Origin of the sequence: Pararhizobium arenae (genome assembly GCF_001931685.1) — a bacterium.
GTDB classification, from domain to species: domain Bacteria; phylum Pseudomonadota; class Alphaproteobacteria; order Rhizobiales; family Rhizobiaceae; genus Pararhizobium; species Pararhizobium arenae.
In genome coordinates this window covers 230,046-285,255 of the sequence record NZ_MOOY01000005.1, presented here as the reverse complement: position 1 = coordinate 285,255, position 55,210 = coordinate 230,046, and the positions used below count along the sequence as shown (strand labels likewise).

The 55,210-nt window shown below is 60.6% G+C and carries 57 protein-coding genes and 1 other RNA gene (2 of these 58 only partly in view); 16 read left to right on the top strand and 42 right to left on the bottom strand.

Annotated elements, in window-relative coordinates; translation table 11 throughout:
- Both BLX89_RS13095 and BLX89_RS13090 read right to left on the bottom strand, forming a co-directional pair.
- Positions 1-107: the 5' portion of a TrmH family RNA methyltransferase gene (locus BLX89_RS13095; RefSeq protein WP_075291345.1), read on the bottom strand. It extends 721 nt beyond the left edge of the window; only the first 107 of its 828 coding nucleotides appear in the window; it begins with the start codon at positions 105-107; its stop codon lies off the left edge, out of view.
- Positions 108-120: 13 nt separating this feature from the next.
- A complete protein-coding gene (locus BLX89_RS13090) occupies positions 121-504 on the bottom strand; it encodes a hypothetical protein (protein ID WP_075291344.1) in 384 nt (127 codons plus the stop codon).
- A 33-nt stretch (positions 505-537) separates the two neighbouring features.
- Here BLX89_RS13090 and BLX89_RS13085 point away from each other — a divergent pair, with 33 nt between their 5' ends.
- The 3 genes from BLX89_RS13085 to rpoH all read left to right on the top strand — a co-directional run bounded on the left by BLX89_RS13085 (position 538) and on the right by rpoH (position 3,084).
- The gene (locus BLX89_RS13085) at positions 538-1,569 is read left to right on the top strand and encodes an RluA family pseudouridine synthase (protein ID WP_075291343.1); all 1,032 of its coding nucleotides are present in this window, start codon (positions 538-540) and stop codon (positions 1,567-1,569) included.
- Positions 1,570-1,652: 83 nt separating this feature from the next.
- On the top strand, positions 1,653-1,910 hold the full coding sequence (locus BLX89_RS13080) for a DUF2171 domain-containing protein (protein ID WP_075291342.1): 258 nt from the start codon (positions 1,653-1,655) through the stop codon (positions 1,908-1,910).
- A gap of 271 nt (positions 1,911-2,181) precedes the next feature.
- Positions 2,182-3,084, top strand: coding sequence for an RNA polymerase sigma factor RpoH (gene rpoH, locus BLX89_RS13075; protein ID WP_075291544.1), 903 nt, complete (start codon positions 2,182-2,184; stop codon positions 3,082-3,084).
- Positions 3,085-3,161: 77 nt separating this feature from the next.
- On the opposite strand, the gene BLX89_RS13070 is transcribed toward rpoH, so the two are convergent.
- Positions 3,162-5,675 carry a hypothetical protein gene (locus BLX89_RS13070; protein WP_075291341.1) on the bottom strand — a complete coding sequence of 838 codons (2,514 nt, stop codon included), beginning with the start codon at positions 5,673-5,675 and terminating at the stop codon, positions 3,162-3,164.
- A 78-nt stretch (positions 5,676-5,753) separates the two neighbouring features.
- On the bottom strand, positions 5,754-7,052 hold the full coding sequence (locus tag BLX89_RS13065; protein WP_075291340.1) for an adenylosuccinate synthase: 1,299 nt from the start codon (positions 7,050-7,052) through the stop codon (positions 5,754-5,756).
- Between the two features lie 220 nt (positions 7,053-7,272).
- Here BLX89_RS13065 and BLX89_RS13060 point away from each other — a divergent pair, with 220 nt between their 5' ends.
- A complete protein-coding gene (locus BLX89_RS13060; protein WP_075291339.1) occupies positions 7,273-8,166 on the top strand; it encodes a DMT family transporter in 894 nt (297 codons plus the stop codon).
- Between the two features lie 10 nt (positions 8,167-8,176).
- On the opposite strand, the gene BLX89_RS13055 is transcribed toward BLX89_RS13060, so the two are convergent.
- From BLX89_RS13055 to tolQ, 14 genes are all read right to left on the bottom strand, one after another.
- On the bottom strand, positions 8,177-8,686 hold the full coding sequence (locus BLX89_RS13055; RefSeq protein WP_075291543.1) for a GNAT family N-acetyltransferase: 510 nt from the start codon (positions 8,684-8,686) through the stop codon (positions 8,177-8,179).
- Between the two features lie 109 nt (positions 8,687-8,795).
- Positions 8,796-10,391, bottom strand: a complete 1,596-nt coding sequence (gene serA, locus BLX89_RS13050) for a phosphoglycerate dehydrogenase (protein ID WP_075291338.1) — start codon at positions 10,389-10,391, stop codon at positions 8,796-8,798.
- An 85-nt stretch (positions 10,392-10,476) separates the two neighbouring features.
- On the bottom strand, positions 10,477-11,655 hold the full coding sequence (locus BLX89_RS13045) for a phosphoserine transaminase (RefSeq protein ID WP_075291337.1): 1,179 nt from the start codon (positions 11,653-11,655) through the stop codon (positions 10,477-10,479).
- Positions 11,656-11,799: 144 nt separating this feature from the next.
- Positions 11,800-12,609, bottom strand: a complete 810-nt coding sequence (locus BLX89_RS13040; RefSeq protein WP_075291336.1) for an outer membrane protein — start codon at positions 12,607-12,609, stop codon at positions 11,800-11,802.
- A 184-nt stretch (positions 12,610-12,793) separates the two neighbouring features.
- Positions 12,794-13,609, bottom strand: a complete 816-nt coding sequence (locus BLX89_RS13035) for an outer membrane protein (RefSeq protein WP_075291335.1) — start codon at positions 13,607-13,609, stop codon at positions 12,794-12,796.
- Between the two features lie 230 nt (positions 13,610-13,839).
- Positions 13,840-15,192, bottom strand: a complete 1,353-nt coding sequence (glmM, locus tag BLX89_RS13030; RefSeq protein ID WP_075291334.1) for a phosphoglucosamine mutase — start codon at positions 15,190-15,192, stop codon at positions 13,840-13,842.
- A 326-nt stretch (positions 15,193-15,518) separates the two neighbouring features.
- Positions 15,519-17,450, bottom strand: coding sequence for an ATP-dependent zinc metalloprotease FtsH (gene ftsH, locus BLX89_RS13025; RefSeq protein WP_075291333.1), 1,932 nt, complete (start codon positions 17,448-17,450; stop codon positions 15,519-15,521).
- Between the two features lie 98 nt (positions 17,451-17,548).
- Complete coding sequence (gene tilS / locus BLX89_RS13020) at positions 17,549-19,018, bottom strand: tRNA lysidine(34) synthetase TilS (RefSeq protein WP_075291332.1); 1,470 nt, start codon at positions 19,016-19,018, stop codon at positions 17,549-17,551.
- Positions 19,019-19,028: 10 nt separating this feature from the next.
- Positions 19,029-20,036, bottom strand: coding sequence for a tol-pal system protein YbgF (gene ybgF, locus BLX89_RS13015; protein WP_075291331.1), 1,008 nt, complete (start codon positions 20,034-20,036; stop codon positions 19,029-19,031).
- Between the two features lie 178 nt (positions 20,037-20,214).
- Entirely contained in the window at positions 20,215-20,739 is a 525-nt protein-coding gene (pal, locus tag BLX89_RS13010; RefSeq protein ID WP_075291330.1) for a peptidoglycan-associated lipoprotein Pal, read from the bottom strand.
- Between the two features lie 177 nt (positions 20,740-20,916).
- Complete coding sequence (tolB, locus tag BLX89_RS13005; protein WP_143523624.1) at positions 20,917-22,227, bottom strand: Tol-Pal system beta propeller repeat protein TolB; 1,311 nt, start codon at positions 22,225-22,227, stop codon at positions 20,917-20,919.
- Between the two features lie 42 nt (positions 22,228-22,269).
- Complete coding sequence (locus BLX89_RS13000; protein WP_075291329.1) at positions 22,270-23,340, bottom strand: dihydrolipoyllysine-residue succinyltransferase component of 2-oxoglutarate dehydrogenase complex; 1,071 nt, start codon at positions 23,338-23,340, stop codon at positions 22,270-22,272.
- Between the two features lie 9 nt (positions 23,341-23,349).
- Positions 23,350-23,808, bottom strand: coding sequence for a protein TolR (tolR, locus tag BLX89_RS12995; RefSeq protein WP_075291328.1), 459 nt, complete (start codon positions 23,806-23,808; stop codon positions 23,350-23,352).
- A 41-nt stretch (positions 23,809-23,849) separates the two neighbouring features.
- Entirely contained in the window at positions 23,850-24,569 is a 720-nt protein-coding gene (gene tolQ, locus BLX89_RS12990; protein ID WP_075291327.1) for a protein TolQ, read from the bottom strand.
- A 317-nt stretch (positions 24,570-24,886) separates the two neighbouring features.
- Between tolQ and BLX89_RS12985 the strand changes: the two genes are divergently transcribed.
- On the top strand, positions 24,887-25,159 hold the full coding sequence (locus BLX89_RS12985; RefSeq protein ID WP_075291541.1) for a hypothetical protein: 273 nt from the start codon (positions 24,887-24,889) through the stop codon (positions 25,157-25,159).
- A gap of 32 nt (positions 25,160-25,191) precedes the next feature.
- Here the strand turns inward: BLX89_RS12985 and ybgC are convergent, their stop codons facing one another.
- From ybgC to ruvC, 9 genes are all read right to left on the bottom strand, one after another.
- On the bottom strand, positions 25,192-25,635 hold the full coding sequence (gene ybgC, locus BLX89_RS12980) for a tol-pal system-associated acyl-CoA thioesterase (RefSeq protein ID WP_075291326.1): 444 nt from the start codon (positions 25,633-25,635) through the stop codon (positions 25,192-25,194).
- An 82-nt stretch (positions 25,636-25,717) separates the two neighbouring features.
- Positions 25,718-26,038, bottom strand: a complete 321-nt coding sequence (locus BLX89_RS12975; RefSeq protein WP_075291325.1) for a hypothetical protein — start codon at positions 26,036-26,038, stop codon at positions 25,718-25,720.
- Positions 26,035-26,253 (bottom strand): hypervirulence associated TUDOR domain-containing protein, encoded by a 219-nt coding sequence (locus BLX89_RS12970; protein ID WP_083637477.1) that lies wholly within the window; start codon positions 26,251-26,253, stop codon positions 26,035-26,037. Before BLX89_RS12970 ends, BLX89_RS12975 begins: the two co-directional genes overlap by 4 nt.
- A 91-nt stretch (positions 26,254-26,344) precedes the next feature.
- Positions 26,345-26,863, bottom strand: a complete 519-nt coding sequence (locus BLX89_RS12965) for an NUDIX hydrolase (RefSeq protein WP_075291323.1) — start codon at positions 26,861-26,863, stop codon at positions 26,345-26,347.
- The gene (gene ruvB, locus BLX89_RS12960) at positions 26,863-27,903 is read right to left on the bottom strand and encodes a Holliday junction branch migration DNA helicase RuvB (RefSeq protein ID WP_075291322.1); all 1,041 of its coding nucleotides are present in this window, start codon (positions 27,901-27,903) and stop codon (positions 26,863-26,865) included. The genes BLX89_RS12965 and ruvB overlap by 1 nt, the downstream gene beginning before the upstream one ends.
- The gene (locus tag BLX89_RS12955) at positions 27,900-28,304 is read right to left on the bottom strand and encodes a type II toxin-antitoxin system VapC family toxin (protein ID WP_075291321.1); all 405 of its coding nucleotides are present in this window, start codon (positions 28,302-28,304) and stop codon (positions 27,900-27,902) included. The genes ruvB and BLX89_RS12955 overlap by 4 nt, the downstream gene beginning before the upstream one ends.
- Positions 28,301-28,585 carry an AbrB/MazE/SpoVT family DNA-binding domain-containing protein gene (locus BLX89_RS12950; RefSeq protein WP_075291320.1) on the bottom strand — a complete coding sequence of 95 codons (285 nt, stop codon included), beginning with the start codon at positions 28,583-28,585 and terminating at the stop codon, positions 28,301-28,303. Before BLX89_RS12950 ends, BLX89_RS12955 begins: the two co-directional genes overlap by 4 nt.
- 65 nt (positions 28,586-28,650) lie before the next feature.
- Positions 28,651-29,268: a Holliday junction branch migration protein RuvA gene (ruvA, locus tag BLX89_RS12945; protein ID WP_075291319.1), complete on the bottom strand. Its 618-nt coding sequence runs from the start codon at positions 29,266-29,268 to the stop codon at positions 28,651-28,653.
- Between the two features lie 41 nt (positions 29,269-29,309).
- Positions 29,310-29,822, bottom strand: a complete 513-nt coding sequence (ruvC, locus tag BLX89_RS12940; protein ID WP_075291318.1) for a crossover junction endodeoxyribonuclease RuvC — start codon at positions 29,820-29,822, stop codon at positions 29,310-29,312.
- Between the two features lie 172 nt (positions 29,823-29,994).
- Here ruvC and BLX89_RS12935 point away from each other — a divergent pair, with 172 nt between their 5' ends.
- Positions 29,995-31,011: an LLM class flavin-dependent oxidoreductase gene (locus BLX89_RS12935; protein ID WP_075291540.1), complete on the top strand. Its 1,017-nt coding sequence runs from the start codon at positions 29,995-29,997 to the stop codon at positions 31,009-31,011.
- 309 nt (positions 31,012-31,320) lie between these two features.
- Here BLX89_RS12935 and BLX89_RS12930 read toward each other — a convergent pair whose 3' ends face one another.
- The 7 genes from BLX89_RS12930 to BLX89_RS12900 form a co-directional block, all read right to left on the bottom strand.
- Entirely contained in the window at positions 31,321-32,067 is a 747-nt protein-coding gene (locus BLX89_RS12930; RefSeq protein WP_075291317.1) for a YebC/PmpR family DNA-binding transcriptional regulator, read from the bottom strand.
- Positions 32,068-32,153: 86 nt separating this feature from the next.
- Complete coding sequence (locus tag BLX89_RS12925; protein WP_245292822.1) at positions 32,154-32,633, bottom strand: hypothetical protein; 480 nt, start codon at positions 32,631-32,633, stop codon at positions 32,154-32,156.
- Positions 32,634-32,649: 16 nt separating this feature from the next.
- The gene (locus BLX89_RS12920) at positions 32,650-33,483 is read right to left on the bottom strand and encodes an MBL fold metallo-hydrolase (protein ID WP_075291316.1); all 834 of its coding nucleotides are present in this window, start codon (positions 33,481-33,483) and stop codon (positions 32,650-32,652) included.
- Between the two features lie 96 nt (positions 33,484-33,579).
- Positions 33,580-33,900 carry a BrnA antitoxin family protein gene (locus tag BLX89_RS12915; RefSeq protein ID WP_075291315.1) on the bottom strand — a complete coding sequence of 107 codons (321 nt, stop codon included), beginning with the start codon at positions 33,898-33,900 and terminating at the stop codon, positions 33,580-33,582.
- Positions 33,887-34,141 (bottom strand): BrnT family toxin, encoded by a 255-nt coding sequence (locus BLX89_RS12910; protein WP_075291314.1) that lies wholly within the window; start codon positions 34,139-34,141, stop codon positions 33,887-33,889. Before BLX89_RS12910 ends, BLX89_RS12915 begins: the two co-directional genes overlap by 14 nt.
- A 41-nt stretch (positions 34,142-34,182) precedes the next feature.
- Positions 34,183-35,007: a TIGR00282 family metallophosphoesterase gene (locus BLX89_RS12905; RefSeq protein WP_075291313.1), complete on the bottom strand. Its 825-nt coding sequence runs from the start codon at positions 35,005-35,007 to the stop codon at positions 34,183-34,185.
- Complete coding sequence (locus tag BLX89_RS12900; RefSeq protein WP_075291538.1) at positions 35,004-35,594, bottom strand: 5-formyltetrahydrofolate cyclo-ligase; 591 nt, start codon at positions 35,592-35,594, stop codon at positions 35,004-35,006. The genes BLX89_RS12905 and BLX89_RS12900 overlap by 4 nt, the downstream gene beginning before the upstream one ends.
- A gap of 245 nt (positions 35,595-35,839) precedes the next feature.
- Here BLX89_RS12900 and BLX89_RS12895 point away from each other — a divergent pair, with 245 nt between their 5' ends.
- On the top strand, positions 35,840-36,052 hold the full coding sequence (locus BLX89_RS12895; RefSeq protein ID WP_075291312.1) for a LuxR C-terminal-related transcriptional regulator: 213 nt from the start codon (positions 35,840-35,842) through the stop codon (positions 36,050-36,052).
- A gap of 39 nt (positions 36,053-36,091) precedes the next feature.
- On the opposite strand, the gene ssrS is transcribed toward BLX89_RS12895, so the two are convergent.
- The 3 genes from ssrS to BLX89_RS12880 all read right to left on the bottom strand — a co-directional run bounded on the left by ssrS (position 36,092) and on the right by BLX89_RS12880 (position 37,008).
- A non-coding RNA gene (gene ssrS / locus BLX89_RS12890) (6S RNA) lies at positions 36,092-36,250 on the bottom strand.
- Between the two features lie 82 nt (positions 36,251-36,332).
- Positions 36,333-36,710, bottom strand: a complete 378-nt coding sequence (locus BLX89_RS12885; protein ID WP_075291311.1) for a cell division protein ZapA — start codon at positions 36,708-36,710, stop codon at positions 36,333-36,335.
- 25 nt (positions 36,711-36,735) lie between these two features.
- The gene (locus BLX89_RS12880) at positions 36,736-37,008 is read right to left on the bottom strand and encodes a DUF4164 domain-containing protein (RefSeq protein WP_075291310.1); all 273 of its coding nucleotides are present in this window, start codon (positions 37,006-37,008) and stop codon (positions 36,736-36,738) included.
- 331 nt (positions 37,009-37,339) lie between these two features.
- Here BLX89_RS12880 and tkt point away from each other — a divergent pair, with 331 nt between their 5' ends.
- The 5 genes from tkt (at position 37,340) to BLX89_RS12855 (ending at position 43,413) form a co-directional block, all read left to right on the top strand.
- Positions 37,340-39,322, top strand: coding sequence for a transketolase (gene tkt, locus BLX89_RS12875; RefSeq protein WP_075291309.1), 1,983 nt, complete (start codon positions 37,340-37,342; stop codon positions 39,320-39,322).
- A gap of 77 nt (positions 39,323-39,399) precedes the next feature.
- Entirely contained in the window at positions 39,400-40,410 is a 1,011-nt protein-coding gene (gene gap / locus BLX89_RS12870; protein ID WP_075291308.1) for a type I glyceraldehyde-3-phosphate dehydrogenase, read from the top strand.
- A 4-nt stretch (positions 40,411-40,414) separates the two neighbouring features.
- A complete protein-coding gene (locus BLX89_RS12865) occupies positions 40,415-40,978 on the top strand; it encodes a putative glycolipid-binding domain-containing protein (RefSeq protein ID WP_075291307.1) in 564 nt (187 codons plus the stop codon).
- A 10-nt stretch (positions 40,979-40,988) separates the two neighbouring features.
- Positions 40,989-42,191 carry a phosphoglycerate kinase gene (locus BLX89_RS12860; protein ID WP_198935150.1) on the top strand — a complete coding sequence of 401 codons (1,203 nt, stop codon included), beginning with the start codon at positions 40,989-40,991 and terminating at the stop codon, positions 42,189-42,191.
- Positions 42,192-42,387: 196 nt separating this feature from the next.
- The gene (locus BLX89_RS12855) at positions 42,388-43,413 is read left to right on the top strand and encodes a class I fructose-bisphosphate aldolase (RefSeq protein ID WP_075291305.1); all 1,026 of its coding nucleotides are present in this window, start codon (positions 42,388-42,390) and stop codon (positions 43,411-43,413) included.
- A gap of 122 nt (positions 43,414-43,535) precedes the next feature.
- Here the strand turns inward: BLX89_RS12855 and rcdA are convergent, their stop codons facing one another.
- From rcdA to BLX89_RS12840, 3 genes are all read right to left on the bottom strand, one after another.
- The gene (gene rcdA, locus BLX89_RS12850; protein ID WP_075291304.1) at positions 43,536-44,054 is read right to left on the bottom strand and encodes a protease adaptor protein RcdA; all 519 of its coding nucleotides are present in this window, start codon (positions 44,052-44,054) and stop codon (positions 43,536-43,538) included.
- A 433-nt stretch (positions 44,055-44,487) separates the two neighbouring features.
- Positions 44,488-44,679 (bottom strand): DUF1192 domain-containing protein, encoded by a 192-nt coding sequence (locus BLX89_RS12845; RefSeq protein WP_075291303.1) that lies wholly within the window; start codon positions 44,677-44,679, stop codon positions 44,488-44,490.
- Positions 44,676-45,962, bottom strand: coding sequence for an MFS transporter (locus tag BLX89_RS12840; protein ID WP_075291537.1), 1,287 nt, complete (start codon positions 45,960-45,962; stop codon positions 44,676-44,678). Before BLX89_RS12840 ends, BLX89_RS12845 begins: the two co-directional genes overlap by 4 nt.
- Positions 45,963-46,142: 180 nt before the next feature.
- Between BLX89_RS12840 and BLX89_RS24800 the strand changes: the two genes are divergently transcribed.
- Both BLX89_RS24800 and BLX89_RS12835 read left to right on the top strand, forming a co-directional pair.
- The gene (locus BLX89_RS24800; RefSeq protein WP_198935146.1) at positions 46,143-46,298 is read left to right on the top strand and encodes a hypothetical protein; all 156 of its coding nucleotides are present in this window, start codon (positions 46,143-46,145) and stop codon (positions 46,296-46,298) included.
- 372 nt (positions 46,299-46,670) lie between these two features.
- A complete protein-coding gene (locus BLX89_RS12835) occupies positions 46,671-47,147 on the top strand; it encodes an Hsp20 family protein (protein WP_075291536.1) in 477 nt (158 codons plus the stop codon).
- A gap of 58 nt (positions 47,148-47,205) precedes the next feature.
- Here BLX89_RS12835 and BLX89_RS12830 read toward each other — a convergent pair whose 3' ends face one another.
- Positions 47,206-48,207, bottom strand: coding sequence for a bile acid:sodium symporter family protein (locus tag BLX89_RS12830; RefSeq protein ID WP_075291302.1), 1,002 nt, complete (start codon positions 48,205-48,207; stop codon positions 47,206-47,208).
- A 217-nt stretch (positions 48,208-48,424) separates the two neighbouring features.
- Positions 48,425-49,471, bottom strand: a complete 1,047-nt coding sequence (locus tag BLX89_RS12825) for a threonine aldolase family protein (protein WP_075291535.1) — start codon at positions 49,469-49,471, stop codon at positions 48,425-48,427.
- A gap of 526 nt (positions 49,472-49,997) precedes the next feature.
- On the opposite strand from BLX89_RS12825, the gene gltB reads away from it, so the two are divergent.
- Positions 49,998-54,713 (top strand): glutamate synthase large subunit, encoded by a 4,716-nt coding sequence (gene gltB / locus BLX89_RS12820; protein WP_075291301.1) that lies wholly within the window; start codon positions 49,998-50,000, stop codon positions 54,711-54,713.
- A gap of 182 nt (positions 54,714-54,895) precedes the next feature.
- Positions 54,896-55,210 carry the beginning of a glutamate synthase subunit beta gene (locus BLX89_RS12815; RefSeq protein WP_075291300.1) on the top strand. Its footprint extends 1,143 nt past the window's final position, so the window shows 315 of its 1,458 coding nt (coding positions 1-315); its start codon is at positions 54,896-54,898; its stop codon lies off the right edge, out of view.

Here is a 55,210-nt window from a genome sequence, read left to right as displayed (position 1 = left end):
GCAACGAACTGTCCGTGACGCCCCGTCAGGTCGCGCTCGCGTATCGAAACGAACCCGGCGATGCGCGGGTCCTGAGGATCGTCGATGCGAAGGAGCGGAACATCCACGTACGGGAGAACCTCAGTTTGCCCTGACAGTGATGTCGGCAACGATACGTCCGGCGGCGATATCGAAGACGATCGCCTTCTGCACGCCATCGGTGCCCGTGCCATAAAACAGGATCTGCCCGCCCGACAACGCCACCTCGGAAACGACAAAGCCGGCCGGAAGCGCTGCTACCGCCGACACCGGCGCATCGCTCGGCACGGCAACCCCGGCGCTCTGCGCTGCCGGCTTGTCGTCCATGCTCGTCACCTTGTAGACAATCGCGCCCAGCACGGCCATAAGCATGACCAACATGACACCGGCCGAAACCAGTTGTAGGCGCACCATCTTGCGGCGCACGTTTTCCATCACCGGATCGAGCGGCTTTTCTTCCTGTTCGTCTGGTTCCTGAAGCGACATGACCGGCCTTTATATGCGGGATTGAAAGAAGCGATGAACGACCCCTTTAAACAAGCGGCAGGCAATAGGAAAGTCCTGACCGCAAATGAGGACGCCTCCGGCCGCATGGATGCCTTCCTGACGGAAGCGCTGGGCGGCGAGTTGTCCCGCAACCGGATCAAGGCGCTCATCGAGCAGGGTGAGGTCACGGTCAACGGCAAGACCATCACCGAACCCAAGAAGAAGGTGCAGCCGGGCGATGTCTTCGAGATAGGCCTGCCGGAACCGGAAGATCCCGAACCCAAGGGCGAGGATATCCCCCTCGACGTTCTCTACGAGGATGATGATCTGATCGTGCTCGTCAAGCCCGCCGGGCTCGTGGTGCATCCGGGGGCCGGCAACTGGACGGGAACGCTCGTCAATGCCCTGATCCACCATTGCGGCTCCAGCCTCTCCGGCATCGGCGGCGTCAAGCGACCGGGCATCGTCCACCGCCTCGACAAGGATACCAGCGGCGTTATGGTGGTCGCCAAGAACGATATCGCCCATCGCCATCTCTCCGACCAGTTTGCCGACCATGGCCGCACCGGGCCGCTGGAACGCGCCTACTACGCGATTGTCTGGGGGCGGCCGCGCACGCTGAAAGGCACAATCGATGCGCCGCTCGGCCGTGCGGGAGATCGCGTAAAACGCGCCGTCAAGCATGAGGATGCGGACGACGCGCGCGAAGCGATCACCCATTACGAGGTCGTGGAGCGCTATCTGGAGAAGCCGGATGCGACGTCGCTCGCCTCCATGGTCGAATGCCATCTGGAAACCGGACGGACCCATCAGATCCGTGTGCATATGGCCCATATCGGCCATCCTCTGATCGGCGATCCGGACTATGGCGCTGCGTTCAAAACCAAGGCCAATCTGCTGCCGGATGAGGCAAAGGCGGTGGTCAATCGTTTCCCGAGGCAGGCGCTGCATGCGTTCATGCTCGCCTTCGAACATCCCGCCAAGGGCGAGACGATGTATTTCGAATCCCCCTTGCCAAAGGACATGCAGGAGCTGGCGGACGCGCTCAAGAGCGGCCGCGCCTGAGGTAAAGACGGCAGGTTTTTTGCCGCGGCACGCATCTTTTCGTCCGGGTTATGCGTTGATCGCCATCAACAAGGAGAAAACCCATGGTCGATAGCAGCCAGATCAAAGAACATGCAGAGGTCATCAGCGCCGACGGCATCCACGTCGGCACGGTGGACCGCGTCGAAGGCGATCGCATCAAGCTGACCAAAAAGGACAGCGGTGCCGGCCACGAAGGCCACCATCACTTTATTCCGCTGGATCTCGTCTCCAGCGTCGATGACAACCGAGTGCGTCTGAGCTCCAACGGCAAGGATGTAATCGGCGAAGAGGAAGAGGAAGACCGCTCGTCCATTCATTGAGCGGAGCATGATTGCCGGCGGGCTCGATATACGTCCGGCCTGCCGGCTCTAAGTTAGAAAATTGCGGCCTCAACCTTGATATTTCCATTCAAGGCACGATCTACAGGCTGTAACCGACATTAGGAACACTATGCTCTGGTATCACGCCCTCGTGAAACCGGTGTTCTTGAATCATGCTTTCGCTGTACATATCTATGAGATCGTGGGGTCTGAAGGACCCACACTGCCGGCTTGCCACCAGGAGGCCGGAACGCGAAAGGGGGGTGCAATCATGGCCCGCAGCACAATGCCGACTTTGACCGCCGAAGGTGGTCTTAACAAATACCTCGACGAAATCCGCAAGTTTCCCATGCTCGAGCCGCAGGAAGAGTACATGCTCGCCAAGCGCTATCAGGAGCATGACGACCGCCAGGCGGCCCACAAACTCGTCACCAGCCATCTGCGTCTCGTGGCCAAGATCGCCATGGGCTACCGCGGCTATGGCCTGCCGATCGGCGAAGTCGTATCCGAAGGCAATGTCGGCCTGATGCAGGCCGTCAAGAAGTTCGACCCGGAACGCGGCTTCCGTCTGGCGACCTACGCAATGTGGTGGATCAAGGCCTCGATCCAGGAATATATCCTGCGCTCGTGGTCGCTGGTGAAGATGGGTACGACCGCCAATCAGAAGCGGCTGTTCTTCAACCTGCGCAGGCTGAAGGGCAAGATTCAGGCGCTCGATGAAGGCGATCTGAAGCCCGAACAGGTCAAGCAGATCGCGACGACGCTCAATGTCTCCGAGGCCGAGGTCATCTCGATGAACCAGCGCCTTTCTGGCGACGCCTCGCTGAACGCTCCCATCAAGGCGAGCGAGGGCGAAAGCGGCCAGTGGCAGGATTGGCTGGTGGATGACCACGATAGCCAGGAAGAGATGCTGATCGAGCAGGACGAACTGGAAAACCGCAGATCGCTGCTGGCGAAGGCCATGGGCGTTCTGAACGATCGCGAACGCCGCATCTTCGAAGCACGCCGGCTGTCGGAAGATCCGGTTACGCTCGAAGACCTGTCGACAGAGTTCGACATCAGCCGCGAGCGTGTCCGCCAGATCGAAGTCCGGGCTTTTGAAAAGGTGCAGGATGCCGTTCAGAAAGCGGCACTCGAACGCGCCCAGCAACTGCGTGTCATCGAAGACGCCTGATCGACCGTGACAAGACATTGAAAAACCGGCCGGGTCTCCCCGGCCGGTTTTTTTGTGTCCGCTTTTCAGGCGCCTTGTTACTGGCCGCTGACCGCCGGCGCGCGGCTCCAGGCCTGCAGCGCCTTGGTGAAGGCTTCGGTACCGGCGGGCCCTTTCTCCAGGGTCAGAAGGGCGCGACGACCGTTGCGATAGGTAAGCGGCACGTCGATCCAGCTGCGGTTGCGCAGAAGGTCGGTGTTGGTCGCCACCGCCTCGGGATAATCGTTCAGCGCGATCATGTGGAAATCGTCGGTGATCTTCGCCGGCACGGCAATCAGGGCGTCGCCCCTCGCCTGCTCGTTCTGCTTCATCGAGACACGCTGGACGCTTTCGATGGCGCCGCCTTCGAAATTCTCCGGCAGCGAGAAGACGAACTCGACGACATGGCTTGCGGGCAATGACGGATCGGTGTTGCGCTTGATCGTCATAAGCGCCGTCAGGCCGCGTTCCGGAACGCTGATCTGAGCCTGGACCGTCGGCTCGGGAGGCGCGTCATTGCCGGGCGATTCTTCCTTCGTCGACCATGCCACGGTGCCTTCGACAGCCGTCGGGGACGATTGGCCGAGACGCTCCTCATAAAGGAACATCTTCTGCGCGCCTTCAGGTATCTGAACCTCAGCCTGCGGCGTCGCGGGGGTGGTGGCCGTGGCCGGCGTCTGCGTGGCGGCAGGATCGGCGCCTGTCGCTCCGGCCTGTGCGATGGCTGTGCCCGCTTCCGTCTGCGCGGCGACGGACTTGCCTTCCGCCTCACTGGTCGCATCGCCGGTCGGCAGGGGTGCCGGGCCGACGTCGGTCTCGGTGCCATCGGCCTGCAGCCGCTGGGTGAACTTCGTCGTGGCACTGTCGGCCAAGGCAACATCCGTCTGCGGCTCGGCCGGCGTTTGCGAATTCGCTTCAGGAGCGTCCGTTGCCGGTTCCGTGGTCTGCGGCGTTTCGGTCGTCGTCTGCACCGGAGCCGATGCCGTCACCGATGTGATCGTCTCGGAAACCCAGGTGTTGACCGCGTCACGGTTCATCCAATAGGCATAACCGCCCCCGCCAAGCGCCAGCAGAACCACAGCAGCAACACCCGCCGTCTTGACGAGCGAAGAAGACTTCTTCGGCTCGACGCGGTAGGAAACCGGACGCGCCGGTGCCGCCAGGGCTTCCGGATCAGGCACGGCCGCAGGTGCAGCGGCAGCGGATTCCGCAGCGGGCTCGTTGGTGTCGAGCAGGCGATCGATATCGTCCCAATGGGCGGCCGGTAGGCTGGCGGCAGTCTCGGACACCGCCGGCTTTTCGACCGGCCACGACCAGTCGGAGATCGCCGGTTCGCTACCTTCGGGCTGTGCAGGTGCTGTTGTCTGCTGCTGGAACGGATCCCTGTCGTCCCAGTCCCATGAATGCGATGGCTCCGTCGCACCATCGGCCTTGTCGTCCGCGACCGGCTCCGGCGGCATGTATTCCGCGAGATCGATCACCGTGCCCTGATTGTCGCCTGTGACGGTCTCGTTCCAGACCGGCTCGACAGTCGCGCTTGCCGCGACGGGCGCTGCTTGCTGCTCCCATTCCGGAAGGTCCCACTCAGAACCGGCGGCCGGGATTTCCACGTCCGCACGAGCAGGCTCCTGCGCAACTGTCTCCACCTCGACGGGTTCGAAGGCAGCCGGGTCATGCCACGGCTCTGGCGCATCGAGCGTGGGGGCCTGCTCCACAGGCTCATGTTCTTCCAAAGGCGCAGATACGGGTGTTTCTGCCTCGACAGACGCTTCCGGCGAGGAGCCATCCTGAAGAAACGTCTCTTCTGCCGGCTGCGGATGCTCCTCCGCAGGCTGATGGTCATCGACATATGCCGGTTCAACCGCCTGAACGGGCTCTACCGGCTCCTGCCAGCCTGTGTCCGGCTCCTGCGAAACGGGCTCCACCGGGGCAGCCTCATCTTGCCAGGCGGGCGCTTCCTCGGAGGCCTGCTCGACGTCGTGAGCCGGTTCGTGCTGCACGTCGGCGGAAGCTTCATGCCCGTCAAAACGTTCGGCAGGCACATCCTCGATGGCTGCAACCGGCTCGGGCTGCTCGGCGGTTTCCGGTTCGTGATATATTTCCTGTTCCGGCAGAGGCTCCGGTTCCGGCAGAGGCTCCGGTTCCGGCAGAGGCTCCGGCTGCGGCTCGGCAACGGGCTCAGGCTGCGCTTCGTGAACGGGCTCCGGCTCGGATTCCGCGCTTTCAGGCTCCTGTGCAGCGGCCTCTTCCGCAATGGGCTCTCGGGCTACGGGCTCGTGGGCAACGGGCGCCTCATACTCGGCCGGTATCGGCTCCTGATAGGTCGCATCATCCGCCACCGCCTCGTCGATGGGCGGCAAAGCCTCGGCGTAATCGCTCTCGACCTCTGATATCGCGGCCTCGAGCTTCACCATCTGCCGCTCGATCATCTCGTCCGAGGGACGCGGCTTCATATTCTCCAGCTGACGGCGAACGGCGCCACGGGCCTTTTCATAGACCTTCGACCGCATTTCCGGAACATTGTCCGAGAGACCATCGACGGTCCTTCGAATAACAGCAACAAAATCCGCCATCAGAACTTTCTCATACCCTTCAGGGTGCCTGGCTCACATGGAGCCAAGCTATTCTTTTTCCAGATCAGACCGTGAAGATTAATCTTCAAACGGGTCTGTCACAAGTATGGTGTCGTCACGCTCGGGGCTGGTCGACAGAAGCGCCACCGGTGCGCCGATCAGCTCTTCCACCTGGCGGACATATTTGATCGCCTGTGCCGGAAGATCGGCCCAGCTGCGGGCGCCGACGGTCGACTCTTTCCAGCCTTCCAGCGTGATGTAGACAGGCTTGGCCTGCGCCTGCTGCGCCTGGCTTGCCGGCAGATGATCGATCTCGACGCCATCGAGCGTATAACCGATGCAGATCTTCAGTTCTTCGAGGCCATCGAGAACATCGAGCTTGGTGAGCGCGATGCCTGTGATGCCGTTGGTGGCGACCGACTGGCGCACCAGCGCCGCGTCGAACCAGCCGCAACGGCGCTTGCGGCCCGTGACGGTGCCGAATTCATGGCCCTTCTCGCCCAGGAACTGGCCGATCTCGTCATGCAGCTCGGTCGGGAACGGGCCTTCGCCGACGCGGGTCGTATAGGCCTTGGTGATGCCGAGAATATAACCGAGCGAACCCGGCCCCATGCCGGAACCGGCAGCAGCCTGGCCGGCCACGGTGTTCGACGAGGTGACGAACGGATAGGTGCCGTGGTCGATGTCGAGCAGCGTGCCCTGCGCACCTTCGAACAGGATGCGCGCGCCCTTGCGGCGATGGCGGTCGAGCAGCAGCCAGATCGTATCCATGAACGGCAGAACGCTGGCGGCAATCGATGACAGCTCCTGCATGATTGCCTCGTGGCTGACTTCCGCTTCGCCGAGACCACGGCGCAGCGCGTTGTGATGCGTCAGCAGGCGGTCGACCTTGGCCGGCAGCGTGTTGAGGTCGGCAAGGTCCATGACGCGGATGGCGCGACGGCCAACCTTGTCTTCGTAAGCCGGGCCGATGCCACGGCGCGTGGTGCCGATCTTGGTGCCGCTGTTGGAGGCGGCGTCCTCGCGGATGCCGTCAAGCTCGCGGTGCAGCGACAGAATGAGTGTTGCATTGTCGGCAATGCGCAGGTTTTCCGGGGTGATGGTCACGCCCTGCTTGTCGAGCTTTTCGATTTCGGCGATCAGCGCATGCGGGTCGATAACGACGCCGTTGCCGATGACGGCGAGCTTGCCGGGACGCACGACGCCCGAAGGCAGAAGCGACAGCTTGTAGCTGATACCGTCGATGACGAGCGTATGGCCGGCATTGTGGCCACCCTGGAAGCGGACGACGATATCCGCGCGTTCCGACAGCCAATCGACAATCTTGCCCTTGCCTTCATCGCCCCACTGCGAGCCGACCACGACTACATTCGTCATTTCTGTTTTCCTGTTGCTCGGCGTTTATTCCGCTAAGTCTCGCGGCACGCCACCTTCAAACCCGCGCATCTATACTGGTTTGTTTTTTGGAAAGCGACCCTGTTAGGCGTTTGAATCAGGGTTTTTGCATGACATTCACGACCTTTAGCCTATATCACGAGGTCCCGATTGCCCTGATTGTGTGCAAACCGCCCATCTGAAATGCAAGGAAATACCCTCCATGAACCTGCAGGCCTACATCATCCTGTGTATCACAACGGCCATATGGGGCGGCAATTCGGTGGCGGGAAAGCTGGCAGTCGGCCATGTCAGCCCGATGATGCTGACGACGATGCGCTGGGTCATTGCATGTCTTGTTCTGCTTGCATTTGCCGCGCCGCAAGTAAAACGGGATATGCCCGTTATTGCCAAGAACTGGCTGCTGCTGCTTGGTTACGGGACGATCGGTTTTACGGCGTTCAATGCGTTTCTTTACTCTGCACTGCAATATACCAGTGCGATCAACGCCGTGATCGAGCAGGCCGGCATTCCCATGGTCATCTTCCTGATGAACTTCGTGTTTTTCCGCACGGCCGTTTCGTGGGCGCAGATCGCAGGCTTTACGCTGACGCTTGTCGGCGTTGCCCTGACCGCGTCCCACGGCAATCCGGCAACGCTGCTTTCCCTGGAACTCAACCAGGGCGACGCGTTGATGATGGCGGCAGTGCTCGTCTATGCCGGCTATACGGTCGCGCTGCGGTGGAAGCCGGGAATTCATTGGAAGAGCCTGATCGCCGCTTCGGCCTTTGGCGCACTGCTCAGCAGCCTGCCGCTTCTTGTCTGGGAAATCGCTGAGGGCGGCTTCATTTTTCCGGACATGCGCGGATGGATCATCGTTGCCTATGCCGGCCTTCTGCCGTCGCTGGTCTCGCAAATTCTCTACGTTCGCGGCGTCGAACTGATCGGCCCCAACCGCGCCGGCCTGTTCATCAACACGATCCCGATCTTCGGCATGCTGCTGTCGATCCTGCTCATCGGTGAAAAGCTCGAAACCTTCCACATCATCGCCATGGTGCTTGTGCTGGGCGGTATCGCGGTGGCGGAAAAGGGTCGCCCCAGGACAGCTGCAAAATAAAATCGGGCGCTTACGTATCGATCAGCTTTCGCTCCATATAGGCAGCCCCCGCGCCATAACTTTCGAGCTTTTCTGCAAGCATGGGATCGGTGACGACAGTGAAATGCTGCTTGCGCCAGAACGGCCGTGAACCGCCAACCGAAACCAACCCGATTGCCGGGAAGCCCTCTTCCGTTGCCAATGCAGTCAGCTGCGAGACGATCGCCGTCCCTGCCCCCGATCCGCGTGTCTTAGGCAGAAGCGCAAGGTCGTGCAGGTACCAGCAATCAGCCTCTGGCGGCAGAGCCCCGAGCGGGCGATTGAGCGGCGGCGGACGAAGGCGTGTCCAGGGGTGGCTCAGGAGATAGCCGTCGATCTCATCGCCCTTGACGAGAACGAAGCAACCCTTCGGACACAGCCGCAGGCGTTCGGCAAGCACCGCTTCGTCTTCCGGAAAGTCGGCATGGGCAATGTTCTGGATCGCGAGGATGGCCCCGAGATCGTCCGGCGTCGCCTGCCGCCATTGAAATTTTGCCTGCATCGTCATGTCCACGCATATTCCGCCTGAAGGCGGTTATTCAACGACGATGGCGCGCCGATGAAATCGACGCGCCACGAATGTCAGTCTTGGGAGGATCTGACGGAAAGCGTCAATCGACGTTGAAGGTCAGGAGCTTCGCCTGACGGATCGCAGCGTTGGCGCGCAGCTGATCCAGGACCTCTTCCGTGACTGGACCATCGACATAAAGCAGCGCGATCGCGTCCGAGCCTGCGTCCTTGCGGCCCAGCTGGAAGTTCGCGATGTTGACGCCGGCATTGCCGAGCGTCATGCCGATGAAGCCGATCATGCCGGGAACGTCGGTATTGGTGATGTAGATCATGTGGTTGCCCACATCGGCATCCAGGTTGATGTCCTTGATCTGGATGAAGCGCGGCTTGCCGTCCGAGAACACCGTACCGGCAACCGAACGGGTCTGATTGGCAGTCGTCACCGTCAGCTTGATATAGCCGTCGAAGACGCCCGACTTGTCGCGCTTGACCTCGGACAGGATGATGCCTTTTTCCTTGATCATCACCGGCGCCGAAACCATGTTGACGTCGGCCACCTGACTGCGGATCAGGCCGGCGAGTGCAGCACTTGTCAGCGCCTTGGTATTCATGCCGGCGGTCGAGCCGTCGTAGAGGATCTCGATTTCCTTGATCGCGCTTTCCGTGACCTGCCCGACGAAGGCGCCGAGCACGTCTGCAAGCCGGATGAAGGGCTTCAGGATCGGCGCTTCCTCCGCCGTGATCGACGGCATGTTGATCGCATTGGAAACGGCACCTTTGACGAGGTAATCCGACATCTGCTCGGCGACCTGCAAAGCGACATTTTCCTGGGCTTCCGTGGTCGAGGCGCCAAGATGCGGCGTGCAGACGACGTTCGGCAGGCCGAAAAGCGGGCTTTCCTTCGCGGGCTCGACCTCGAACACGTCGAAACCGGCACCGGCGACATGGCCGGACTTGATCGCATCGGCCAGCGCCTGCTCGTCAACGAGACCACCACGGGCGCAGTTGATGATGCGCACGCCGGGCTTGGTCTTGGCAAGGTTCTCACGGCCAAGAATGCCACGGGTCTTGTCGGTCATCGGAACGTGCAGGGTGATGAAGTCGGCCTGGGCGAGCAGCTCGTCTAGCTCGACTTTAGTCACGCCCATTTCTTGGGCGCGCTCGGCCGAGAGGAAGGGATCGTAGGCCAGAACATGCATGCCGATGCCGATCGCCTTCTTGCAGACGATGCCGCCGATATTGCCGGCGCCGATGACGCCGAGCGTCTTGCCGGTGATTTCGACACCCATGAACTTCGACTTTTCCCACTTGCCGGCCTGGGTCGAAGCATCGGCCTGCGGCAGCTGACGGGCAACGGCGAACATCAGTGCGATGGCGTGTTCCGCGGTCGTGATCGAGTTGCCGAACGGGGTGTTCATGACGATGATACCGCGGCGCGAGGCGGCCGGGATATCGACGTTATCGACACCAATGCCGGCGCGGCCGATCACCTTGAGATTGGTTGCGGACGCAATCAGCTTCTCGGTCGCTTTGGTGGCCGAGCGGATGGCGAGGCCGTCGTAATTGCCGATGATTTCGGCAAGCTTGTCCTTGTCCTTGCCGAGCTGCGGCTGGAAATCGACGTCTACGCCGCGATCGCGAAAGATCTGGACGGCGGTTTCCGAGAGTTCGTCGGATACGAGAACGCGAGGTGCCATGATGGGGCTTCCTTCAAAAACGGTTCAGCGATGAATTTAGGGAATGGAAGGCTCCGCCTGCTGGCGAAGCCTTTGGCATGTCACGTCAGGCAGCAGCCTGCGAAAGCGTTGCCTTCTGGGTCTCGAACGCCCAGGAAAGCCACGGCATGAGCTTTTCCATGTCCGCGGTTTCGATGGTCGCACCGGCCCATATCCGCAGACCCGAAGGCGCATCGCGGTAGGCGCCGATGTCGTAAGCGACGCCTTCCTTTTCCAGAAGGGCGACAACGCCTTTGGCAAAAGCAGCCTGACCATCGGCATCCAGCGCCTCGACGTCCTTGTCGACGATCTTGAGGCAGACGGAGGTGTTGGAAGCGGTTTCCGGCTTCACGGCCAGATTGGCGATCCAATCGTTTGCGGCGATGAAATCGGTGATGACCTTGGTGTTGGCATCGGCACGCGCCATCAGCGCCTTGAGGCCGCCGATCTTCTGTGCCCAGAGCAGCGCATCGATATAGTCTTCGACGCAGAGCATGGACGGCGTATTGATGGTCTCGCCCTTGAAGATACCTTCGGAGAGTTTGCCGCCCGAGGTCATGCGGAAAATCTTCGGCAGTGGCCATGCCGGCGTATAGGTGAGCAGGCGCTCGACCGCACGGGGCGACAGGATAATGACGCCATGCGCGCCCTCGCCGCCGAGAACCTTCTGCCAGGAGAAGGTGACGACATCGAGCTTGGCAAAATCGAGATCTTGCGCGAACGCGGCCGAGGTGGCGTCGCAGATCGTCAGACCCTTGCGGTCAGCCGGAATGAAATCGGCGTTCGGAACGCGGACACCCGAGGTGGTGCCGTTCCAGGTGAAGACGACGTCGCGATCGAAATCGACAGTGGTGAGGTCCGGCAGTTCGCCGTAACCGGCTTCGATGCGGCGAACATCCTTAAGCTTCAGCTGCTTGACGACATCGGTGACCCAGCCGGCGCCAAAGCTTTCCCAGGCCAGCATGTCGACGCCACGCTCTCCGAGCAGCGACCAAAGCGCCATTTCGACAGCGCCGGTGTCGGACGCGGGCACGATGCCGATGCGGTAATCCGCCGGCACGTCCAGAATTTCGCGGGTCAGATCAATGGCCTGCTGCAGCTTCGTCTTTCCGACTTTCGCGCGGTGCGAACGGCCAAGCGGCGCGTCGGAAAGGGCTTCGAGCGTCCAACCGGGGCGCTTCGAGCAAGGGCCAGAAGAAAAATGGGTATTGTTCGGACGGACGTCCGGTTTTGCGGTCTTCGCCATCTGCTATCCTTCCAGATAGATAGCTCCTCGTTGGGGAGGAGTGTCCCGCCGCCGTGGATATTCTCAGGTGCGCTGGAAGTCAAGAAACTTGTGTCGCAGTAAAGAAGATTTTTGGCGCTGCGGTGACAGGCAAGCGGCCGCCGTTTACCAGATGGCCAGTCGCAAACCGGCGCGGAATTCATGCCGGCGCAGACCGTCATCCGTCAAACGCGCATCCGCGCCCTTGAAGACATCGCCACCGGCGACGTCGGAATACCGGTAGCCGATGTCGAGCTTGAGGCGTTCACTCACGTCATAGGATACGCCCGCCATGATCGCATAGGTGAAGCGCCAGCTGCTTTCACCCTGATAGTCGTAAGTCGTGGATGGGCCTCCGGAGCAAACGCCGCTAACGCAGGCGCCGGTTACGGAAACATCGTCGAAGCTCACGCGCGTCGAGCCCGCACCCGCCCCGATGTAAGGCGTAAAGCCTGCCAGTGTGCCAAGATCCACGTAGGCATTCGCCATCAGCCCGACAGCGCTGTAATCGGCTTTCGTGCTCAGTCCGCAGGTGCTTCCGGCAACCGCGCCACCACAGGCAAAAGTGCTTTCCCCGCTGCCGTCAAAATCGTTCTGGAAATAATCCGCGGTAAAATCGGCGCGCAGCATGTCGCTGAACTGGTAACCAACGCCGAGAGCGCCTGAAAGCGGCTTGCCGAACCGCGCATCGTCAAACCTTGTCGCGGCGAGGCCAGCGGGTGCCGGCGCGGAGATCGAGAGAGACGGATCGCCTTCGTGGCTCCACGGTGCTGAGCCGAGATCAGCACGCAGATAGAAACCCTCGACCGGGGTTTGCGCCGCCGAGATCGTGACCTCCGGCGCATCGAGCAGTTCATCGTCCGCCGCCATTGCAGGAAAACCGGCAAGCAGCAGGGCCAGCGCCGATGCGTTGAGGAGTGTGTGCCGCGTGTTCATCCTGCCATCCTTGGAACGTCGTCACGGCGAGGGAATCACCTGCATCGCCCGTCTTTACGAGCGTTAACTATCGCAGCGGGGAGTTAACCGGCGGTTAACCACGATCGTTAACCAAAGGGGGCCAAAACGCACAAAGGCCGCCCGGAGCCCGGACGGCCTTTGCAGATCGATAAGACCCTGGATCTTACTTGTAGACGGCAGGCTCTACCGGCGGAATATAGGCTTCCTGGCAGCCGCCGAAGGAATAGCGCAGACCGGCGCGGGCTTCGTGAATGTAGATGCCGTCGTCGTAACCCGGACCGCTGTTGGCGTTGTAGCCGAACATATCGCCGCCAAGCACGTTGCGGAAGCGGTAGCCGACGTCGGCCTTCAGGTTGCAGGTCAGGTCGATGGCGGTACCGGCCATCAGGGCGTAGGTGAAGCGCCACTTGTCACGGCCGCTATGATCGAACGAATCGTCGCAGTTGCTCGGATCGCCGGTTTCGCAGCTGGTGTTTCTCAGCTTGTCCCAGCTTACCCGCGTTCCACCGATACCGGCGCCGACATAAGGCGTGAAAGCGCCATAGGTGCCGATATCGACATAGGCGTTGGCCATCAGGCTCCAGCCGGAGATGGCAGCCGTGTCACGCGACGTACAATCGGCAGCAACGCCGCAAGCGCCGGTGGTAGAACCTTCGAAGTCGGCTTCGCCGAGATAATCGAGCGTCAAGTCGGTACGCAGATAGTTGTTGACCTGATAACCGACACCGACGCCGAGTGCATAGGTGTCGTCGAGGTCGGCTCTGTCGAAATCGCGCATGTAGCGGCCCGGGCCCTGGTAAAACCGGGCGCCGCGCAGGTCGGTTGCCGCATATCCGACATCGCCGCGCAGATACCAGCCGCTGGCCTCGACATACTCGACCGGCTGTTCGACCGGCGGTGGCGGCTCATAAAGATCCGCAGCGGAAATTGCGGTGCCGCCCAGCATAGCTGCAACAGCGCCAATCAATATAGTCTTCATGGCCCCACTCCAATACTTGTGTTGCTTGGTCAACCGCTAGGTCGGCCTTCAGATTTTGATGTCGAAGTGGATCATGAAGAGGAAAGGTTAAGGCCTGATTAACTACAAAAATTTACCGTAGTTCTTAACGGATTTCGCAAATCTCATAGTAACGAGCAACAACATCCGAGCAGCAACAAAAAAGGCCGGGCAAAAGCCCGGCCGTGGAAGTATTCGCGAGCGAAGCCCGATCAGGCGGCGTTGCGTGCGTTTCCGATGACGGAGATCAGTTCATCGACGATGCGCTCGACCTGGCTGCGGTCGTCACCCTCGGCCATCACGCGGATGAGCGGCTCGGTGCCGGAGGGGCGGATCAGCAGACGACCGGTTCTGGCGAGTTCGGCTTCCGCATCGGCGATCGCCTGTCGCACCGCCGGTTCCTCCAGCGGCTTGCCAGCGGAGATGCGCACGTTTTTCAGGATTTGCGGCACTGGCTCGAAACGGTTGCAGACCTCGCTCACCGGCTTGTTCTGACGCTTGACGCAGGCAAGAATCTGCAATGCCGCCACCAGACCGTCCCCGGTGGTGCCGAAATCGGACATCACGATATGGCCGGACTGTTCGCCGCCCAGGTTGAACCCGCATTCTCGCATGCGCTCGACGACGTAGCGGTCGCCGACTTTCGTGCGATAAAGCTCCATCCCCCTGGACTGCAGATGCCGCTCCAGTCCGAGGTTGGACATGACGGTCGCGACGAGGCCGTTGCCGGCCAGCAGGCCGTCTGCCGCCCAGCTGTCGGCAATCACGGCCATCAGCTGGTCGCCATCGATGATTTTTCCATGTTCATCAACAATCAGCACGCGGTCTGCATCGCCATCCAGCGCAATGCCGATATCGGCCCGAACCTCGTGAACCTTGCGTGAGAGCGCTTCCGGGTGTGTGGAGCCGCAATCGAGATTGATATTCATGCCGTTCGGATCGGTGCCCAAACTCACGACATCCGCACCGAGTTCCCACAAAGCCGCCGGAGCAACCTTGTAGGCGGCGCCGTTGGCGCAATCGATCGCGACGCGAAGACCCTTCAAGGTCACATCGCGGGGCAAGGTGCGCTTGGCATGCTCGATATAGCGGTCATGAACACCGTCGATACGCTTGGCCCGGCCTATCTCGGTCGACTTGGCAAGCTGTCCCGACAGGTCCTGATCGAGCAGTTCCTCGATCTGCGCCTCGATTTCGTCGGACAGCTTGTAGCCATCGGGACCGAAAAGCTTGATGCCATTGTCTTCGAAAGGATTGTGCGACGCCGAGATCATCACGCCGATATCGGCACGAAGCGAACGCGTGAGCATCGCGACGGCGGGTGTCGGGATCGGGCCGAGAACGAAGGCATCGACACCGGCTGCCGTGAAACCGGCGACCATCGCATTTTCGAGCATATAGCCGGAAAGACGGGTATCCTTGCCGATGACAACGCGGTGACGGTGCGCGCCTCGGCGGAAAATCGTGCCCACCGCGATACCGACCCGCATGGCGAGATCCGGCGTCATCGGAAACAGGTTCGATTGACCGCGGATACCATCCGTACCGAAATATTTGCGCTTCATAACAACTCCGTTCGAAGGCGGGTTACTGGTTTCGGAAGGCCTGCTGATGCCTGAAACCGCCCGCTTGGTTCGCTTCGAGGCTGCGCGTCGCTCGGGTTCAGAACGCATGCAGACACCTCATATCGTTGACGTTACGACCCGCGATCGCATGGCAATGAGCGATACAGCACAGTCGAGTTTCGCACTCTTGCCATAGATTGGCGGTCACGGCAGCCCGTTCTAACATCAGAAATCGTTACAGGACGTTACCGTTGGAAAGAGATCGCCATGAAAAAAGCCGCCTCCGACCGGAAGCGGCTTTGCTCATTTCAGCAATTGGCCAAGCGTTATTGCGGCTGCGGTTCGTAACCTTCGGCCTCGTCACCCTTGCTGCCGGTGTCCTTCTTGCCCGCGGAGGGAACGGCCGAGCCACGATGCGGCGTCGAATCGTCGCCGAGATCGCGCGCCGGCTTTTCGCCGCGGATCAGGGCCTTGATCTCCTCACCCGTCAGCGTTTCATATTCGAGCAGGCCTTCGGCGATGGCGACGAACTCGCTGTGCATCTCGGTGATGATGCGGGTCGCTTCCACATAGGCTTCGTCGATCAGGCGGCGCACTTCGCTGTCGATCTTCTGCGCCGTCGATTCAGACACGTTCTTCGACTGCGAGACCGAATGGCCGAGGAACACTTCCTGCTGGTTTTCACCATAGGCGACATGGCCGAGCACGTCCGAGAAGCCCCACTGCGTGACCATCGCACGCGCCAGCTTTGTCGCCTGCTCGATATCGGAGGACGCGCCGGAGGTGATGTTCTCCTTGCCGAACGTGATCTCTTCGGCGACACGGCCGCCCATCATGATCACAAGACGGGATACCATCCACTTGTAGCTCATGGAGTAACGGTCGCCTTCCGGCAGCTGCATGACCATGCCGAGCGCACGACCGCGCGGGATGATCGTCGCCTTGTGCAGCGGATCGGCAACCGGCACCTTGAGCGCCGTTATGGCATGGCCGGCCTCGTGATAGGCGGTCAGCTTCTTTTCGGCTTCAGTCATGGCGGAGGAGCGGCGTTCCGCACCCATCATGATCTTGTCCTTGGCGTCTTCGAATTCGAGCATGGTGACGACACGCTTGTTGCGGCGCGCAGCCATCAGGGCAGCTTCGTTGACGAGATTCATGAGGTCCGCACCGGAGAAACCGGGCGTACCGCGGGCCAGGACCTTCAGATCGACATTCGGCGCCAGCGGCACATTGCGAACGTGGACCTTGAGGATGCGCTCGCGGCCGTTGATATCCGGGTTCGGCACCACGACCTGACGGTCGAAACGGCCGGGACGCAGCAGCGCTGGGTCAAGAACGTCGGGACGGTTGGTGGCGGCGATCAGGATGATGCCTTCATTGGCTTCGAAACCGTCCATCTCGACCAGCAGTTGGTTGAGCGTCTGTTCGCGCTCGTCATTGCCGCCGCCGAGGCCGGCGCCGCGATGACGGCCGACAGCGTCGATTTCGTCGATGAAGATGATGCAGGGCGCATTCTTCTTGGCCTGCTCGAACATATCGCGGACGCGGCTTGCACCGACGCCGACGAACATTTCGACAAAGTCGGAACCCGAAATCGTGAAGAACGGCACATTGGCTTCGCCGGCAACCGAGCGGGCGAGCAGCGTCTTACCGGTACCGGGAGGGCCGACGAGCAGAACACCGCGCGGGATACGACCGCCAAGGCGCTGAAACTTCTGCGGATCGCGCAGGAACTCGACGATTTCTTCCAGATCTTGCTTGGCTTCATCCACACCGGCAACATCGTCAAAGGTTACGCGGCCATGCGCTTCGGTCAGAAGCTTTGCCTTGGATTTGCCAAAGCCCATCGCGCCCCGGGAGCCACCCTGCATCTGACGCATGAAGAACAGCCAGACACCCAGGATCAGGAGCATGGGCAGCAACGTGCCGATATAGCTCAGGAAGCCGGAAGAACCGTCGGACTCCGGGCGAACCGTAACGGTGACGTTCTTGCTTTCAAGACGATCGGTCAGCGTGGTGTCGATCGAAGGCGCATAGGTCTGGAAGGTCGCGCCGCTTTCGGCATAGGAGCCGATCACCTTGTTGCCGGTGATCACGACTTCCTTGACACGGCTGCCGTCAACTTCCTTCAGGAACTGCGAAAAGGGAATCTCACGCGATCCGGTCCGCTCGGCCGGTTGCTGAAACATGCTGAACAGCGCGATCAGCAACAAGGCAATGATTGCCCAGAGGGCAAAATTTCGAAAATTAGGGTTCATCGAACTCCCCGGAACCAGTCATCGCAACTGCAAATGATTTGAAGCTGCATTGTGCGCCTAACATAGGGTTGAGGGAACGCCTTGCCAAGGCAAACCGCTCAATCACCCGTTATTTCCGTCAATACATCGTGAACCGGGAGAGCCAAATACCGGCTACGGCCAAAAAGCGCGGCAAGACGATTGGCGAGTGTCAGGTCCAAACGCGGCAAAAAGGTGTCGTAGGGGGGAATATGGCGGGTGATAACGTGGTTTTGTTCGCTGTTTCCAGCGGATATCGCCACGGCTGCGAGCGCCGCTGGCGCGGCACGCCGGGCGATTTCCCGGCGCACCCCTGCGGCGATGAGTCTCGCCTCTGCTGACTCCAGCTCGACGCCTGCGGCCGGCCTTAGTGAAACCGCGCTTGCCGAACGATTGGCGACAACAAAACGCCCGTCCCAGACCGCCTGCTTTCCAGCGTCAAGAACGGTAACGGGAAGACTGCGCTTTTCCCGATAGAGATAAAGGGCGTCGCGCCTGCGATCGAAGACGGTGCGGGATGCCGTGATCCGGCCGGGTTCGCCTTGTGCCAGAAAATCGGCGACGCGTTTCGCAGCATCACGACCGGGCACATGCGCCGCGCCGCCGATGACCGTTGAGACCAGCAGAATAGCCGCGAGTACCTTTGGCTCATTGATGCGATCGACCAGTGCTGACGAAATTCGAGCGACAAGTCCTTCAACGACGGAGACGTCGCCCAGAAGTTCGGCAATGCGTTCCGCGCGCACCATTCGTTGATGGCCGGCCTCGGAAGTCGCAGCAAGCTCCCTCTTCTCCCCCTGTGGGAGAAGGTGGCGCAAAGCGCCGGATGAGGGGGCGGCTGGCTCCGAGTTTGCCGCAAAGGCCCCCTCATCTGCCCTGCGGGCATCTTCTCCCACAGGGGGAGAAGAGGGAGCTTGCCGCGCCTTCTGTGAAATAGCGTTTCGAACCCTCACCCGCTCGAAAGCCGGGTTGGTATTGCTTGGATCGTCAAGCCACCCCTCGCCGCGCTCCTGAAGAAACGTCCGGATGTCCTGTCGGGTCAATCCGAGGAATGGCCGCAAAATCCAGACGGATCGATCATAGAGCACAGCATCGGCCATGCCGGAAAGCCCCGGTGCATCGTCACCGGAACGGCGGCTTCGCATGGCGATGGTTTCAGCCTGATCGTCAGCCGTATGCCCCGTGACGACAGCGATTGCATCGATCTCGGCTGCCGCGTCCGCCAGCAGACGGTAACGCGCCGCCCGCGCGGCGGCCTGAATACCGGAGGACGGTTTCTCCCCCTCCCATCGACGAATACTGTGCGAAATACCCAAGCGTTCGCAGAGGATGCCGACTGACCGTGCCTCCTCTGCCGATGCAGCACGCAAGCCGTGATCGATCGTGCAGGCGGCAACGGCAAAACCGCGACCGACGTCATCGACGGCCGTCTTCAAGGCCAGTAACAGACCGGTGGAGTCGCTCCCGCCGGAGATCGCGACAAGAAGCATGCCCGGAGCGGAAAAACGCTGAAGGAAATCACGCGCTGCGGCGATGACAGGGTCCGTCACGCCTGCTGCCTCAGCAGGCGAGACGGCTCTGCTCACTCTTCACCTTGGCGCTCACGGCCGGCGAGGCATTCGGATAGCGTTTGCCGACTTCGCGCAGCGTCGCGCAGGCCGTATCCTTGTTGTCGAGCGCGGCGAGCGACATGCCGAGCTTCAAGAGCATCTCCGGCGCCTTCGGCGATTTGCCATAGGTCTGGTGTGCGTTGAGGAAGGTCTTCGCCGCATCGTTGTACTTGCCCTGCGAATACTGCGCCTCGCCCATCCAGAAGCTGGCGTCAGCCGCTTTCTCGCCGCTCGGGAAGGCATCGAGATAGTCGCGGAACTCGCCTTCCGCCACGCTGTAGTCACCCGACAGCACATGGCCGTATGCAGACTGGTAAAGGTCGCCCGGATTATCGAGGGCGGCCGTCTGCTGTTGGGTGTCCGGCGTCGTGTTCAGGCCCTGATCGACCCCCGGCGGGGTGATGTCGAGACTTGCCTGCCCGTTGTCCAGCGGCGGGGCATCCTGATTGGCGGCAACCGGATTGCCGTTTTCATCGAAAATGATCTGGCCGAGGGTCGCTGGCGGCGCACCCGCAGTCCCGGAGGCGGTACCCGATCCCAAACCTGCGTTGGGATCGGTTGCCTGACGATCCGTCGCCTGGGGGGCAACGGACGCCTGATCGTTGGTGCGCGGCGTTTCCAGTGCACCGCTCTTGCCGGATGTGCCCGACTTGCCGCTTTCCAGATCCTGGAACCGGAACTCGTTGTCTTCCTGGAACTTGCGGATCTGTTCCTGCATCTGCAGAAGCTGGAAGCTCATTTCCTCGATACGCCCGTTGAGCTGGCGGATCTGTTCCTCAAGCTGGCCGATGCGTCCGACGTCACTGGATTGGACGTTGACGATCGGTTGCTTCGCCGCCGGCTGTTCGCCATGCAGCACGCGATTGATCACTGCGGAGAGCGGCATGGCGGTTGCTGCCTGACCGAAGCCTGCGAGCGCAGAAAGGCCGATCATGCCCGCCACGACAAAATGTTTCATGTCATGTCACCTGTTTTTAGGGTTCGATGACGCGCGGAACCGAGATGAAATCAGGCCCCGCACGCTGTCCGCACAGTTTTCCAATTGCCGTCAAAAAGCAACGGAGTTCGGTAAAAGTGTGACAAAAAAGAAAGGCGGCTTTGAGGGCCGCCTTCCAGACTTCGATAGGGTGCGGCAATTACATGCCGGCGCCACCAAGAACGGTGACGGCGCGGCGGTTCTGCGACCAGCAGGAAATGTCGTCGCAGACGGCGACAGGCTTTTCCTTGCCGAAGGAGATGGTCTTGATGCGCGAAGCCGGGATACCGCGCGAAGCGAGGTAATCGCGGGTCGCGGCAGCGCGGCGGGCACCGAGCGCAAGGTTGTATTCGCGGGTGCCGCGTTCGTCGGCATGGCCTTCGACGGTGATTGCGTAGTTCGGGTACTTCTGCAGCCACTGGGCCTGACGATCAAGCGTCGACTGGGCGTCTGCACGGATCGAGGTCGAATCGGTATCGAAGAAGATGCGGTCGCCGACGTTGACGGTGAAGTCCTGCTGCGAGCCCGGGGTCGCGGCGTTGAGGCCGAGTTCGCCGGCGCTGTTCGGCAGGTTCTTCTTCGAGGCGCAGCCGGCAATGGCGAGCGTCATGAAAAGAGCAACCATGACCGGATTGCGAGCGATGGAATTCATGCGGCCTGCGGCCGGGGCTTGAATACGGCTCATGGGCCGGTCTCCTTGGATGTCTAATTTCAGTGTTGCCAGACTGTAACCGGAAGCGGTTAATTCCATTGCAACAATTATGGTTAACAGAGTGCTAAAACGTGATGAGGCCGTTGCTAATCAAGACTTTGCGGCAGAAAGCGGGCAAGTCGCCACATTCCCTGCCGCAATTGCCGATTGCTATTCCAGAAGCGGCGACCACGCCGGGTCGGATGCAAAACCCTGCGTCGGAACCAGCTGTTCGTTATAGCCGGTCAGGTCGATCGAATAGAGCTGCGGGCCGCCGGCGCCGGCATTCTGGCGGAAGAACATCAGCACGCGGCCGTTCGGCGCCCAGGTCGGGCCTTCGTTGTGGAAGCCCGTGGTCAGGATGCGCTCGCCCGAACCGTCGGTCTTCATCACGCCGATCGAGAACTTGCCGCCCGATTGCTTGGTGAAGGCGATGAGGTCGCCGCGCGGGGACCAGACCGGGGTCGAATAGGAGCCGTCGCCGAAGGAAATGCGCGTCTGGCCGGAACCATCCGCACCCATCACGTAGAGCTGCTGGCGGCCGCCGCGGTCGCTTTCGAAGACGATGCGGCTGCCATCCGGCGAATAGGACGGAGAGGTGTCGATGGCTGCGGTGTTGGTCAGGCGCGTCGTGGTGCGCGAGCGCAGGTCCATCGTGTAGATGTTGGCGTTACCGTCCTGCTGCAGGCTCATGATGACCCGCTGGCCATCCGGCGAGAAGCGCGGTGCAAAGGTCATGCCCGGGAAATTGCCCACGACTTCGCGCTGTCCGGTCTCAAGCTGCAACAGGTAGACCCGCGGCTCGTTGCCCTCGAAGGACATATAGGTGATTTCCTGCTTGTTCGGCGAGAAACGCGGCGTCAGCACGATATCGTTGGAATTGGTGACAGCACGGGCGTTCGCGCCGTCCTGGTCCATGATCGCCAGCTGGCGCTTGCGGGCCGTCTTCGGGCCGCTTTCGGCAACGTAAACGATGCGGGTGTCGAAATAGCCCTTCTCGCCGGTGATGCGTTCATAGATCGCGTCGGCGATGATGTGAGCGACACGGCGCCAGTTTTCCGGCTGGGTGAAGAACTGCTGACCGGTCATCTGCTGGCCGGCAAACGTATCCCACAGGCGGAACTCGGCCTTCAGGCGGCCATCGCCCTCCTGCGTCACGCGGCCCGTCACCAGCGCCTGCGCATTGATGACCTTCCAGTCTTCGAAGCGCGGAGCCGCATCCGGGTTGGAAATCTTTTCAATGAAGGCGTTGCGATCGATCGGCGCAAACAGACCCGAGCGCTTCAGGTCGGCTGCAACGACATCGGAAATCTTCTGGCCAAGCTCACCCTGCAGGAAATCGCTGATGGCGATCGGCATGGGCTCGACATTGCCCTTGTTGATGTTGAGCTCGACGAGCGCGTGGGCCGGTGCGCTCATCAGCGCAACCATGCCCGTCAGCGCGACGAGGAATCGGAAGAAATTGCGTCTCAGCATGATCAGGAAGCCTTTCAGCCATTCATTCAGTGTCATTGGCGTTCTGTGTCATTGGATCGACATGGAGCTCGGATCGAAATTCACGACCATCTGTCTCCACGAGTCGTATTTATCTGCAGGCAAGCCTTCGAAAGGCAGCGACTTCAGGATGGCGCGGCGCACGCTGCCGGCCATGGTCCGCTGCGCTGTGGACGAGCCGCCATTGGTCTCGACTTCGGGCTCACCGATGATGTTGCCCTGCGGGTCCAGCTCGAAGCGCACCGTCAGGATCATGCCATCGAGACCTTCGATGCCGGCAAAGGCACTCCAGTTTTTCTGGATCTGCCCGCGCAGCGCATCCATCTCGTTCTGCGACAACGTGTTGCCGGTGGTCTTCGAGGCGCCGAAAGCCTTTTCGGTTTTGCCAGCCTTGGCGCCGCCATTGGCCGGATCGGTCTTGTTCAGAAGGGCCGCAACCTCATCCGCATTGAAGTCGGAATCGTTGGCGGAAGACGCCTTCTTCTTTTCCTTCTTGTTTTCTTCGCTCTTGCGGTCCGGCGTCTTGGCCGTCTGCGCCTGCTGCTCGACCTTTGGCTTCGCCATCGGTGTCGGCACCTTGTCCGGAAGCGCCTCGGCTTCAGGGTTTTCTGCCGGCTGCTCCTCCGCAGGCTGCTCTTCAGGCTTTGCGTCCGGCTTGACCTCTTCCTTGGGCTCGGGAAGAGAGGCAACTTCGGTCGCTGGCTCGGAGGGCTTCTCCTCCGTCACATCCTTGGAGTCTTCCTTCACCGGGTCCGGTGTCGGCGGTGTCTTCTCAGCCTTTTCCGGTGCTGCGGCGGCCTCGACATTGTTGGGCTTGGCGTCCGGCTTCGGCGGCGTCTTCAGATCTATCTTGTTCTCGCCGACGTTCTCGGCGTTTTCGACGATATCGGGACGCTTGGTTGGCGTCACGGAAGGAATTTCAGCCTTTGGCGCTTCCTTGTCACCCTGCTGCAATTGCGTCAGCTCTTCGATCGGAACCATGTCGACCGGCAATGCCTCGACGTCCGCGACCTGGAAATCGGCGGGACTGCCGATCGAAACCAGCGCCCAGGTGAGCACAAGGCCATGCAGCACAGCAGATGTGATGAGACTTGTCTTCATCGCAGCGCTCTACTGGTCCTTCTTGGGCTGGGTGACGAGGCCGATATTCTTGAAGCCTGCTTCCTGGATGCGCGACATGACGTCGGCGATCACGCCGTAAGGCGAGGTCGCGTCACCGCGCACGAAAATCCGCTCGCTGTAGCCTGTTGTCGCGATCGCTTCGAGCTTGGCCGCCACTTCCTCGACCGGGATCGGGGTTTCCTGCAGGAAGATCTGGCCATCGCTCTTGACGGAGATGGTAATCGGCTGCGTTTCGGAATTGAGCGCCTTCGCCTGCGTTTCCGGCAGGTCGATGGGCACGCCGACCGTCATCATCGGCGCCGCGACCATGAAGATGATGAGCAGAACGAGCATGACGTCGACGAACGGCGTCACGTTGATTTCGCTCATGATGGCCTTGTTGCGTCCGCCGCGGCGACGACGACCGCCGCCCGAACCACCGCCAGAACCGCCTACTGCCATACCCATGGGAATACTCCGTCCTTAGAAGCCGGCTTTACTGCACGACCTTACTGTGCAGCTTGGCGCGACTGCAGCTTCTCATCGATCTGGCGCGAAAGAATGGCCGAGAACTCGTCGGCAAAACCTTCCATGCGGGCGGTAATCTTGCCGGCATCGGCAGAGAACTTGTTGTAGGCGATAACCGCCGGAATAGCGGCGAGAAGGCCGATGGCCGTTGCCAGCAGCGCTTCGGCGATACCGGGGGCGACGACCGCGAGATTGGTCGATTTCGAACCGGCGATTGCCTGGAACGAGGTCATGATACCGACGACGGTTCCGAAGAGGCCGACGAACGGGCCGGCCGAACCAATGGTCGCCAGCGAGCCGAGACGGGCGGAAAGTCCTTCGGATTCGCGCGCCAGCGTCACGTCCATGGCGCGGTCGATACGCATCTGCAGGCCGATCGGCGACCGGGCGCCGCGCTCAAAGCTCTTTTTCCACTCCCGCATGGCGGACACGAAGATCGCGCCCATGCCGGAGGTCTGCCGATCCGACAGCGTGCGGTAAAGCTCTTCCAGCGACTGGCCGGACCAGAACACCTGCTCGAAGGCATCGGCCTGACGGCGCGCTTTGGCAAAGCTCAGGGTCTTGTCGACCACGATCGCCCAGGTCCAGATGGAGGCCACGATCAGCCCGATCATGACCAGCTTCACGACGAAACCTGCCTGCATGAAGAGCGACCAGAGCGATACGTCGGTCGTTGCGGCTGCCAGTCCTACCTGTTCCATTCTCAAATCCCCGAATCCAAACACCCGGCAGGAGCAGTCATTTGCTCACGGCCAGGTTGCTCAAACGTCCTTGCTAAAGATTGACCCGGCATATGCCCTGGACCCGCCCTCAAGCTGATCATCAAGCCCTGTCTTCCCGCCTTCTTGCGGTCAATCTTGGTCAAAGGATGACGTGCACTGCACAAATCCCTAATACAGGGCATTAAGACATCATTATGGTTAAGGGAGTGTTACTCGCCGCCGCAATACCGCTCGAAAAGGCACTTGAGCGCGGCGCGTGACGAGGAACTTTGGGGCGCCGCCGGCGTTTTCCGGCCATGACGATCGTACCGCCCAAAAACAAAGCAAAGCCTACCCCGGACCGTGCCTTCGACCGGCGCGACAGGCTCATTCTCGCCCTTTATGCCCAGCTCAAAGCAGAACGCCAGACCCGTGAGGCGTTGGAGTGGTCGATCGCAAACGGCGTCCTGTCGCGCGACGTGCTGGAGGCGATGGCATCAGACCCGGCCCCTGCCATTACCAGTGAAGATATCTCTGCAATCGAGCGACTGATGGCGCGTGACGGACGCAGCAAAGGCGCCCGGCATTGAAAAAGGCCGGACCGTCCATCTTTGACGTCTGATCAGGTTTCGCCGAGAAACTTCTTTCCCAAGGCTTCGGGAAGGCGTCGCGGGCGGCCATTGCCATTGATGACCGCAATGATCACTTTCGCGGCGATCAGCAGCGTTCCCTCGCGTCTGATTTCCTGTTGGAGAACCATCTTGGCGCCACCGGCCTTTTGCGTTTCGGTGGTGATGGTCAGGATATCGTCCATGCGCGCCGGCGCCTTGAAATCGATTTCCATGCGGTGCACGACGAACACCAGCCCCTCTCTATCGCCCTCGATCGCCAGCGTCGCCTGCTCGACGCCGAGCAAGCGCAGATAGTCGGTACGGGCCCGCTCCATGAAATGCAGGTAGCGGGCGTGATAGACGACACCGGAAAAATCCGTGTCCTCGTAATACACGCGCTGAATCAGCCTGTGGCCGTGCTCGGTCAGTTCGCCGGAAAGCGCAATCAGGGTCATCTCATGCCTCAGATTTTTTGGTCCGAGGCGGTGACTATCATTGACAACGCGGCTGTAAAAGGCCCTGCGGGCTACCGACGGCTCAGGAATGAAGCTCCGCTTTCTCTCTGCTGACCCAATCCCGGCCTGCATCGCCACCCCAAAGCAGCCACGCGATATAACCGGGGGACGGATCGCTATCGTTTCCGAAGTCGGGACCCTGTTTGTCGACGGCGTGACGGGAAAAGAAGCTTACCATGCGCTTGATCGTATCGTCGGAAACGGCTCTGCGGTTCTTGAGGTCGCGAGCACGCGCCACTCCGACCTGCGTGCCGCCGCGATGAAACTTCCGGCGCAGGGCCAGCCCCTTTTCCGCCGCCTTCGCGACAGCTGCGGGCGGGATATGTCCACCTGAATTGCTCATGATGCTCTCGAGATTTCCGACGCGCTTTTCAGCACGCGACCGCCGTCTTCTTGCAGGATGAGGTAGGCCGGTTCGTCGCGGCTGGCCTTTCGCTTGATCTTTTGCCCCTTGATGGTGCGTTCCACATCCTGGGTAAAGATTTCCGACACTTTGCCCTCGGCATGTCCGCGACCCCATTCCCAGGTTACGCGGGTACCTTCTCTGATCGACGCCATCTGCATTCTCCTTGTTGATGACAAAGGAATGCACACGGTCCGGCGAGGTTCCCGATGATCGCCCGCCTTCAGTTGGGATCGGGTGGATTGACTAGCGGTCGAGGTTGCCGTCGTCCCAGATGAGATGCTGCGGCGCCACCGGCAGGTTTTCGATCTGTTCGGCGATGAAATAGGGCGGGATATCCAGCTCCGTCAGCGATTGGCGCGTCGCCTTCGCCCATTTGAACTCAAGATCGTTCTTGCCGTCTTTCAGGCGATGGATGATATCCGTGGGATGGAAGGGCAGGCTATCCGGCAGCTCCATGAGGTAGTAGAAGCCGATTTCGTGATAGTCGCGCTTCTCGTAATGGAAGAAATTCTCGACCGTCCAGAGCATGCGCCCGACCTTCACGGTCACGCCCAGCTCCTCCATCATTTCCCGCTCAAGCGTCTCGGCCGACGTCTCGCCAATCTCGGCCCGACCGCCCGGAAAGGTCCAGAAATTCTCGTGGGTCGCCCGGTGCACCAGCACATATCCATCCCGAAAACCGAGCCCGGCAATGCGGAAGTTGAAGCGGCCGGGCTTCGCATCGATGCGGATCATCTTCCGCTTCTGCTCGTCCTTGCCCATCAGTCGTCTTCCTGGAAAAGCCGGAACTGGGTAGCCTCCAGGTCCTTCGGCACCGTCAGGCCCAGATGTTTCCAGGCGTTGGCCGTCAGAACGCGGCCGCGCGGCGTGCGCTGGATAAAGCCCTGCTGGATCATGTAGGGCTCGATAATGTCCTCGATCGCATCGCGCGGCTCCGAAAGGCCGGCCGCAATCGTCTCGATACCGACCGGCCCACCGCCGAAATTCAGCGCGATCATCGTCAGGTAACGCTTGTCGAGCTGATCGAAACCCATGTTGTCGACGAGCAGCCGCGTCAGGGCTTCGTCCGCAATCTGCTTGGTAACGGCTTCCGCCTTGGCAACCTCGGCAAAATCGCGCACCCGGCGCAACAGTCGCCCCGCGATACGCGGCGTACCACGGGAACGCCGGGCAATTTCGCGCGCGCCCTCGTCGGTCATGCCGAGCCCCATAAGCCGCGCCCCGCGACGTACGATCGATTCCAGTTCCTCGACCGTATAGAAACTCAAGCGCACCGGAATGCCGAAACGATCCCGCAACGGCGTCGTCAGAAGTCCGAGCCGGGTGGTGGCAGCAACGAGCGTGAACTTCGACAGATCGATCTTCACCGACCGCGCCGCCGGCCCCTCGCCGATGATCAGATCGAGCTGGAAATCCTCCATGGCTGGATAGAGGATTTCCTCGACCGCCGGGTTGAGGCGATGGATTTCATCGATGAAGAGAACATCGCGCTCTTCGAGATTGGTGAGCAACGCCGCGAGATCGCCCGCTTTGGCAATGACGGGGCCGGAGGTCGAGCGGAAATTGACGCCCAGTTCCTTCGCCATGATCTGCGCCAGCGTCGTCTTGCCAAGCCCTGGCGGACCGACAAACAGCACATGATCCAGCGCCTCGCCACGGTTCTTCGCCGCCTCGATGAAAATCTTCAGGTTGGCGCGCGCCTCCGCCTGCCCCGTGAATTCGTCAAGCGACTGCGGGCGCAGCGTCGTATCGATATCCTCGCCGCGCTTTTCAGGGGTCACGAGGCGGGCGGGATCATTCATGTGAGACGTTCCATTCCAGGTATGTTGCGGGCAGCCTTCGCATCGAAGGTCTTCACCGAGATGCAGCCCTCTTCGATCGAGCGACAGGCAATCAGCGCATCGGCAAAATCCGCATTACTTTTTTCCACCAACCGGAGGGCTTTGAGAACCAGCGTATGATCTTCGACGACCAGCCCACGTGTGTGAAGCAACCGGTCTATGGCGAGAACAACATGCCGTTTTTCGTAGCGATATTGTGATCTTAACGCCCAATCGAGCTCCAGAAGACTAACCACCGTGACGAAAGCCGAGTAGTCCTGTCCCAGTCCTTGGCCGAATTTCAACGCCGCTTTCCGCTGCACCGGGTCATCATCGACAAACAGACGCAGCACAACATTGGTATCGAGCCCAAAAACAGTCATGCTGCAGCATCCGAATGAACATCGTCATCCGTATCGATCACATTCGTTCCACCGGCGTTCAGAACCGACCCATCGATCTCGTCAATGCTCGCCCGCCCTCCAGGCGGTGTCCCGAGCAACCCAGCCAACTCGTTGAAATCCAGGTTCTTCGGCGTAACGACCACTTCTCCGTCTATGAACGAGTAGATGAGTTGATCGCCCGGACGCAAGTTTAAAGCTTCCCGCATTTCTTTGGGGATCGTAACCTGTCCTTTCGACGAAAGCGTAAGCTCCCAAAACATCGAATAATTCCTAAAAAAGTCACTTTGACGGAAACTTTACCAAATTTCCGTCGGTTCGCAAATATCTACCGCGAAAGCTCTTTCAACCCAAGCCGGATCAGCTTGGCGCTGTCGGTCCCCTCGCCGCCGTTCTTCAAGGCGGCTGCAACGGCGTTGGCGGCCTGATCGCGCGAGTAACCGAGATTTGTCAGCGCCGAGACGGCATCGGCGACGGGTGCCGCGGCAACCCCTTCCCCAAGCTCCTGCTTCAGGCCGATATTCGACCCGGCCTCGCCGGCAAAGGCCGGAGCCTTGTTCTTGAGTTCCGTCACGATGCGCACGGCGACCTTTGGCCCCACGCCGGGCGCACGCGAAACCGACGTCTTGTCCTGAAGCGCGATCGCGTTGGCAAGCTCGCCAGGCGTCAGCACGGACAATACGGCGAGCGCCACCTTGGAGCCGACACCCTGAACGCTCTGCAAAAGGCGAAACCATTCCCGCTCCAGCGCTGTCAGGAAGCCGAAAAGCCGAAGCTGGTCTTCGCGAACGTATGTCTCGATGAAGAGGACGGCGGCTTCCCCAGACGATCCGAGCTTCGAAAGCGTGCGCGCCGAGCAGTAAGCGACATAGCCGACGCCATGCACATCCAGAACCACATGATCATCACCGATCTCGTCGATCGTTCCCTTGAGCTTGCCGATCATCTGTCCCTCATGGATAAAGTGTTTGCGGGCGGCATCTTGCCCTATACGGCAAGCGCTGCAAGCCGCGACGTCATGGCCTGCCGGTTGTGCGCATGGCAGATGGCGATGGCGAGCGCATCGGCCGCGTCGTTGCCCTTGAAAACGACCTTCGGCATCAGGACTTTCAGCATCATGTGAATCTGCTGCTTTTCGCCATGGCCAACACCGATGACCGCCTTTTTGACCGCATTCGGCGCATATTCGGCAACCTTCAAACCAGCCCGGGCCGGCACCAGCATGGCGATGCCACGCGCTTGCCCAAGCTTCAGCGTCGCCACGGCATCCTTGTTGACGAAGGTTTGCTCGACAGCCGCTTCATCCGGCTTATAGGTGTGGATCACCTCTGCCAGACCGTCATGCAGTTGGCAGAGCCGTGACGCCAAATCCATGTCACCATCGGAGGTGACCGTGCCGGAAGCGACGAAGCGCAGAGAGTTGCCCAGCGTATCGACAATCCCCCAGCCGGTGCGGCGCAGGCCGGGATCGATGCCAATGATGCGAATCGTATTCGTCATGCCGAAAACCCTAATGTGATCCACCGGAAGCTGCCAGCAAAATGTGAACAAAACAAAAACAAATCACAGGCTTTACCGCGGCAAGACGACGGCCGAATGTGCAGGCCTCGCCTTGGATTTGCGCTGCGAGCACTTACATGAGGAGAAATATCTTCTTTTCAGAGGCATGACGATGATCCCCTTTTCCATCCTCGACCTTTCGCCGATCACGCAAGGCTCGACCGTTTCGCAAGCCCTGGCCAACTCCCGCAGACTGGCGCAGGAGGCGGAAGCCGAAGGCTACAAGCGCTTCTGGCTCGCCGAGCACCACGGCATGAAAGGCATTGCCAGTGCGGCGACCGCGATCGTCATTTCCCATGTGGCGGCGGGCACCAGCACGATCCGCGTCGGCTCCGGCGGCATCATGCTGCCAAACCATTCGCCGCTGGTGATTGCAGAACAGTTCGGCACGCTGGCCGCCCTTTATCCCGGCCGTATCGATCTGGGCCTCGGTCGCGCACCGGGTACGGACATGCGCACGGCTTCCGCTCTTCGCCGCAATATGGAAGCGAGCGCCAACAATTTCCCGAACGATGTCGTCGAGTTGCAGGCGCTGCTCGGACCGGTCGGCGAAAACCAGGGCCTGATCGCCATTCCCGGCGCCGATACCAATGTGCCGATCTGGCTGCTCGGCTCCAGCCACTTCAGCGCCCATCTCGCCGGCATGCTCGGCCTGCCCTTTGCCTTTGCCTCGCATTTCGCGCCGGACATGCTGATGTCGGCATTGGAAATCTACCGCGAACGTTTCGAGCCGTCGGAATATCTGGATCAACCCCATGCCATGGTCGGCATCATGGGTGTCGCGGCCGACACAGATGATGAGGCGAATTACCTGTTCACCTCCATGCAGCAATCCTTCGTGGCGCTGCGCCGCAATGCGCGTGGCCAATTTCCGCCGCCGGTCGATAGCATGGATGGTCTCTGGCACGAATCCGAAAAGGCGTTCGTCGATCAGGCCATGACCTATGCCGTCGTCGGCGGGCCGGAGACGGTGGAGAGGAAACTCAAGACCTTCATCCGCAACACCGGCGCGGACGAACTCATCGTTTCCATGCCTATCTTTGACATGGATGCGCGGCTGAAATCCGTTCGACTATTTGCGGATGCCCAGAAGCGGCTCGCAGCAGCAGATGGACGGGATGCTGCCTGAGCCTTTTTGACGACTTCACTCTGCGTCAGAAGGCGGCGGCAAAACACATAACACGAGTATTCCCACGGGGCCGGAGCAAACACAGAAGGTAGCCCAAAAGAGTCTACTACGACCCTTCGCCCCTGCAATGCGCTTGCCCGCGTATCCACACAGGGCAGCGAATACAAACAACAATGCAGTGCCTACGTGCTCCATATGTTGTTGGTATCGCACCCGCTGATTTGCCGCAACTTGGATGATATCTGCAAAATAAAAAGCCCGCTCCGGATATCCGGGCGGGCTTTTTTCATGAAAGGTATTTCACCGAAATCAGGCGGAAAGCTTCGCCATCACTTCGTCGGAAACTTCGAAGTTGGTGTAGACGTTCTGCACGTCATCATCATCTTCCAGCGTGTCGATGAGCTTCATCAGCGACTGCGCCTTTTCTTCATCGACCGGCACAGTGTTCTGGGCGCGCCAGATGGCCTTGACGGTTTCGGCTTCGCCGAGCGTCGCTTCGAGCGCCTTGGAAACGTCGCCGATGTCTTCGAAACCGCAGATGATCGAATGACCGTCCTCGTCCGTCGTCACATCTTCGGCGCCGGCTTCGATAGCCGCTTCCATGACCTTGTCCGCGTCACCGACCGACAGCTTGTAGGTGATTTCACCGACGCGATCGAAGGAGAAGGACACCGAGCCGGTTTCGCCCAGTGCACCGCCGGCCTTGGTGAAGGTGGAGCGGACGTTGGAGGCGGTGCGGTTGCGGTTGTCGGTCAGCGCCTCGACGATGACGGCAACGCCGCCCGGCCCATAACCTTCGTAGCGGACCTCATCATAGTTCTCGCCATCGGCACCGGCAGCCTTCTTGATGGCGCGCTCGATGTTGTCTTTCGGCATGGACTGAGCCTTGGCGTTCTGAACGGCCAGGCGCAGGCGCGCGTTCATCGTGGGGTCGGGCAGACCGGTCTTGGCGGCAACGGTGATTTCGCGGGCGAGCTTTGAGAACATCTTGGAGCGGACCGAGTCCTGCTTGCCCTTGCGGTGCATGATGTTCTTGAACTGTGAATGGCCGGCCATGGCGCCCTCTTTGCAATGCTTGTCGTGTCAGGATTGGGCCGCCTTATAGTTTCATCGGCGCTTTTCGTCCAGCAGGTGAAGATTTTTTAGTTCGCCTCGATGCGGGCGCGGCTAAGGAAGAACGAATGGCCGTCATCACGTTCGCAAGCAAGCCCCTTTCGGGTCGAGAGGCAGGTAAACGGTCCAGCCGACCAGCGCTGGCCGTAATCCAGCACCGGTCCTGCGGAACAGCAGCTGGGATCACCCACATTCTTCAGGAGACGCCCCGGCCCGTTTCCGGAAAGCACGGCGCGCACATAAAGCGGCTCCACGCGGTCACAGGCCAGTTCGGGGCCGCCGTCCGCGGGTACGTATACGGCCGTCCCGCCTTCTGGCGTATAAATGCAGCCGATATTTCCGGAGGGAAGAACAAATTCTTCCTGCTCGCCCATCGGGTCGAGTGACTCGGGCGCGGATTTGGTCGTGCCCCCTTCCGCCGTCGGCATGCGTGGCGGCGGCACGCCTTCGGCCTGCGCGCTCCAGGGGCAACCGAGCAACATGATCAGTGCGAGCGCGCGAAGCCGCATCGGGCAATCTCCAGTATCAGACGCCCTTGAGAATATAAATCAGGGGCTTGCCTGGCAAGGAGCGCAGAGAGACGACGACATTGTCGCTGTCGGCAAAAGAGCGGTCGAACTTGTCGTCGAACATGGAAAGGAAAGTGTCGATCGGAGGCCCGCGCCGGTGCATGGGCAGGATAAGGGCCGAACGCAGACGGCTGACCACCCGGCTCATGCTTTCCGCGCCCATGGTCAGGCCACCATCGACCGGAACCATCAGGACATCGAGCCGGCCGATTTCGGCATAGTGGCTGTCGTCAAGCTCATGGTGGAGATGACCGAGATGGCCGATGCAGAGCCCGGCGACTTCGAAGATGAAGATCGAATTGCCATTCGGCTCCATCGCGCCGTAGCCGGAGCGGATGTCGGTTGTCACATTGCGGATATAGGCGTCACCGACGACGAGATCATGATCGGCAGGCCCGCCATCGTCGCCCCAGCCATGCAGCACATGCTTGATTGCGGGATCGGGATTGAGCGTGAAATGGCTGGAATGTGCCTTGTTCATGGTCGCAACCGTCGGCATCCGCGGCGGCGTGTACCAACCATTATAATCGGTGGCGATCGCAACCCCGCCAGGTGTCTCGATCAGGAAGGTCGAGTGCCCGACATAGGTGATCGTAACCTCTTCCCCTGCCGCCTGCACGGGAACCGCCGAGGGTGCAAAGCTTGCGAATGTGGCGGAGGGAAGGGTTCCGGCGATCGCCTGGCATTGGCTGACCATCGGCGCCGCCGTCTGGGCGTGAGCCCCCATCGGCAGGAGAAAATGCAAAACGGCAATGGCGACATATGTGTAGATGGCAGAACGCAGCATCATGCACCTCGCTTGCAAGGGATTTGCAGGGCGCAGGATAGGCGAGATGTCGTTGAGGTAAAGCGCGATCGGGACGCAGGGATTTCACAATCGCGTCATCTACAGGTCGGCAGTTGCCTTTCTTAGCGCGTCATTCATGCGGGCTTGCCATCCTTTGCCGGTCGCCTTGAATTTTTCGACAACATCCGTATCGAGCCTGATGGAAATTTGCTGCTTGCGACGTTCAGCCACCGGGCGACCGCGCGACTTGCGCAATGACTGCATCAATTCCGGAAAAACCTCGGAAAATGGACGCGCAACCCGCATTTCTTCAGCCGTCCACTCTTCGTCATCGGGGTGAGGGAGTTCCATCTCGTGATCGGATGTTTCACTCGAGTTCGCCTGAACGGACGAAATCTTCGAGCGCTTAGCGTTGGTCATACAGCAAACGCTCCTTCTTGCTAGCCGGGCGCATCGAGATCAACGAGAGCCCTTCCTCGCCCAGTTGAAAGAAAACGACAGACGTCAGTCCGTCGCGAAATGGGCCTATTGCTTTAAACCGGCGCGCCTTTGCAGCGACCACGATAGCAGCTTCGAAAAATGCGAGATCGATCTCGGCAAAATCCAAGGCATGCTTTGCGATATTGGAAAGCCGCTTGCTCTCATCATACACAATCTTCATAATTTTTGTATCACACTAAATCAGAAGACCGGTTGCGAAAATCATTTCCAAAAAGAAGGAATCGTTTCCGCGAGCCTTGGACCTATGCGCAAGGGAGCGACCGCTTCGGCAAGACCCGTGCGGTCGGAAATCTCGACCCCGACGCCGCAGATCGTTGCCGGGCCGGAGGCCGCCTCGAAGCGGCCCTTCGGCATTTTCGAAATGAAGCGGTTGAGCGGTTCTTCCTTTTCCATGCCGAGCGAACTGTCGTAGTCGCCACACATGCCGGCATCGCTCATATAGGCCGTGCCGCCGTTGAGGATCTGATGATCGGCGGTCGGCACATGCGTATGGGTGCCGACGACGAGGCTTGCGCGACCGTCCACGAAATGGCCGAAACACTGCTTTTCGCTCGTCGCTTCCGCGTGGAAATCAAAAACGATGGCATCCGCTTGCTCCTTCAGCGGGCAGGCCGCAAGGATCGCCTCGGCCGACTTGAAGGGATCGTCGAGCTCGGGATGCATGAAGACGCGGCCCATGATGTTGGCGACCAGCACGCGCGCACCGTTGCGGGCAAAATAAAGATTGGAACCGCGACCCGGCGTACCGGCCGGATAGTTTGCGGGGCGCAGGAACTGGTCGTGCCGCTCGCAAAACACCACCGCTTCCTTTTGGTCCCAGACGTGATTGCCGGTGGTCACGACATCGGCACCGGCGTTGATCGTCTCGAGAAAGATTTCCTCGGTGATACCGAACCCGCCGGCGGCATTCTCGCCGTTGACGATGACAAAATCGAGCTTCAGGTCGCTGACGAGGCCCGGCAATCGATCCCAGACCGCCGTGCGGCCTGTCTTGCCCACCATATCGCCCAGAAACAGAAGTCTCATTTCGCAGTCCCCGATTCAAAAACCTTCAAGCCGCTTTCCGTCAGCATGGCGTCCAGCGCCACATCATGCGGTTCGGCGGGCACTGATGCCACTTCCTGGCAGTCGAATGCAATGCCGATGAGCTTCGGCATCTTGCCTTTTGCTCTGAGGCGCTCGATTGCCCGATCATAATAGCCGGCACCGTAGCCGATCCGGTGGCCGCTGCCGTCGAAGGCGGAAAGCGGAACGAGCATGATATCGGGTTCGAGTTCGGCGGCCTCCGGGCCGGGGCCAGATGTGCCAAAGCCGGTTTCGATCATGCCGGAGGGCTGCGAAAACTCGCGGAAGACGATCGTCTGCTTGTCGATGATCGCCGGCAGGCAAAGGCGGGCGCCACGCTGCTGCAGCTTTGTCATCAGCGGCCGCACATCGATTTCGGACCGGATCGGCCAGAAGCCGGAGACGACGGTGCCCGGCGAAAAGGGGATCGCCTCTCCGCCATATTGAAGAATGGCAAGACTTGCCTCTCTCCGCTGGTCGGCATGGAGCGCGTCGCGCAGCGCAAGCCGCTCCTTGCGCAATTGGTTTTTCAGTTCCCTGGGTGTCACCGCGATAAGGCCTCTGATGTCATTGTGCTTTGCAGATGCTCTGCCCGAAGCCTGCAAACTGCGAAACTTTTCAAAATCGCGCAACGTCTTGATCGAAATGAAACGGAGTTAGCGGTCTGTTCATCATGCCTTACGGTTCCGCTGTCAAAACGGCACATGCGGGGGCAATAAGGCCCCGTATTCAAAAAATGGCTCAGTGGTCGCGATGATTCGCGGAGAGCCTCCGACACAGGAATGACTTGTCCATGAAGGACGAATTGCTTCACCCGCTCGATGCGCTCGAACTGCGCTGCCTTTCGCTGGCAGCCAGTGGCAGAACCCGCGAAGACATTACCCGCGAAACCGATATCTCGCACGAACGCGTCGATGAGGCCTTCCAGTCGGCGATGCGCAAGCTTCAGGCCGACAATGTCGCGGAAGCAATTTTCCGCGCCGCGCGCATGGACCTGATTTCCTGAGATTGGGAATGCCCATGCCGCGTGCATGGGTGAGATGAAGTGCGATCCACGACGACCGATGGAGATTTACGATCCTGGGTGCCTACAAACGTAGGTGGGCGCCATATGTCCAGGCCCACGAGCCTGGTCAGGGACAGCTCCCGTTGGATCGAGTATGGCCCCAGGGATTGTGGTTCCTGTCGGGAAGCGCAGACCGCAAAACGAATATAGTGAGGTTTGAGGCTGAGCGCCAGTGCGCGGCGCGAACTAATCGAAACGAGCGTTCAATCGAGAAGAATGCTCAGGCGGCAGGCTTCGCGGAAGGCGTGTTGACCTTGGCAACGATGCCGTGGATCTGCGCGGTCACTTCCGACAGCGCCGTGGCGAGAACCTCTTCAGCCTTAGCCTGATCGGACAGCACGTCGTCGCGCGCGCGTTTGAGATTGTCGACCTCGATCTCCAGCGCCTTCAGGCGCCGGTTCACCTCGCTGAGTTCGTCCATCACCATGATACCGGCCATGACCGTCAGCCGGAGATCCCCGATCTCTCCGAACTGGCTCTTGAGATGGCCAACATATTGATCGAAGCGGTTCGCAAGGTCTTCAAGATGGCTTTCCTGCCCTTCTTCGCAGGCCATGCGATAGGCTTTGCCGTCGATCGTTACCGTTACCTGCGCCATGCTAACCCTAACCCTTCTGGCTACTCTACCGGTCCAGCACCGCCCTGATGGTTTCCATCGCCGTCACAAGGCGGCGGGAAACCTCGCGGTTGACCTCTTCCAGCCGGTTGGCGCGGAATTGAGACTGGTCGAGTTCCTGTGCGAGACGCGACCGGTCGGTGTTGACGCGACGAACCTCGCTCTCGATCTCCGTGTGATCGACCTCACGGTCGAAACGCCGGTCGATGGCACTGTCCAGACCGGCCACGGCGCTGCGCAATTCCTCGATCGCTGCCCTGACTGTCTTTGCTGCCGTCATCTTGCCCTTCCGGCCCGCGTCGAATCGGCGCACTGGCCTCGCATATCCGTGGTCCCGATTCTATTAAACCCATTCCAACGGCAGGAACAACGGCAAGCGCGCCATCCCGCGGTGGAAGCTGTGGATCATGGCGCATTTAAATCGATTCGCATCGTTTGACGGGCATCATCCGGTTTTCCGTTTGCCCGGCCCGAAAAAGCGTCTTGAAGCCGTCAAAAAAGGGCGTTTTTATTGACTCCGACGAAGCAGGTGCTATGTGTCAGCCGCTTCTGATACGGTCTTTGGAGGATAGAGACCGTTCCCCTGTCCACGAACTCAAGCGGAACAGTCTATGATCTCTCGCGAAAAACACGACCGGATGGCAAATGCGATCCGATTCCTCTCTATGGATGCCGTCGAAAAGGCAAACTCCGGTCACCCGGGCCTGCCGATGGGCGCAGCCGACGTGGCAACGGTTCTATTCTCCCGTTACCTGAAATTCGATCCGAAGGCGCCGCTCTGGGCCGACCGTGACCGCTTCGTGCTGTCCGCCGGCCATGGCTCGATGCTGCTTTACTCGCTGCTCTATCTGACGGGCTACGAGGACATGACCGTCGAGGACCTGAAGCAGTTCCGCCAGCTCGGCTCGAAGACCGCCGGCCATCCGGAATACGGCCATGCCTCGGGCATCGAAACCACCACCGGCCCGCTCGGCCAGGGCATTGCCAATGCCGTCGGCATGGCGATCGCCGAGCGCAAGCTCGAAGAAGAGTTCGGCTCCGACCTACAGAACCACTACACCTATGTCCTGTGCGGCGACGGCTGCCTGATGGAAGGCATCAGCCACGAAGCCATCGCGCTGGCCGGCCACCTGAAGCTCAACAAGCTGGTCCTCTTCTGGGACGACAACAACATCACCATCGACGGCGCTGTGTCGCTGTCGGACTCGACCGACCAGATCGCCCGCTTCCAGGCCGTCCACTGGAACACGATCAAGGTTGACGGCCACAACCCGGATGAGATCGCAGCCGCGATCGAAGCCGCCCACAAGTCGGAACGCCCGACCTTCATCGCGTGCAAGACCACCATCGGCTTTGGCGCCCCGAACAAGGCCGGCACCCACAAGGTTCACGGCTCGCCGCTCGGCGCAGACGAAATCGCAGCGACCCGCAAGGCGCTGAACTGGGAAAGCCCGGCGTTTGAGACCCCGGCCGACGTTCTCGAAGCCTGGCGCGCTGCCGGCACCCGCTCTGCCGATGCCCGCAAGGCATGGGAAGATCGCCTTGCAGCGACCGAAGAAACCAAGAAGTCCGAGTTCACCCGCCGCTTTGCCGGCGAACTGGTCAGCGGCTTCGATGCCGCAATCGACACCTACAAGAAGAAGCTCGCTGAAAACCCGCCGACCGTTGCCACCCGCAAGGCCTCGGAAGATGCGCTTGAAGTCATCAACGGCGTTCTGCCGGAAACGCTGGGCGGCTCCGCCGACCTGACGCCGTCGAACAACACCAAGACCAGCCAGATGAAGTCGATCACCCCGACCGATTTCTCCGGCCGCTACATGCACTGGGGCATCCGCGAGCACGGCATGGCAGCTGCCATGAACGGCGTTGCGCTGCACGGCGGTTTGATCCCCTACTCCGGCGGCTTCATGATCTTCTCGGACTATTGCCGTCCGTCGATCCGCCTTGCCGCTCTCATGGGCATCCGTGTCATCCACGTCCTGACCCATGATTCGATCGGCGTCGGCGAAGATGGACCGACCCACGAGCCGGTCGAGCATATGGCCGCGCTCCGCGCCATCCCGAACCTTCTGATGTTCCGTCCGGCAGACGCGGTTGAAACTGCCGAATGCTGGCAGTTGGCGCTTCAGAACCAGCATCGGCCGTCCGGTCTGGCGCTCACCCGCCAGAACCTCGCGCCGTCGCGTCTGGACTATGTCGCCGAAAACCTCAGCGCCAAGGGTGCCTACGAACTCGTTGCCGCCGACAATGCCAAGGTTTCGATCTTTGCGTCCGGCTCCGAAGTCGAGCTGGCAGTCAAGGCCGCCGCCGAGCTGAAGGGCAAGGGCATCGCCGCCCGCGTCGTGTCCGTTCCCTGCGTCGAGCTCTTCGACGAACAGCCGGACGACTACAAGAAGGCCGTTATCGGTACGGCGCCGGTCAAGATCGGTGTCGAAGCCGCCGTCCGCCAGGGCTGGGACAAGTTCATCGGCGCTGACGGCACCTTCATCGGCATGCACTCCTTCGGCGCCTCCGGCCCCGCCAAGGACCTGTTCAAGCACTTCGGCATCACCGTGGAAGCGATCGTCGCTGCCGCTGAAGCCAAGGCTGCTTAAAACAACTGTGCGGAGCGCGTTCTAATAGCGCGCTCCGACCCGCCTTCCCAAGAACCGTTTACAGGGAGATCCCCGCAATGACAGTGAAAGTCGCCATCAACGGATTTGGTCGTATCGGCCGCAACGTTCTCCGTGCCATCGTCGAATCCGGCCGCACCGACATCGAAGTCGTCGCCATCAACGACCTCGGCCCGGTCGAGACCAACGCCCACCTGCTGCGTTACGATTCGATCCACGGCAAGTTCCCGGCCGACGTGAAGGTCGAAGGCGACACCATCATCGTGGCCGGCGGCAAGCCGATCAAGGTGACCGCGATCAAGGACCCGGCAACGCTGCCGCATGGTGAAATGGGCGTCGATATCGCGCTCGAATGCACCGGCATCTTTACCGCCCGCGATAAGGCTGCTTCCCACCTGACGGCCGGCGCAAAGCGCGTCATCATCTCGGCTCCGGCTGACGGTGCTGACCTGACTGTCGTCTTCGGCGTCAACCACACCGAACTGACCAAGGATCACCTGGTCATCTCCAACGCCTCCTGCACCACGAACTGCCTGGTTCCGGTCGTCAAGGCGCTGGACGATGCTGTCGGCATCGATCATGGCTTCATGACCACGATCCACTCCTACACCGGTGACCAGCCGACGCTCGACACCATGCACAAGGATCTGTACCGCGCCCGCGCCGCAGCCCTGTCCATGATCCCGACCTCGACCGGCGCTGCCAAGGCCGTCGGCCTCGTGCTGCCGCACCTCAAGGGCAAGCTCGACGGCACCTCGATCCGCGTTCCGACCCCGAACGTCTCGGTCGTCGACTTCAAGTTCGTCGCCAAGCGCGACACGACGGTTGCCGAAATCAACGGCGCGATCAAGGCTGCTGCCGATGGCGCGCTCAAGGGCATCCTCGGCTACACCGACGAGCCGCTGGTGTCGCGTGACTTCAACCACGACAGCCACTCCTCGATCTTCGCAAACGACCAGACCAAGGTCCTCGAAGGCAAGTTCGTTCGTATCCTTTCCTGGTACGACAACGAGTGGGGCTTCTCCAACCGCATGGCCGACACGGCCGTTGCGATGGCAAAGCTGATCTAAGACCATGTTTCGCGCCCTTTCCCCGACCACGGCCCGCTGGCGCCCGCTGGAGGGAGAAGGGATCGAGCATCTGGATCTGGCTCCGCACGCAGATGGCATCCGTGCCGCAAGCGTGCTGATCGGAGAGCGCGGCGGCCGCCGTTACGGCGTCCGCTATATCATCGATTGCAGCGCCCATTGGGCCGTGCTGTCCTTCGGTGTCGAAACCACGGACGGCATGAGACTGGCACTTTCATCCGACGGAAACGGCCACTGGCGCAATGAAGCCGGCGTTCCGCTCCCCCAATTCGATGGCTGCATCGATATCGATCTGGCCGGAACACCTTTCACCAACAGCCTGCCGATCCGTCGCCTTGCGCTTGAAGCCCAGGACGGCACCGTATCGCTCTCCATGCTCTACGTGCCCTTCGACACGTTCGAACCCTTGGTGGACGAACAGCGCTACACCTGCCTCACGGATGAACAGCTCTACCTCTACGAAAGCGGCGACCGCAGCTTCAAGGCCGAGCTTCCCGTCGATGAAGACGGGCTGGTGATGGATTACCCCACCCTTTTCAAAAGACTTTGACCGGAGAAAACTGATGACCTTCAAGACCCTCGACGATCTCACCGATATCACCGGCAAGCGCGTGCTCGTGCGCGTCGATCTCAACGTTCCGGTCAAGGACGGCAAGGTGACCGATGCCACCCGCATCGAACGCGTCGTGCCGACCATTCGCGAACTCTCGGAAAAAGGCGCCAAGGTCATCCTGCTCGCCCATTTCGGCCGCCCGAAGGGTGAGCCGGTCGCCGATATGTCGCTCTCCTTCATCGCACCGGCCGTCGAGGATATCCTCGACCACCGCGTCGCCTTCGCCGCCGACTGCATCAGTGAGAAGGCGGCAACGGCGATCGCCGCCATGAACAACGGCGATGTGCTGCTGCTCGAAAACACCCGCTTCCACAAGGGCGAGGAAAAGAACGACCCGGATTTCATCAAGGCGCTGGCCGCCAATGGCGACATCTATGTCAACGACGCCTTCTCCGCCGCCCACCGCGCGCACGCCTCCACCGAAGGCCTCGCGCAGGTGCTGCCCGCTTACGCCGGCCGCACCATGCAGGCCGAGCTGGAGGCTCTGGAAAAGGGCCTTGGCAATCCCAAGCGCCCGGTCGTTGCCATAGTCGGCGGCGCCAAGGTCTCGACCAAGATCGACCTGCTGATGAACCTCGTGAAGAAGGTCGATGCCCTCGTGATCGGTGGTGGCATGGCCAACACCTTCATCGCCGCTCGCGGCACCAATGTCGGCAAGTCGCTCTGCGAGCATGATCTGGCCGATACCGCCAAGAAGATCATGATCGAGGCGGCTTCCGCCGGTTGCGCGATCGTGCTGCCGGTCGACGGCGTCGTCGCCCGCGAATTCAAGGCCGGCGCCGACAACGAAACCGTCGATATCGACGCGATCCCGGCCGATGCCATGGTGCTCGATGTCGGCCCGAAGTCGATCGCGGCTGTTAATGAATGGGTTTCCAAGGCCGAAACACTGGTCTGGAACGGCCCGCTCGGCGCCTTCGAAATCGCGCCCTTCGACAAAGCGACGGTTGCCGTTGCCAAGCACGCGGCCGCCCGCACCAAGAGCGGCGCGCTGATCTCGGTCGCCGGCGGCGGCGACACGGTTTCGGCCATGAACCATGCCGGCGTTGCCGACGATCTCACCTATGTCTCGACCGCCGGTGGCGCGTTCCTGGAATGGATGGAAGGCAAGCCACTTCCTGGCGTCGACATCCTCAATCAGGCGAAATAACAGCCGATCCAGATTTAAACGATTTAAACCCCGGCCCTCAGCCGGGGTTTTTGCTTCTGTGGATCACCAACGAAATAGCGATGCCTTTTCAATCGATTAAAATAATTTCAATCGTTTTAAATATTTTAATTTTTGTTTGACCCGCCTTATTCTTCTGCTATCCGCAAAGACCTCGCGTATAACAGGAGAACGCCAAATGAGCGAAAGACTGGAAGACATCGCCGCCGCCATGGTCGCCAAGGGCAAGGGCCTGCTGGCCGCAGACGAATCCACGGCCACGATCGGCAAGCGCTTCGACACCATTGGCCTGGAGTCCACCGAAACGTCCCGTCGCGATTATCGCGAGATGCTGTTCCGCACCGACGACGCCATGAAGTCCTGTATCTCCGGCGTCATCCTCTATGAAGAAACCCTGTTTCAGAAGGCTGCCGACGGCACGCCTTTCGTCGATGTGATCCGCGCTGCCGGCTCTCTTCCCGGCATCAAGGTCGATACCGGCGCGAAGCCGCTCCCGAACTTCCCCGGCGAAACCATCACCGAAGGCCTTGATGGCCTCGCTGGCCGCCTGAAGACCTATTACGATGCCGGCGCCCGCTTTGCGAAATGGCGCGGTGTGATCTCGATTTCCGACACCCTGCCGAGCCGGGGCGCCGTGCGCGCCAACGCGCAGGCGCTCGCCCGCTACGCCGCCCTTTGCCAGGAAGCCGGCATCGTGCCGATCGTCGAACCGGAAGTGCTGATGGACGGCACGCCGGGCGATCATTCGATCGAACGTTCGCAGGAGGTGACGGAAGCCACCCTGCGCGTCGTGTTCGAAGAACTGGCGGAAGCCCGCGTGAAGCTCGAAGGCATCATCCTGAAGCCGAGCATGGTCATCGACGGCAAGAAGAACCGCAAGGCGTCCGTTGCAGACGTGGCCGCGCGCACCGTGGAAGTTCTGAAGCGCACCGTTCCATCAGCGGTGCCCGGCATCGCCTTCCTCTCCGGTGGCCAGTCGACCGAGGAAGCAACCGCGCATCTGTCCGCAATGGTCGGCGGTTACACCCTGCCCTGGGGCATGACCTTTTCCTATGGTCGCGCCCTGCAGGCGGAAGCGCTCAACGCTTGGGGCGGCAAGCCTGAAAACGTCGCTGCCGGCCAGCGCGCCTTCCTCCACCGTGCCCGCATGTGCAGCCTCGCAGCCGTCGGCGGCTGGAAGAAGGACCTCGAGAAGGCCGCCTGATCTGTTCAGGGAGGAGAGAGAGGCCCGGTCTGCGAAAGCGGCCGGGCTTTTCAGTGGGCGGTCTCCAGATGCAAAAAACCCGGCCACTGGCCGGGTTCGGAACATCGATCCCTGAGAAACAATCAGTTGTTGCCGAAAGCCGTCTGCAGCAGGTTGAGCTGCGCTTTTACGCCGTTCTGGTTGTCCGGAACGAAGTTCGAAGCTTCCTGCGGGCGGTAGATTTCGCGGTCAAGCAGGGCAACGCGATTTTGGAGGCGCAGCGAACGCTCGATCAGATCGCGGAAGCCTTCCGGCATCTCGTTCCAGCCCGGCGCGTTGCGATCGACGTTGAAGCTGTCGAGGCGAACCTTGCTCTTTTCCGAAATAACCTGGTCGCGGCTCATCTCGCCATTGTTGACGGCACGCTGAAGCAGCAGCCAGGACGCCATCTGCATCAGGCGGGTCGTGAGACGCATGGATTCGGCTGCATAAAGCACCGATGCCATGCGCGGCAGAACCTTGGATGCAGCACGGCCGGGACCGTCGAGATAGCTCGCTGTCTCTTCCACGAGACCCATGCCTTCCGCATACAGCGCCTTGAACTGCGCCGAAGCCGCAGCATGGCCAGCGAAACTCACGGTGTTCAATCCCCGCTCGGACATGGTCACAAATCCCTGTTAAACGCTTCAACTTGATCAGGTAACGAGCAATGCGACGAAATGTTTCCGTCTCTCGTTTTCTTGTTTCAACCATGATCTCATAGACCATTTCGCGCAAGTGCATTCTTAAGAAAGGGTTAATCTCCACACTTCTTTGGCCTGTGTGGAAAAAAACCAAAAAAAAGAGCCGCGAAAGCGGCTCTCAAGGTAAAACAGGGAGAAAAATCAGACCATTGCCGATCGGGAAATTGTCTGAATCCGGAGCGATCCGGATGTCCCAGTAATATATTGTAATGCTTAACGAAGGCTTACATTGACCAGAATCACGATGAATTGATTCTTGTGGCCACGCGGAAAGTGTTCGCTTTCCTTTCGTCCGCGCAGGTAAGTCTTCGGCTGTCCTGAAACGGCGCGTATTTTGCCAAAACCACCGTCGTCAACGGCGGAAAAAACTTTCCGCAGCTGATTTGCTTGCCGACTTTTCCTCCCGCGCCGCTTCCAGCCGCGCGATTTCCTGCTGCAGCAAACCGATTCGGTGGTTCAATTCGTCCACCGAAAGCTGGGAAAGATCGCTGCCGATCTCATGGACAGGGACCTTCTTCGCAGCAGCGTCGTCAAACAGACTCATGAGCGTGCCTCCTTACCGGCTTCCTGCGGTGCGTCTGCCTCGTCCTCGAACGGAGCGGCACGCGGAGAAAGCTGCAGACTTTCCGGCGTGGTCAACGTGCCGGGATTAATAGTCGAATAGGCATCGCGCTCGCTGACGGGAATGGGCGCACGCATCCGGCTGCGGAAGATCGCGTAGATGGCGATCAGGATATGGGCGCAGGCCGTGATCATGAACAATCCGTAAGGCCCCATCACCGTCATGATCGGACCGCCGATCGTCGGACCGATGATCGTGCCAATGCCGTAGAGCAGCAGCAGGCCGCCGGAAATCTTGACGAAATCCTCCGACGAGGCAAAGTCGTTGGCGTGCGATACGGCGATCGGATAGAGCGCGTTCGCCGTCGCGCCGTAAATGCCGACGAACGTGATGAGCAGCACAACCCCCGACGGCTCGACCAGATAGATCAAAAGGCCCGCCACCGCCGCGATCGCGGAAAGACCAGCCAGCACGTAGCGTCGATCCATCTTGTCGGACAGCCGGCCGGCCGGAAACTGCATGATCGCACCCGCGAAGATGACGGTGCTGACCATCAGCGCGACATCGCTATCCGTCAGCCCTACCTGTCGGCCGAAAACGGCGCCGAGCGTGCCGTAGGCGCCGTTGGCGATGCCCACCAGAAGAATGCCGAGGAACGAGACAGGCGAGTTCTTGTAAAGACCGCGAAGATCGAGCGACACCTGCTTCAAGGGCTGCGGCGTATCGGCCGTGGAAAGCAGGGTGGGCAACATGGCAAGGCAATAAACGATACCGCAGATCATGAAGAACAGCGCCGTGTTGGTATCGCCGAACGGAATGAACATCTGCCCGGCAACCACGCCGAACAGGGTAATCGCGATGTAGAGCGAGAAGATCGCGCCACGGCTTTCATTGGTGGCGCGTTCGTTCAGCCAGCTTTCGATGATCATCGAGGTGCCGGCGGTGGAAAAGCCGGTAAAGGCGCGCAGCACGACCCACCAGATCGGATCGACCAGAATACCCGTCAACAACGCAATGATCGCCAGAAGCGAGGCAAAGCCGCTGAAGGCGCGAACATGGCCGGCGCGGCGCACGACCGCCGGCGCCATCAGGCAGCCGAGAACGAAGCCCGTTGCCCAGGATGTACCGAGCAGACCGAGCAAGGTCGCCGAATACCCCTCCGTCGTGCCGCGCATCGGCAAAAGCAGGCTGTGCAGGCCATTGCCGAGAAATAGAAACAGCGTTCCAAGCAGCAGCGAGGCGACAGGCAAAAGGTTCTTTTTCATGTGAAATCCGCTGGTTCCGGGCGCGTCCGGAAAAATTAGGGCGATGTGGCGGTAAATGCCAGTCGTAAAATCATATATGTCGGAGATTGCAAATTTCGGTCGCAACGCATAGCCCTGGCATGAGCAGAAAAGCAGCCGCAAGGCTGTCTCGCGACGCAATGTCCGCCGACCGGAAATCCGATGCCGAAAATCCTTACGCTCCTGTTCCTGCTGATGATGGCAGTCCATATCCTCAAGCCGATCGGCCTGCCGGGACTGAGACGCCGCAGGGATTTCTGGAAGATTGCTGTGGCGGCGATCGCGGCCATGATGCTGACGGTGTTCGTGCGCCCTTGAGGCGCCGCTGTCGAACCACGGGGCGAAAAGGGCCGGAAACGGCGGGGGGACTGGATGTACCGCTTCCGGCCATAGGGTTTCGGGGCCTTGGCATGAAGGTCGGGAGAAGGGACGTTCACCGCCCGCACCGCCTTGGCTGATCCGATGAGACCGTTCTATTCCCGCCAAGCTGAACGCAGCCGGAACCGGGTGTTCATCCTGCGTTTATGAAAGGATTTTGACGCTGCGCGGCGGGTCTTGAACCCGGCGCATACCGTTCCCATCTTCATTCCACGGGCGCCGAAGACGGGCCCGTTCACCGGTTCCGCCATCGCCGCAGTCGGGGTGACGGAATCAAAAGATCGCAAACCAGTTGCTCTTTTGGAGGACACCATGCGTCACGTTGATTTTTCCCCTCTCTATCGTTCCACCGTCGGCTTCGACCGGCTCTTCACCATGCTCGACAGTCTGGGCCAGCCCGACCAGTCGCAGACCTATCCGCCCTACAACATCGAGCGGACAGGCGAGAACACCTACCGGATCACCATGGCCGTTGCCGGCTTCGACGAAACCGAGCTTTCGATCGAAGCGCGCGAGCACACGCTGACCGTCAAGGGTGAAAAGAGCGACGACAAGGCCGCTGAAAACCAGTTCCTCTATCGCGGTATCGCCAAGCGTGCTTTCGAGCGCCGCTTCCAGCTCGCCGATCATGTAGAAATCCAGTCCGCTTCGCTGAAGCACGGCCTGCTCCACATCGACCTCCTGCGCGAGATCCCGGAAGCCGCCAAGCCCCGCAAGATCGACATCGTCGCTGCAGCCTCGCAGCCGAAGCAGATCGAGGCGACCCAGATCGAGGGCTCGGCCAACTAAGCGGTTAAGACTTGGAATGAAGAAAGGCGGCGCCACATCGGCGCCGCCTTTTTTGTTGTCAGGAACGGGCAGGCTCCGCCGCCGCCGCAGCTTCGAGCCTGCGCCGGCCATGTTCGGCATATTTCTGCGCGATCACCGCGCAGGCCATCAGCTGGATCTGATGGAACAGCATCAGCGGCAACACGATGCTGCCGATGCTCTGGCCGGCAAAGATGACATTGGCCATGGGAACGCCGCTCGCCAGGCTCTTCTTCGAGCCGCAGAAGGTGATCGTGATCTCGTCCTCACGGGAAAAGCCGAGTTTGCGGCTGCCGAACATCGTCACGAGCAGTACGATGGCGAGCAGCAGGATATCGAGCCCGATGACGACGGCGATATCGCGCGCCGAGAAGGTGTGCCAGAGGCCTTCTGTCACCGCCTCGCTGAAGGCGAGATAGACGACCATGAGGATCGAGCCGCGATCGACCGGCATCAGCAGTGTCTTGCGGGCACGGATGAAATCCCCGATCCAGGGTTGCAGGATCTGGCCGAGCAGGAACGGCGCCAGCAATTGCAGCAGGATCTGTTCCAATGCATCGAGCGAAAAGCCCCCCTGCCCGCTCGCCGTAAACAAAAGCCCGACCAGCAGTGGCGTCAGGAACATTCCGAAAATATTGGAAGCGGACGCGGCGCAGATCGCCGCCGGCACGTTGCCGCCTGCCATCGAGGTGAAAGCGATCGATGACTGCACGGTCGAGGGCAGAACGCAGAGAAAGAGAATTCCGGTGTAGAGCGCCGGCGGCAGGATCGATTCCGGGATCAGCCCGGCCGCAAGCCCGAGCATCGGGAAGAAGCAGAAGGTCGTCGCGAGGATGACGAGATGCAGGCGCCAGTGCAGAATGCCCGCGAGCACCACATCCCGCGACAGGCGCGCCCCGTGCAGGAAGAACAGAAGCCCGATCGCGATCTTCGTCGCCAACCCAAACCATTCGGCCGGCGCGCCGGAAATGGGCAGGACCGAGGCGAGTGCCACGGTCAGGACAAGCAGCAAGGTGAAGGTATCGGGCAGGAAACGGCGCATCGCAATCGGTCGTCCTAGAGTTTGTCAGGGAAAAGTGGGAACCGGCTTTCCCGAAAAGACAAACGAAATCAAAGAAACCTACAGACTTTACGGGCAGGAGCGCCGCATCATTGCCATTACGGCACCGAATGCAAGGCGTAACGGGACCGAACAAGTGGCAAGATCTTGCTATCTCGATGACCGGCGGCACGCTATGCCCGCCGCGGGCCCGACAGGATCAGAGCCTTTTCAGGAATGCGTCCACGTCTTCCTCGGTCGTCGCAAAGCTGGTGACGAGCCGGTACAGGCCCTCATCGGCCGCAACCGAGCTTGCCAGCTGATGCGGAACCGGCCAGTCGTAGAACACTGCGCCGTCCTTCTGCAGGGTTTCGGCAACCGCCTTCTTCAGGATGACAAACAGCTCGTTGGAACCCGTTGGCCACGCAAGGCGCGCCGAAGACGAAGCCTCTATACCCGCGGCGAGACGGTTTGCCATGCCGTTCGAATACTTGGCCAGATCGAGCCAGCGATCGTTTTCCAGATAGGCATCGAACTGGGCGGCGATAAAACGCGATTTTGAGAACAGCTGAGCGGAGCGCTTGCGCAGGTAGTGCATCTCCTGCGCCCGGGCCGGGTTGAAAAGGATCAGCGCTTCGGCACACCAGCAGCCGTTTTTCGTGCCACCGAAGGAGAGAAGCTCCACGCCGCGTTTCCAGGTCATCTCTGCCGGCGAGACATCGAGCGTCACCAGCGCATTGGCAAAGCGGGCACCATCCATGTGAAGCGGCAGATGATAGCGCTTGGCGATGTCAGAGATGGCATCGATCTCATCAAGCCCGTAAACGGTCCCCGCCTCCGTCGCCTGCGTCAGGGTGACAGCCATCGGCTGGCCGCCATGGACGAAGCCCGGCGGAAAGCGCTTGATTTCCGCTTCCAGCTTCGTCGGGTCCATCTTGCCGTTTTCACCATCGACCGGCGCCATGCGCGCGCCATGGGAGAAGAATTCCGGCGCGCCGCATTCATCGACATTCACATGCGCTTCACGGTGGCAGAATATCTGTCCGCCCGGCTTGTTGGCGCTGGCAAGCGCCAGAGAATTGGCCGCTGTGCCGGTTCCGACGAAGAACACGGAGACGTCGTGCTCGAACACGTCCGAAAGCGTCTTCTCGACCTTCTTGTCGAGATCGCTGGTGCCATAGGCGGAGGCAAAACCGGTAGACGCCTTGACGAGGCTTTCGGCAATGGCCGGATGGGCGCCAGCCCAGTTGTCGGAAGAAAAAATCATGATGCTGTCCTGTGGATGACGCTCGCGAACGCGGCCGGGCAGACCATAAACTGATGTTTCGGAGGTGCAACCCATTCGTTAAAAGAAGAACAATCCAATACCAGTTTGAAACCAAAGAGAAGAAACGTGCCGTTGCACGAAATTTAATTACTCAAAACTGAAACTATCGGCAATGTTTGGCAAAATTCGTCCGATTATTTTGTATTGGTACTCTTGCGATCCCCGGCGCTTTCTGGCATAGAGCCTATGAAATAGGACAGCATGACTGTCCTATTTCGGTCTCGAGACCGGAACCGACCGTCAAACGCACCGCTCGCGTATAGGGTCGTCGATCGAAAGTCGCTGCCGAAACCCGGTTCGCGCTCACATCGCCACGGTCGCGAACAATCTGCCTGATTGTGCGACGCATCATTTGCGACCGGATCAGGATCATGTCACGATAATGCCGGTGCAGCTTGCGGGATTTCCGCGGCGACGCCCCGGACTGCAGGACCGCCCGAGCAAGGGCCCAACAGGAGGGAAGACGATGACGGATTTCACGCCATCACAGGAACTGGAACTCGACCGCGCACTTAACACTGCGACGGCCGAGAAAACCACGTTCGGCCTCCCGAAGAAACAGGGCCTCTACGATCCGCGAAACGAACACGATGCCTGCGGCGTCGGCTTCGTCGCCCATATGAAGGGCGAGAAGTCGCACCAGATCGTCAAGGACGGCCTGTTCATCCTCGAAAACCTGACGCATCGCGGTGCCGTCGGCGCCGACCCGTTGATGGGTGACGGCGCGGGCATTCTGGTGCAGATTCCCGACCGCTTCTTCCGCGAGGAAATGGCGGCGCAGGGTGTGACCCTGCCGAAGGCGGGCGACTATGCCGTCGGCTATATGTTCATGCCGCAGGATGAAGCGCAGGTCGATCACTTCAAGAAGGTGATCACCGATGTCGTGAGCGAGGAAGGCCAGGTCCTGCTCGGCTTCCGTGATGTGCCGGTCGATAATTCCTCGCTCTCCAAAGCGCCGGATATCGCAGCCACCGAACCGCGCCATGTGCAGGTCTTCATCGGCGCCGGCCGCGATGCCGCAACCAACGCCGAGTTCGAGCGTCGCCTGTTCACGCTGCGCAAGGTGATCTCCAACCGCATTTACGATGCTTATCAGGGCGCTGAGACCGGCTTCTATCCGGTGTCGCTGTCCTCGAAGACCATCGTCTACAAGGGCATGTTCCTCGCCTATCAGGTTGGCGCCTATTACAAGGACCTCGCCGATCCGCGCTTCGAATCCGCCGTTGCCCTCGTGCACCAGCGTTTCTCTACCAACACCTTCCCGTCGTGGAAGCTCGCGCACCCCTACCGCATGGTCGCCCACAACGGCGAAATCAACACGCTGCGCTCCAACGTCAACTGGATGGCGGCGCGTCAGGCGTCCGTGTCCTCGCCGCTCTTCGGCGACGACATCTCCAAACTCTGGCCGATCTCTTACGAAGGACAGTCGGACACCGCCTGCTTTGACAACGCGCTGGAATTCCTGACACAGGGCGGTTACGCGCTGTCGCATGCGATGATGATGCTGATCCCCGAAGCCTGGGCCGGCAACCAGCTGATGAAGCCGGACCGCAAGGCGTTCTACGAGTATCACGCTGCCCTGATGGAACCGTGGGATGGCCCCGCTGCCGTCTGTTTCACCGATGGCCGCCAGATCGGCGCGACGCTCGACCGCAACGGTCTGCGCCCGGCCCGCTATATCGTCACCGACGACGACCGCGTCATCCTTGCTTCGGAAGCCGGTACGCTGCCGGTGCAGGAAGAACGCATCGTCAAGAAATGGCGCCTGCAGCCCGGCAAGATGCTGCTGATCGATATGGAAGAAGGCCGCATCATCTCCGACGAGGAGCTGAAGTCGTCGCTCGCAAGCCGTCACCCCTATCGTCAGTGGCTGGACAACACCCAGCTCATTCTCGAAGAGCTGAAGCCTGTCGAGCCCCGCGCGCTGCGCCGCGACGTGTCGCTGCTCGATCGCCAGCAGGCGTTCGGCTACACCCAGGAAGACACCAAGATCCTGATGTCGCCGATGGCGACCACCGGCCAGGAAGCCATCGGCTCTATGGGCACCGATACGCCGATCTCGGCGATGTCCGACAAGACGAAGCTGCTCTACACCTATTTCAAGCAGAACTTCGCGCAGGTCACCAACCCGCCGATCGACCCGATCCGCGAAGAGCTGGTCATGAGCCTCGTGTCCTTCATCGGCCCGCGCCCGAACATCCTCGACCATGAGGGTGCTGCCCACGCCAAGCGCATGGAAGTGCGCCAGCCGATCCTGACCAATGGCGATCTCGAAAAGATCCGCTCGATCGGCCACACGGAAGACCGTTTCGACACCAAGACGCTCGACTTCACCTATGACGTCTCGCGTGGCGCCGAAGGCATGCCGGAAATCCTTGACCGTCTCTGCGAACGCGCGGAAGCGGCGGTCAAGGGCGGCTACAACATCATCGTGCTATCCGACCGCCAGATCGGCCCGGATCGCGTCGCCATCCCAGCGCTGCTCGCAACGGCGGCCGTGCACCATCACCTGATCCGCAAGGGGCTCCGCACCTCCGTCGGCCTTGTCGTCGAAACCGGCGAGCCGCGCGAAGTGCACCATTTCTGCCTGCTCGCAGGCTATGGCGCCGAAGCGATCAACCCTTACCTCGCCTTCGACACGCTGCTCGACATGCACAAGCGCGGCGAATTCCCGAAGGAAGTCGATGCCAGCGAAGTCGTCTATCGCTACATCAAGGCGATCGGCAAGGGCATCCTCAAGGTCATGTCCAAGATGGGCATCTCGACCTACCAGTCCTACTGCGGTGGCCAGATCTTCGATGCCGTCGGCCTCTCCTCCGAGCTTGTCGATCGCTACTTCTTCGGAACGGCAACGCAGATCGAAGGCATTGGTCTCGACGAAATCGCCAAGGAAACCTTCGCCCGCCATCAGGCGGCCTTCGGTTCCGACCCGTTGCTCACCCGCACGCTCGATATCGGCGGCGAATATGCCTACCGTATGCGCGGCGAAGGCCATGCCTGGTCGCCGGATTCAATCGCATCCCTGCAGCATGCCGTCCGCGGCAATGCCAAGGACCGCTTCACCGAGTTCTCGCAGATGGTGAACGGCGCGGCCCTGCGCATGAACACCATTCGCGGCCTCTTCAAGATCAAGGACGCCGCCGAGATCGGCCGCACGCCCATCTCGATCGATGAGGTCGAGTCGGCTGCCGATATCGTCAAGCGCTTCTCGACCGGTGCGATGTCCTTCGGCTCGATCAGCCGCGAGGCACACACGACGCTTGCCATCGCCATGAACCGGATCGGCGGCAAGTCGAACACTGGCGAAGGCGGCGAAGAGAGCGATCGTTACTTCCCGCTGCATGATGGCTCGCCCAACCCAGAGCGCTCCGCCATCAAGCAGGTCGCCTCCGGCCGGTTCGGCGTCACGACCGAATATCTGGTTAATGCCGACATGCTTCAGATCAAGGTGGCGCAGGGTGCAAAGCCCGGCGAAGGCGGCCAGCTGCCCGGCCACAAGGTCGATGCGACCGTCGCCAAGACCCGCCATTCGACCCCGGGCGTCGGCCTGATTTCGCCGCCGCCGCACCACGACATCTATTCGATCGAAGATCTGGCGCAGCTGATCTACGACCTGAAGAACGTAAACCCGGAAGCCGATGTCTCGGTCAAGCTTGTCTCGGAAGTCGGCGTCGGTACGGTTGCCGCCGGCGTCGCCAAGGCGCGCGCCGACCATATCACCGTGTCCGGCTATGACGGCGGCACCGGCGCGTCGCCGCTGACCTCGCTGAAGCACGCCGGCAGCCCGTGGGAAATCGGCCTTGCCGAAACCCACCAGACGCTGGTGCTGAACGGTCTGCGCTCGCGCGTCGCGCTGCAGGTCGACGGTGGCCTTAAGACCGGCCGCGACGTCATCATAGGCGCGCTTCTCGGCGCCGACGAATTCGGCTTCTCGACCGCGCCGCTGATCGCCGCCGGCTGCATCATGATGCGCAAGTGCCACCTCAACACCTGTCCGGTGGGTGTGGCAACGCAGGACCCGGTCCTGCGCAAGCGCTTCAAGGGTGCGCCCGAGCATGTCATCAACTACTTCTTCTTCGTCGCCGAAGAAGTGCGCGAAATCCTAGCATCGCTGGGCTTTGCCAAGTTCGACGACATCATCGGTCTTTCGGAACTGCTCGAAAAGGATGCGATGATCTCGCACTGGAAGGCCAATGGCCTCGACTTCAGCCGCATCTTCCACAAGGTCGATGCGCCGAAGGAAGCCACCTACTGGACGCAGAAGCAGAACCACCCGATCCACGACATTCTCGACCGCAAGCTGATTGCGGAAGCGATGCCGGCGCTCGAATCCAAGACCCCGGTTTCGATCGATGTCGAGATCAAGAACGTCGACCGCTCGGCCGGCGCCATGCTCTCGGGCGAAGTCGCCAAGCGCTACAAGCACAAGGGCCTCAAGGAAGACACGATCTCGGTCAAGCTTCGCGGTACGGCCGGTCAGTCCTTCGGCGCCTTCCTCGCCAAGGGTGTCACCTTCGAACTGATCGGCGACGGCAACGACTATGTCGGCAAGGGTCTCTCGGGCGGCAAGATCATCGTGCGCCCGCCGGAAAACGCCAGGATTGTGCCGGCCCAGTCGATCATCGTCGGCAACACGGTGCTCTACGGCGCGATCTCCGGCGAGTGCTACTTCAATGGCGTGGCCGGCGAACGCTTCGCCGTGCGCAACTCGGGTGCCATCGCGGTTGTCGAAGGCGTGGGTGACCACGGCTGCGAATATATGACCGGCGGTGTCGTCGTCGTTCTCGGCGAGACCGGCCGCAACTTTGCAGCGGGCATGTCCGGCGGTGTCGCCTATGTGCTGGATGAAAGCGAAGACTTCCCCATGCGTTGCAACATGGCCATGGTCGAGCTTGAGCCGGTTCCGGAAGAAGATGAGCTGCTTGAGAAGCTGCATCATCACGGCGGCGACCTCATGCACAAGGGCATGGTCGACGTTGCCGGCGACATGACGCGCCACGACGACGAGCGCCTCTACCAGCTGATCTCGAACCACCTGCACTACACGGGTTCGCCACGCGCCAAGGAAATCCTCGATCACTGGGTCGAGTTCCGCCCGAAATTCCGCAAGGTCATGCCGATCGAATACCGGCGTGCGCTTGAGGAAATGGAGCGCATGCGCATGAGCGTCGCAGCCGAATAAGGCTGCGGCTTGTGAAGCTTCACAGGCTGGTTTCGTTCGCTGTAGCCGTCGCGGTCCCCGGGATCGCGACGCTCGTGAACGGCGAAGTCAGGATAGAATTCATCGTACTGGGTTTGGTGGTCGGAGCCGCCTACTGGTACTGGGGGCCGACAGGCGCCTCTCTTTGAGTGAGGGTTTTTAAAGTGGGCAAGGTTACAGGCTTCATGGAAATCGACCGGCAACTGGCAAAGTACCAGCCGGCTTCCGATCGTATTCGCCACTTCCGCGAATTCACCATTCCGATGTCAGAGCCGGAAGTACAGAAGCAGGCGGCGCGCTGCATGGATTGCGGCATCCCCTTCTGCCACGGGCCGACCGGCTGTCCGGTTCATAACCAGATCCCGGACTGGAACGATCTTGTCTATAACGGCAACTGGGACGAGGCGATCCGCAACTTGCATTCGACCAACAACTTCCCGGAGTTCACCGGCCGCATATGCCCCGCGCCGTGCGAGGAA

What these genes read in the sequence shown, in the direction of transcription:
- gap (WP_075291308.1), top strand. Translation starts at nt 39,400, where the DNA reads ATGACAGTGAAAGTCGCCATCAACGGATTTGGTCGTATCGGCCGCAAC.
- BLX89_RS12880 (WP_075291310.1), bottom strand. Translation starts at nt 37,008, where the DNA reads ATGACGGCAGCAAAGACAGTCAGGGCAGCGATCGAGGAATTGCGCAGC.
- ftsH (WP_075291333.1), bottom strand. Translation starts at nt 17,450, where the DNA reads ATGAACCCTAATTTTCGAAATTTTGCCCTCTGGGCAATCATTGCCTTG.
- BLX89_RS13080 (WP_075291342.1), top strand. Translation starts at nt 1,653, where the DNA reads ATGGTCGATAGCAGCCAGATCAAAGAACATGCAGAGGTCATCAGCGCC.
- BLX89_RS13070 (WP_075291341.1), bottom strand. Translation starts at nt 5,675, where the DNA reads ATGGCGGATTTTGTTGCTGTTATTCGAAGGACCGTCGATGGTCTCTCG.
- BLX89_RS13040 (WP_075291336.1), bottom strand. Translation starts at nt 12,609, where the DNA reads ATGAACACGCGGCACACACTCCTCAACGCATCGGCGCTGGCCCTGCTG.
- BLX89_RS12830 (WP_075291302.1), bottom strand. Translation starts at nt 48,207, where the DNA reads ATGCGCCGTTTCCTGCCCGATACCTTCACCTTGCTGCTTGTCCTGACC.
- BLX89_RS12950 (WP_075291320.1), bottom strand. Translation starts at nt 28,585, where the DNA reads ATGTTTTGGGAGCTTACGCTTTCGTCGAAAGGACAGGTTACGATCCCC.
- BLX89_RS13065 (WP_075291340.1), bottom strand. Translation starts at nt 7,052, where the DNA reads ATGACGAATGTAGTCGTGGTCGGCTCGCAGTGGGGCGATGAAGGCAAG.
- BLX89_RS12895 (WP_075291312.1), top strand. Translation starts at nt 35,840, where the DNA reads ATGAAGGACGAATTGCTTCACCCGCTCGATGCGCTCGAACTGCGCTGC.
- BLX89_RS12855 (WP_075291305.1), top strand. Translation starts at nt 42,388, where the DNA reads ATGAGCGAAAGACTGGAAGACATCGCCGCCGCCATGGTCGCCAAGGGC.
- BLX89_RS12975 (WP_075291325.1), bottom strand. Translation starts at nt 26,038, where the DNA reads ATGAGCAATTCAGGTGGACATATCCCGCCCGCAGCTGTCGCGAAGGCG.
- pal (WP_075291330.1), bottom strand. Translation starts at nt 20,739, where the DNA reads ATGAGCCGTATTCAAGCCCCGGCCGCAGGCCGCATGAATTCCATCGCT.
- BLX89_RS13045 (WP_075291337.1), bottom strand. Translation starts at nt 11,655, where the DNA reads ATGGCGAAGACCGCAAAACCGGACGTCCGTCCGAACAATACCCATTTT.
- ybgC (WP_075291326.1), bottom strand. Translation starts at nt 25,635, where the DNA reads ATGACCCTGATTGCGCTTTCCGGCGAACTGACCGAGCACGGCCACAGG.
- rcdA (WP_075291304.1), bottom strand. Translation starts at nt 44,054, where the DNA reads ATGTCCGAGCGGGGATTGAACACCGTGAGTTTCGCTGGCCATGCTGCG.
- BLX89_RS12865 (WP_075291307.1), top strand. Translation starts at nt 40,415, where the DNA reads ATGTTTCGCGCCCTTTCCCCGACCACGGCCCGCTGGCGCCCGCTGGAG.
- BLX89_RS12985 (WP_075291541.1), top strand. Translation starts at nt 24,887, where the DNA reads ATGACGATCGTACCGCCCAAAAACAAAGCAAAGCCTACCCCGGACCGT.
- BLX89_RS13060 (WP_075291339.1), top strand. Translation starts at nt 7,273, where the DNA reads ATGAACCTGCAGGCCTACATCATCCTGTGTATCACAACGGCCATATGG.
- BLX89_RS12955 (WP_075291321.1), bottom strand. Translation starts at nt 28,304, where the DNA reads ATGACTGTTTTTGGGCTCGATACCAATGTTGTGCTGCGTCTGTTTGTC.
- BLX89_RS12825 (WP_075291535.1), bottom strand. Translation starts at nt 49,471, where the DNA reads ATGATTTTTTCTTCCGACAACTGGGCTGGCGCCCATCCGGCCATTGCC.
- BLX89_RS12965 (WP_075291323.1), bottom strand. Translation starts at nt 26,863, where the DNA reads ATGGGCAAGGACGAGCAGAAGCGGAAGATGATCCGCATCGATGCGAAG.
- BLX89_RS12910 (WP_075291314.1), bottom strand. Translation starts at nt 34,141, where the DNA reads ATGAAGATTGTGTATGATGAGAGCAAGCGGCTTTCCAATATCGCAAAG.
- gltB (WP_075291301.1), top strand. Translation starts at nt 49,998, where the DNA reads ATGACGGATTTCACGCCATCACAGGAACTGGAACTCGACCGCGCACTT.
- BLX89_RS13035 (WP_075291335.1), bottom strand. Translation starts at nt 13,609, where the DNA reads ATGAAGACTATATTGATTGGCGCTGTTGCAGCTATGCTGGGCGGCACC.
- tolQ (WP_075291327.1), bottom strand. Translation starts at nt 24,569, where the DNA reads ATGGAACAGGTAGGACTGGCAGCCGCAACGACCGACGTATCGCTCTGG.
- ruvC (WP_075291318.1), bottom strand. Translation starts at nt 29,822, where the DNA reads ATGACGAATACGATTCGCATCATTGGCATCGATCCCGGCCTGCGCCGC.
- BLX89_RS12845 (WP_075291303.1), bottom strand. Translation starts at nt 44,679, where the DNA reads ATGAGTCTGTTTGACGACGCTGCTGCGAAGAAGGTCCCTGTCCATGAG.
- rpoH (WP_075291544.1), top strand. Translation starts at nt 2,182, where the DNA reads ATGGCCCGCAGCACAATGCCGACTTTGACCGCCGAAGGTGGTCTTAAC.
- ruvB (WP_075291322.1), bottom strand. Translation starts at nt 27,903, where the DNA reads ATGAATGATCCCGCCCGCCTCGTGACCCCTGAAAAGCGCGGCGAGGAT.
- BLX89_RS12840 (WP_075291537.1), bottom strand. Translation starts at nt 45,962, where the DNA reads ATGAAAAAGAACCTTTTGCCTGTCGCCTCGCTGCTGCTTGGAACGCTG.
- serA (WP_075291338.1), bottom strand. Translation starts at nt 10,391, where the DNA reads ATGGCACCTCGCGTTCTCGTATCCGACGAACTCTCGGAAACCGCCGTC.
- BLX89_RS12920 (WP_075291316.1), bottom strand. Translation starts at nt 33,483, where the DNA reads ATGATGCTGCGTTCTGCCATCTACACATATGTCGCCATTGCCGTTTTG.
- glmM (WP_075291334.1), bottom strand. Translation starts at nt 15,192, where the DNA reads ATGAAGCGCAAATATTTCGGTACGGATGGTATCCGCGGTCAATCGAAC.
- BLX89_RS13055 (WP_075291543.1), bottom strand. Translation starts at nt 8,686, where the DNA reads ATGCAGGCAAAATTTCAATGGCGGCAGGCGACGCCGGACGATCTCGGG.
- BLX89_RS12905 (WP_075291313.1), bottom strand. Translation starts at nt 35,007, where the DNA reads ATGAGACTTCTGTTTCTGGGCGATATGGTGGGCAAGACAGGCCGCACG.
- ybgF (WP_075291331.1), bottom strand. Translation starts at nt 20,036, where the DNA reads ATGAAACATTTTGTCGTGGCGGGCATGATCGGCCTTTCTGCGCTCGCA.
- BLX89_RS12915 (WP_075291315.1), bottom strand. Translation starts at nt 33,900, where the DNA reads ATGACCAACGCTAAGCGCTCGAAGATTTCGTCCGTTCAGGCGAACTCG.
- BLX89_RS12925 (WP_245292822.1), bottom strand. Translation starts at nt 32,633, where the DNA reads ATGCGGCTTCGCGCGCTCGCACTGATCATGTTGCTCGGTTGCCCCTGG.
- BLX89_RS24800 (WP_198935146.1), top strand. Translation starts at nt 46,143, where the DNA reads ATGCCGAAAATCCTTACGCTCCTGTTCCTGCTGATGATGGCAGTCCAT.
- BLX89_RS12835 (WP_075291536.1), top strand. Translation starts at nt 46,671, where the DNA reads ATGCGTCACGTTGATTTTTCCCCTCTCTATCGTTCCACCGTCGGCTTC.
- BLX89_RS13000 (WP_075291329.1), bottom strand. Translation starts at nt 23,340, where the DNA reads ATGAAGACAAGTCTCATCACATCTGCTGTGCTGCATGGCCTTGTGCTC.
- tkt (WP_075291309.1), top strand. Translation starts at nt 37,340, where the DNA reads ATGATCTCTCGCGAAAAACACGACCGGATGGCAAATGCGATCCGATTC.
- BLX89_RS12970 (WP_083637477.1), bottom strand. Translation starts at nt 26,253, where the DNA reads ATGGCGTCGATCAGAGAAGGTACCCGCGTAACCTGGGAATGGGGTCGC.
- BLX89_RS12885 (WP_075291311.1), bottom strand. Translation starts at nt 36,710, where the DNA reads ATGGCGCAGGTAACGGTAACGATCGACGGCAAAGCCTATCGCATGGCC.
- BLX89_RS12935 (WP_075291540.1), top strand. Translation starts at nt 29,995, where the DNA reads ATGATCCCCTTTTCCATCCTCGACCTTTCGCCGATCACGCAAGGCTCG.
- ruvA (WP_075291319.1), bottom strand. Translation starts at nt 29,268, where the DNA reads ATGATCGGCAAGCTCAAGGGAACGATCGACGAGATCGGTGATGATCAT.
- tolR (WP_075291328.1), bottom strand. Translation starts at nt 23,808, where the DNA reads ATGGGTATGGCAGTAGGCGGTTCTGGCGGTGGTTCGGGCGGCGGTCGT.
- BLX89_RS13085 (WP_075291343.1), top strand. Translation starts at nt 538, where the DNA reads ATGAACGACCCCTTTAAACAAGCGGCAGGCAATAGGAAAGTCCTGACC.
- BLX89_RS13090 (WP_075291344.1), bottom strand. Translation starts at nt 504, where the DNA reads ATGTCGCTTCAGGAACCAGACGAACAGGAAGAAAAGCCGCTCGATCCG.
- BLX89_RS12930 (WP_075291317.1), bottom strand. Translation starts at nt 32,067, where the DNA reads ATGGCCGGCCATTCACAGTTCAAGAACATCATGCACCGCAAGGGCAAG.